Source organism: Chimaeribacter coloradensis (genome assembly GCF_002858715.1).
Lineage (GTDB): Bacteria > Pseudomonadota > Gammaproteobacteria > Enterobacterales > Enterobacteriaceae > Chimaeribacter > Chimaeribacter coloradensis.
Genome location: NZ_PJZH01000002.1, coordinates 168,713 through 226,383 on the forward strand (window position 1 = coordinate 168,713; position 57,671 = coordinate 226,383).

General features: G+C 63.4%; 45 protein-coding genes (2 of these 45 running past the window's edge). 26 read left to right on the forward strand and 19 right to left on the reverse strand.

The window, feature by feature from the left end; genetic code table 11:
- The 7 genes from CYR32_RS03090 to cbl form a co-directional block, all read right to left on the reverse strand.
- Window positions 1–470: the beginning of a nitrate reductase gene (locus CYR32_RS03090; protein ID WP_101822487.1), read on the reverse strand. The gene continues 2,155 nt to the left of window position 1, outside the view; the window shows 470 of its 2,625 coding nt (coding positions 1–470); its start codon is at window positions 468–470; its stop codon lies beyond the left edge, outside the window.
- A complete protein-coding gene (nirB, locus tag CYR32_RS03095) occupies window positions 467–4,594 on the reverse strand; it encodes a nitrite reductase large subunit NirB (RefSeq protein WP_101822489.1) in 4,128 nt (1,375 codons plus the stop codon). Before nirB ends, CYR32_RS03090 begins: the two co-directional genes overlap by 4 nt.
- A gap of 16 nt (window positions 4,595–4,610) precedes the next feature.
- The gene (locus CYR32_RS03100; protein WP_101822965.1) at window positions 4,611–5,405 is read right to left on the reverse strand and encodes an ABC transporter ATP-binding protein; all 795 of its coding nucleotides are present in this window, start codon (window positions 5,403–5,405) and stop codon (window positions 4,611–4,613) included.
- Between the two features lie 10 nt (window positions 5,406–5,415).
- Window positions 5,416–6,291, reverse strand: coding sequence for a nitrate ABC transporter permease (gene ntrB / locus CYR32_RS03105; protein WP_101822491.1), 876 nt, complete (start codon window positions 6,289–6,291; stop codon window positions 5,416–5,418).
- A gap of 9 nt (window positions 6,292–6,300) precedes the next feature.
- On the reverse strand, window positions 6,301–7,557 hold the full coding sequence (locus CYR32_RS03110; RefSeq protein ID WP_101822493.1) for a CmpA/NrtA family ABC transporter substrate-binding protein: 1,257 nt from the start codon (window positions 7,555–7,557) through the stop codon (window positions 6,301–6,303).
- A 251-nt stretch (window positions 7,558–7,808) separates the two neighbouring features.
- Window positions 7,809–9,101 carry a nitrate regulatory protein gene (locus CYR32_RS03115; RefSeq protein ID WP_101822967.1) on the reverse strand — a complete coding sequence of 431 codons (1,293 nt, stop codon included), beginning with the start codon at window positions 9,099–9,101 and terminating at the stop codon, window positions 7,809–7,811.
- 52 nt (window positions 9,102–9,153) lie between these two features.
- Entirely contained in the window at window positions 9,154–10,107 is a 954-nt protein-coding gene (gene cbl / locus CYR32_RS03120; RefSeq protein ID WP_101822495.1) for an HTH-type transcriptional regulator Cbl, read from the reverse strand.
- Window positions 10,108–10,360: 253 nt separating this feature from the next.
- Between cbl and CYR32_RS03125 the strand changes: the two genes are divergently transcribed.
- The 6 genes from CYR32_RS03125 (at window position 10,361) to CYR32_RS03150 (ending at window position 16,193) form a co-directional block, all read left to right on the forward strand.
- Window positions 10,361–10,852: a hypothetical protein gene (locus CYR32_RS03125; RefSeq protein ID WP_101822497.1), complete on the forward strand. Its 492-nt coding sequence runs from the start codon at window positions 10,361–10,363 to the stop codon at window positions 10,850–10,852.
- Between the two features lie 136 nt (window positions 10,853–10,988).
- The gene (locus tag CYR32_RS03130) at window positions 10,989–11,366 is read left to right on the forward strand and encodes a T6SS amidase immunity protein Tai4 family protein (RefSeq protein WP_165698170.1); all 378 of its coding nucleotides are present in this window, start codon (window positions 10,989–10,991) and stop codon (window positions 11,364–11,366) included.
- A gap of 91 nt (window positions 11,367–11,457) precedes the next feature.
- Window positions 11,458–12,882, forward strand: coding sequence for a type VI secretion system-associated FHA domain protein TagH (tagH, locus tag CYR32_RS03135; RefSeq protein WP_101822501.1), 1,425 nt, complete (start codon window positions 11,458–11,460; stop codon window positions 12,880–12,882).
- A complete protein-coding gene (locus tag CYR32_RS03140; protein ID WP_101822503.1) occupies window positions 12,882–13,754 on the forward strand; it encodes a PP2C family protein-serine/threonine phosphatase in 873 nt (290 codons plus the stop codon). Before tagH ends, CYR32_RS03140 begins: the two co-directional genes overlap by 1 nt.
- A gap of 47 nt (window positions 13,755–13,801) precedes the next feature.
- The gene (locus CYR32_RS03145; RefSeq protein WP_241523741.1) at window positions 13,802–14,749 is read left to right on the forward strand and encodes a type VI secretion system-associated protein; all 948 of its coding nucleotides are present in this window, start codon (window positions 13,802–13,804) and stop codon (window positions 14,747–14,749) included.
- A gap of 13 nt (window positions 14,750–14,762) precedes the next feature.
- Entirely contained in the window at window positions 14,763–16,193 is a 1,431-nt protein-coding gene (locus tag CYR32_RS03150) for a serine/threonine protein kinase (protein WP_101822507.1), read from the forward strand.
- Window positions 16,194–17,522: 1,329 nt separating this feature from the next.
- On the opposite strand, the gene CYR32_RS03155 is transcribed toward CYR32_RS03150, so the two are convergent.
- A complete protein-coding gene (locus CYR32_RS03155) occupies window positions 17,523–18,452 on the reverse strand; it encodes a DUF808 domain-containing protein (RefSeq protein WP_101822508.1) in 930 nt (309 codons plus the stop codon).
- A gap of 523 nt (window positions 18,453–18,975) precedes the next feature.
- Here CYR32_RS03155 and CYR32_RS03160 point away from each other — a divergent pair.
- From CYR32_RS03160 to ppnP, 4 genes are all read left to right on the forward strand, one after another.
- The gene (locus CYR32_RS03160; RefSeq protein ID WP_101822510.1) at window positions 18,976–19,245 is read left to right on the forward strand and encodes a YdgH/BhsA/McbA family protein; all 270 of its coding nucleotides are present in this window, start codon (window positions 18,976–18,978) and stop codon (window positions 19,243–19,245) included.
- Window positions 19,246–19,741: 496 nt separating this feature from the next.
- Complete coding sequence (gene aroL, locus CYR32_RS03165) at window positions 19,742–20,266, forward strand: shikimate kinase AroL (RefSeq protein WP_101822512.1); 525 nt, start codon at window positions 19,742–19,744, stop codon at window positions 20,264–20,266.
- A 115-nt stretch (window positions 20,267–20,381) separates the two neighbouring features.
- Window positions 20,382–20,573: a YaiA family protein gene (locus tag CYR32_RS03170; protein WP_072926604.1), complete on the forward strand. Its 192-nt coding sequence runs from the start codon at window positions 20,382–20,384 to the stop codon at window positions 20,571–20,573.
- Between the two features lie 203 nt (window positions 20,574–20,776).
- Complete coding sequence (ppnP, locus tag CYR32_RS03175) at window positions 20,777–21,067, forward strand: pyrimidine/purine nucleoside phosphorylase (RefSeq protein WP_101822514.1); 291 nt, start codon at window positions 20,777–20,779, stop codon at window positions 21,065–21,067.
- Window positions 21,068–21,136: 69 nt separating this feature from the next.
- Here the strand turns inward: ppnP and rdgC are convergent, their stop codons facing one another.
- Together rdgC and CYR32_RS03185 are read right to left on the reverse strand one after the other, a co-directional pair.
- Entirely contained in the window at window positions 21,137–22,048 is a 912-nt protein-coding gene (gene rdgC, locus CYR32_RS03180) for a recombination-associated protein RdgC (RefSeq protein ID WP_101822516.1), read from the reverse strand.
- Window positions 22,049–22,174: 126 nt separating this feature from the next.
- Window positions 22,175–24,766 carry an ATP-binding protein gene (locus tag CYR32_RS03185; protein ID WP_101822518.1) on the reverse strand — a complete coding sequence of 864 codons (2,592 nt, stop codon included), beginning with the start codon at window positions 24,764–24,766 and terminating at the stop codon, window positions 22,175–22,177.
- 146 nt (window positions 24,767–24,912) lie between these two features.
- On the opposite strand from CYR32_RS03185, the gene CYR32_RS03190 reads away from it, so the two are divergent.
- The 4 genes from CYR32_RS03190 (at window position 24,913) to CYR32_RS03205 (ending at window position 29,228) form a co-directional block, all read left to right on the forward strand.
- The gene (locus tag CYR32_RS03190) at window positions 24,913–26,430 is read left to right on the forward strand and encodes a sugar ABC transporter ATP-binding protein (RefSeq protein ID WP_101822519.1); all 1,518 of its coding nucleotides are present in this window, start codon (window positions 24,913–24,915) and stop codon (window positions 26,428–26,430) included.
- A 12-nt stretch (window positions 26,431–26,442) separates the two neighbouring features.
- Window positions 26,443–27,432, forward strand: a complete 990-nt coding sequence (locus CYR32_RS03195) for an ABC transporter permease subunit (protein WP_101822521.1) — start codon at window positions 26,443–26,445, stop codon at window positions 27,430–27,432.
- 75 nt (window positions 27,433–27,507) lie between these two features.
- Complete coding sequence (locus CYR32_RS03200; RefSeq protein WP_101822969.1) at window positions 27,508–28,431, forward strand: ABC transporter substrate-binding protein; 924 nt, start codon at window positions 27,508–27,510, stop codon at window positions 28,429–28,431.
- Window positions 28,432–28,511: 80 nt separating this feature from the next.
- Window positions 28,512–29,228: a D-lyxose/D-mannose isomerase gene (locus CYR32_RS03205; protein WP_101822971.1), complete on the forward strand. Its 717-nt coding sequence runs from the start codon at window positions 28,512–28,514 to the stop codon at window positions 29,226–29,228.
- A 3-nt stretch (window positions 29,229–29,231) separates the two neighbouring features.
- On the opposite strand, the gene CYR32_RS03210 is transcribed toward CYR32_RS03205, so the two are convergent.
- Window positions 29,232–29,981, reverse strand: coding sequence for a response regulator (locus CYR32_RS03210; RefSeq protein WP_101822523.1), 750 nt, complete (start codon window positions 29,979–29,981; stop codon window positions 29,232–29,234).
- 319 nt (window positions 29,982–30,300) lie between these two features.
- Here CYR32_RS03210 and mak point away from each other — a divergent pair, with 319 nt between their 5' ends.
- Window positions 30,301–31,218: a fructokinase gene (gene mak / locus CYR32_RS03215; RefSeq protein ID WP_101822525.1), complete on the forward strand. Its 918-nt coding sequence runs from the start codon at window positions 30,301–30,303 to the stop codon at window positions 31,216–31,218.
- A gap of 228 nt (window positions 31,219–31,446) precedes the next feature.
- On the opposite strand, the gene CYR32_RS03225 is transcribed toward mak, so the two are convergent.
- On the reverse strand, window positions 31,447–35,127 hold the full coding sequence (locus CYR32_RS03225; RefSeq protein ID WP_101822529.1) for an SbcC/MukB-like Walker B domain-containing protein: 3,681 nt from the start codon (window positions 35,125–35,127) through the stop codon (window positions 31,447–31,449).
- The gene (gene sbcD / locus CYR32_RS03230) at window positions 35,124–36,359 is read right to left on the reverse strand and encodes an exonuclease subunit SbcD (protein WP_101822531.1); all 1,236 of its coding nucleotides are present in this window, start codon (window positions 36,357–36,359) and stop codon (window positions 35,124–35,126) included. Before sbcD ends, CYR32_RS03225 begins: the two co-directional genes overlap by 4 nt.
- A 274-nt stretch (window positions 36,360–36,633) precedes the next feature.
- On the opposite strand from sbcD, the gene phoB reads away from it, so the two are divergent.
- From phoB to CYR32_RS03245, 3 genes are read left to right on the forward strand one after another with little or no spacing between them, the layout of a single operon-like run.
- Window positions 36,634–37,323 (forward strand): phosphate response regulator transcription factor PhoB, encoded by a 690-nt coding sequence (gene phoB, locus CYR32_RS03235; RefSeq protein WP_101822533.1) that lies wholly within the window; start codon window positions 36,634–36,636, stop codon window positions 37,321–37,323.
- 21 nt (window positions 37,324–37,344) lie between these two features.
- A complete protein-coding gene (gene phoR / locus CYR32_RS03240; RefSeq protein WP_101822535.1) occupies window positions 37,345–38,661 on the forward strand; it encodes a phosphate regulon sensor histidine kinase PhoR in 1,317 nt (438 codons plus the stop codon).
- A 34-nt stretch (window positions 38,662–38,695) separates the two neighbouring features.
- On the forward strand, window positions 38,696–39,685 hold the full coding sequence (locus tag CYR32_RS03245; RefSeq protein WP_101822537.1) for a PstS family phosphate ABC transporter substrate-binding protein: 990 nt from the start codon (window positions 38,696–38,698) through the stop codon (window positions 39,683–39,685).
- Window positions 39,686–39,703: 18 nt separating this feature from the next.
- Here the strand turns inward: CYR32_RS03245 and CYR32_RS03250 are convergent, their stop codons facing one another.
- From CYR32_RS03250 to CYR32_RS21765, 3 genes are all read right to left on the reverse strand, one after another.
- Window positions 39,704–42,388, reverse strand: coding sequence for a glycoside hydrolase family 38 N-terminal domain-containing protein (locus tag CYR32_RS03250; protein ID WP_101822539.1), 2,685 nt, complete (start codon window positions 42,386–42,388; stop codon window positions 39,704–39,706).
- 3 nt (window positions 42,389–42,391) lie between these two features.
- Entirely contained in the window at window positions 42,392–44,356 is a 1,965-nt protein-coding gene (locus CYR32_RS03255) for a PTS fructose transporter subunit IIABC (RefSeq protein ID WP_101822541.1), read from the reverse strand.
- Between the two features lie 129 nt (window positions 44,357–44,485).
- Window positions 44,486–44,635 (reverse strand): hypothetical protein, encoded by a 150-nt coding sequence (locus CYR32_RS21765; protein WP_206602439.1) that lies wholly within the window; start codon window positions 44,633–44,635, stop codon window positions 44,486–44,488.
- A 206-nt stretch (window positions 44,636–44,841) separates the two neighbouring features.
- On the opposite strand from CYR32_RS21765, the gene CYR32_RS03260 reads away from it, so the two are divergent.
- The 4 genes from CYR32_RS03260 (at window position 44,842) to malZ (ending at window position 51,203) form a co-directional block, all read left to right on the forward strand.
- On the forward strand, window positions 44,842–45,945 hold the full coding sequence (locus tag CYR32_RS03260; protein WP_101822543.1) for a cobalamin-independent methionine synthase II family protein: 1,104 nt from the start codon (window positions 44,842–44,844) through the stop codon (window positions 45,943–45,945).
- Window positions 45,946–46,408: 463 nt separating this feature from the next.
- Window positions 46,409–47,728, forward strand: a complete 1,320-nt coding sequence (gene brnQ / locus CYR32_RS03265; RefSeq protein WP_101822545.1) for a branched-chain amino acid transport system II carrier protein — start codon at window positions 46,409–46,411, stop codon at window positions 47,726–47,728.
- Window positions 47,729–47,863: 135 nt separating this feature from the next.
- Window positions 47,864–49,252 carry a proline-specific permease ProY gene (proY, locus tag CYR32_RS03270; protein WP_101822547.1) on the forward strand — a complete coding sequence of 463 codons (1,389 nt, stop codon included), beginning with the start codon at window positions 47,864–47,866 and terminating at the stop codon, window positions 49,250–49,252.
- A 121-nt stretch (window positions 49,253–49,373) separates the two neighbouring features.
- On the forward strand, window positions 49,374–51,203 hold the full coding sequence (malZ, locus tag CYR32_RS03275; protein WP_101822549.1) for a maltodextrin glucosidase: 1,830 nt from the start codon (window positions 49,374–49,376) through the stop codon (window positions 51,201–51,203).
- 77 nt (window positions 51,204–51,280) lie between these two features.
- Here the strand turns inward: malZ and ggt are convergent, their stop codons facing one another.
- The 3 genes from ggt to CYR32_RS03290 all read right to left on the reverse strand — a co-directional run bounded on the left by ggt (window position 51,281) and on the right by CYR32_RS03290 (window position 54,714).
- Window positions 51,281–53,044 (reverse strand): gamma-glutamyltransferase, encoded by a 1,764-nt coding sequence (ggt, locus tag CYR32_RS03280; protein WP_101822552.1) that lies wholly within the window; start codon window positions 53,042–53,044, stop codon window positions 51,281–51,283.
- Between the two features lie 297 nt (window positions 53,045–53,341).
- Window positions 53,342–53,944 (reverse strand): peroxiredoxin C, encoded by a 603-nt coding sequence (locus CYR32_RS03285; RefSeq protein ID WP_072926562.1) that lies wholly within the window; start codon window positions 53,942–53,944, stop codon window positions 53,342–53,344.
- A 188-nt stretch (window positions 53,945–54,132) separates the two neighbouring features.
- Window positions 54,133–54,714, reverse strand: a complete 582-nt coding sequence (locus tag CYR32_RS03290; RefSeq protein ID WP_101822554.1) for an acyl carrier protein phosphodiesterase — start codon at window positions 54,712–54,714, stop codon at window positions 54,133–54,135.
- A 104-nt stretch (window positions 54,715–54,818) separates the two neighbouring features.
- Between CYR32_RS03290 and queA the strand changes: the two genes are divergently transcribed.
- The 4 genes from queA to secD form a co-directional block, all read left to right on the forward strand.
- A complete protein-coding gene (gene queA / locus CYR32_RS03295; protein ID WP_101822556.1) occupies window positions 54,819–55,889 on the forward strand; it encodes a tRNA preQ1(34) S-adenosylmethionine ribosyltransferase-isomerase QueA in 1,071 nt (356 codons plus the stop codon).
- A 98-nt stretch (window positions 55,890–55,987) separates the two neighbouring features.
- Window positions 55,988–57,112 carry a tRNA guanosine(34) transglycosylase Tgt gene (tgt, locus tag CYR32_RS03300; protein WP_101822558.1) on the forward strand — a complete coding sequence of 375 codons (1,125 nt, stop codon included), beginning with the start codon at window positions 55,988–55,990 and terminating at the stop codon, window positions 57,110–57,112.
- Between the two features lie 39 nt (window positions 57,113–57,151).
- Window positions 57,152–57,487, forward strand: coding sequence for a preprotein translocase subunit YajC (gene yajC, locus CYR32_RS03305; protein ID WP_101822560.1), 336 nt, complete (start codon window positions 57,152–57,154; stop codon window positions 57,485–57,487).
- A gap of 24 nt (window positions 57,488–57,511) precedes the next feature.
- Window positions 57,512–57,671, forward strand: partial view of a protein translocase subunit SecD gene (gene secD, locus CYR32_RS03310; protein WP_101822562.1) — the 5' portion only. Its footprint extends 1,688 nt past the window's final position; 160 of the gene's 1,848 nt are visible here — the first part of the coding sequence; the start codon lies at window positions 57,512–57,514; its stop codon lies beyond the right edge, outside the window.

Here is a 57,671-nt window from a genome sequence, read left to right on the forward strand (position 1 = left end):
TCGCGGTAGCGGCACGGCACCCAGTCCGCCCCCAGCGCCCGCTTGTAGCCGGCCACCGCCGAGGCCATGCAGAGGCGCGAGTTGGTGTCCATGTTGCCCGCGCCGATAAAGCCCTTCATCAGTTTGTTGGCGACGTAGTAATCCTCGGTGAGCAACTGGCCGGAGCCGTAGAACGCCACCGACTGCGGCCCATGCTCGCGGATTGCCTGTTGCAGCCCGTCGGCCACCGCGTCCAGCGCCTTTTCCCAGCTGACGCGCGCTGCGCCCAGCACCGGGTGCAGCAGCCGCCCGCTGAGATCCAGCGTCTCGCCGAGGCGGCTGCCCTTGATGCAGAGCCGCCCGAGGTTGGCCGGGTGCTGCGGGTCGCCGCTGAGGGTCACGGCGTCGCCCTGCATCTCCGCACGCACGCCGCAGCCGACGCCGCAATAGGGGCAGGTCGTATGGGTGATAGTGGGGTTGGCGGCCGTCATGATACCGCCTCCGGCACCGCGTCGGTCACCGGCTGGCGGCAGACCCAGATGCGCCCTTTTTCCACCCGCACCGGCCAGCAGAGCAGGCGCTCGCCCGGTTTGTCGAGGCTCTGGCCGTCCCGCAGGCGGAAACGCTGCTTATAAAGCGGGGAGATCACCACCGGCTCGCCGTTCACGTCGCCGGTGAGGCCGCGCGCCAGCACATTGGCGTGGCTGCCCGGTTCGCGGTTCTCCAGGGCGAAGACCTTCTCCGGGGTCTGCGGCAGGTGGAACAACGCAATCTGTTGGTCGCCGAGCCGCGCCGCCAGCCCGCTCTCCGCCGGGATCGCCGCCAGCGCGCCGATCTCCTCCCACCCGTCGCCCACCGGCGCGTGGCGTTCAGGCGGCGGCAGGTCGGCCGGGCGCGGCTGGCCGCGCTCCAGCACCTGCACCACCGCCTCGTCCGGCCGGTCACTGTTGAGGAACGGGCGGAACAGCGCCTGCTGCGCCGGGGAGGCGAGCGTGGTCTGCCATTCACACTGGTAGCTCGCGACAATCGCCTGCATCTCCTGCTCCAGCGCCGCGCCGAGGCCGAGGGAGTCGTTCAGCACCACGTCGCGCAGCATCTCCAGCCCGCCCTCCAGGTTGTCGCGCCAGACGCTGGTGCGCTGCAGCCGGTCGGCGGTGCGGATGTAGAACATTAAAAAGCGGTCGATGGTGCGGATCAGCGTCTCGCGGTCGAGGTCAGCTGCCAGCAGCTCGGCGTGGCGCGGCTTCATGCCGCCGTTGCCGCAGACGTAGAGGTTCCAGCCCTTGTCGGTGGCGATCACCCCGACATCTTTGCTCTGCGCCTCGGCGCATTCGCGGGTACAGCCGGAGACCGCCATCTTGATTTTGTGCGGCGAGCGCAGCCCCTTGTAGCGGTGCTCCAGTTCAATCGCCAGGCCGGTGGAGTCCTGCACGCCGTAGCGGCACCAGGTGGAGCCGACGCAGGATTTCACCGTGCGCAGGGATTTGCCGTAAGCGTGGCCGGTCTCAAACCCGGCGTCCACCAGCCGCTGCCAGATCGCGGGCAACTGCTCCAGCCGCGCGCCAAACAGGTCAACGCGCTGGCCGCCGGTGATTTTGGTGTAGAGGTTGAACGCTTTGGCCACCGCACCGATTGCCAGCAGGCCGTCCGGGGTGATCTCCCCGGCCGGGATGCGCGGCACCACCGAGTAAGTGCCGTCTTTCTGGATGTTGGCGAAGTAGCGGTCGTTGGTGTCCTGCAACGGGCGGTGCGCCGGTTCCAGCAGATAGTCATTCCAGCAGGAGGCGAGCAGCGAGCCCACCAGCGGCTTGCAGATCTCACAGCCGTGGCCGCGGCCATGCTGCGCCAGCAGTTGGTGGAAGGTACGGATGTTGCCCGCGCGGATCAGCAGGTAAAGTTCCTGGCGGGAATACGCAAAATGCTCGCAGACGTCGCGCTTCACCTCCACGCCCTGCGCAGCCAGCCCGGTTTCCATCACCTGTTTTACCAGCGCCGCGCAGCCGCCGCAGCCGGTGGCCGCTTTGGTGCAGGACTTGATGCCTGCCATGTCGGTGCAGCCGTTCCCCACTGCCGCCAGAATCGCCCCTTTGCTGACGTTATGGCAGGAGCAGACCTGCGCACTGTCGGGCAGCGCAGCGACGCCAGGCGCCGGGGCGGCACCGGCGGCAGCCGGAAGGATCAGGCCCGCGGGCTGGGCGGGCAGCGGCAGGTCGTTCAGCATCATCTGGTGCAGCGTCGGGTAGTCGCTGCTGTCCCCCACCAGCACCGCGCCGAGCAGCCGTTTGCCGTCCCCGGAGACCACGATCTTCTTATAAACCTCAGACGGGCCATCTTCCCAGCGGTAGCTCTGGCTGCCGGGGGTGCTGCCGTGGGCGTCACCGAGCGAGGCCACCTCCACGCCGAGCAGCTTGAGTTTGGTGCTCATGTCCGCGCCGGTAAAGGCCGCCTCCTCGCCCGCCAGCGTGGCGGCCAGCGTGCGTGCCATCTGGTAGCCGGGGGCCACCAGCCCGAAGATGCGGCCCTCCCATAAAGCGCACTCGCCGATGGCGAACACCGCCGGGTCGGAGGTGCGGCACTGGTTGTCGATCACAATGCCGCCACGCGGGCCAACGGCGATGTCGCTCTCCCGCGCCAGCGCGTCACGCGGGCGGATACCGGCGGAGAACAGCACCAGATCGCTCTCCAGCGTGCTGCCGTCAGCGAAGGTCAGGCAGTGGCGCGCGCCGCTGCCGTCGGTGATGCTTTTGGTCTCATGGCTGGTGTGTACCGTCACGCCGAGGGCGTCGATTTTGCGGCGCAGCATCGCGGCCCCGCCGTCATCGAGCTGCACCGCCATCAGGCGCGGCGCGAACTCCACTACGTGGGTCTCCAGCCCGAGCTGTTTCAGGGCGTGTGCCGCTTCCAGCCCCAGCAGGCCGCCGCCAATCACCACGCCGCGCGCGGCCCCGGCTGCGCTGGCGGCAATCGCCTCCAGGTCGCTCAGGGTGCGGTAGACCAGACAGTGCGCACGGTCGGCACCGGGGATCGGCGGCACAAAAGGGGCGGAGCCGGTGGCCAGCACCAGCTGGTCATAGGGGGTTTCGCGGCCGAGGCTGTCCACGGCGCAGCGGCGCGTGCGGTCAATCGCCGTCAGCGTGCAGCCGAGGCGCAGCTCGATGCCGTGGCGCTCGAAAAAGCCGTCGGTGACCAGGCTCAGGGAGCCTGCCGTGCGGCCGCCGAAGAATTCAGAGAGGTGGACGCGGTCGTAGGCCGCCACCGGCTCTTCGGCGCAGACGATGATCTGGTAGCGCCGGTGCAGGTTGCGCTCCACCAGCTGTTCCAGAAAGTAGTGGCCGACCATGCCGTGGCCAGCCACCAGCAGAACCGGGCGGACGCCGGGGAAAAGTGCATCGTTCATCGTGGTGCTCCTCTGGGGCGCGGCCGCTGCCGCCCCCGGTTGTTCAGAATGTGGGCCGAGCAGCAGGTCATCGCTGACCGGTTGCCCCAGCAGGTGGCTGTAGGCGGCGGCATCACTGGTGTCGCCGTAAAAGATCACGCCGCGCAAACGGCCGTCACGCAGCAGCAGGCGGCGGTAGTGGCCGGCCAGCGGGTCAAAGGTATGGTGGACCTCATCGTGCGGGGCGGCCTGCACCTCCCCGGCGGAGAACGCGGCGATGCCGGTGACTTTCAGCCGGGTCGGCAGCAGCGACGGCTGCCACGCCGCCCCGGCCTGCCCGGCCAGCCGTTGCGCCAGCACCTCTGCCTGGCCGCGGCACGGGGCGACCAGCCCGGCGGTGAAGCGGCCGACCTGCGCGCACTCGCCCACCGCCGAGATCGCCGGGTCGGCGGTCGAAAGCCCGCCATCCACCAGGATGCCGCGGTCGCACGCCAGCCCGGCCGCCGCAGCCAGCGCCGTTTCCGGCCGGGTGCCGATGCAGGCCACCGCCAGCACCGCAGGCCGCCGCGCGCCGCTGCTCAGCGTTACCGCCTCCAGCGCGCTGTTGCCGTGGAACGCCGCCACTTCGCAGCCGGTGAGGATATGCAGGCCACGCTGCTCAAGATCCGCCCTCAGCAGTTGCCCGGCGCGTTCATCAAGCTGGCGCTCCATCAGCCCGGCGTGACGGTGTAACAACGTTACCGCCATCCCGCGCTGCGCCAGTGCGGTGGCCGCTTCAATCCCCAGAATGCCGCCGCCGATCACCAGCGCCGGGGCGCCGGGGCGGCAATGCGCCAGCATCCGGCCGACGTCCGCCAGGGTGCGGAAGCCGAGCACGCCGCTGAGATCCGCGCCCGGCACCGCAGGCAGCAGCGGCTGTGCACCGGTGGCCAGCACCAGCTGGTCATAGGGCAGGCAGCGTTGGCTGGTGTACAGCAGGCGGCGCGCCCGGTCGATGCGCAGCGCGGTTTCACCGTGATAAAAAGTGACGTTGTCACCATGAGACATGTCCGGCAGCAACGTCTCTTCCGGCCGCTGCTCGCCCGCCAGCACCGGGGAGAGCAGGATGCGGTTATAGCTGCCGTGCGGCTCCGCGCCGATGACGCTGACGGCAAAACGCCCCGGCGCTGTGCGGCACAGCGTCTCGACAAGGTGCCGTGCTGCCAGCCCGTTCCCGACCACCACCAGCCGTTGTGTCATCACCCTCTCCCCTTTCTCAGGCCGCGCTGGGCTGCTTGGCATACAGGAAATGCAGAATCTGCTGGCGGCAGTGGCTGTAAACCGGATCCTGCGCCAGCGCCACGCGGTTGCGCGGCCGATCCAGCGGCACCGGCAGGATCTGGCCGACATGGGCCGCCGGGCCGTTGGTCATCATCAGCACCCGGTCGGAGAGCAGCACCGCCTCATCCACGTCATGGGTGATCAGCACAATGGTGGTGTGCAGCCGCTGCTGGATCGCCATCACCGCATCCTGCAGGTGGGCGCGGGTCAGGGCGTCGAGCGCGCCGAACGGCTCATCCATCAGCAGCACTTTGGGTTTCATCGCCAGCGCGCGGGCGATGCCGATGCGCTGCTTCATGCCGCCGGAGATCTCCCCCGGCCGCTTGTCGCGGGCGTGGCTCATCTGCACCAGCGCCAGGTTGTGCTCGATCCAGTCGCGGCGCTCGCCCTTGCCCATCTCGCGGCGGAACACCTGATCCACCGCCAGCGCCACGTTGTCGTAGCAGGTGAGCCACGGCAGCAGCGAATGGTTCTGGAACACCACGCCGCGCTCCGGGCCGGGGCCGTCGATTTCGCGGTTATCGCACAGCAGCACCCCTTCGCTGGGGCGCGTCAGCCCGGCGATCAGGTTCAGCAGCGTTGACTTGCCGCAGCCGGAGTGGCCGATCAGGCTGACCGTCTCCCCGGCGGCAATGGTAAAGCTGACGTTGTCCAGCGCCAGGAAACTGCCCTGCGGCGTGGTGAAGCGCTGGCTGACGTTCTGTACGGCAATTAACGGATGGGCAGGCATGGTCGGCTCCTCAGCGGGCGTCATAGGTAAAGCGGCGGGCGATGGCCATCAGTGCCTGCTCCAGCAGCAGGCCGACCACCCCAATCACGCCGATGGCGATGATGATGTTTTCCACATTCAGGTTGTTCCACTCGTTCCAGATCCAGAAGCCGATGCCGACCCCGCCGGTGAGCATCTCGGCGGCGACAATCACCAGCCAGGCGATGCCGATGGAGAGGCGCACGCCGGTGAGCACATGGGGCAGCACCGCCGGGAACAGGATGCGGCGCATCACGGTAAATTCACTGAGCTTCAGCACCCGCGCCACGTTGAGGTAGTCCTGCGGGATGCGCATCACCCCTTCGGCGGTGTTGAGGATCATCGGCCAGATCGAGCAGATAAAGATCGTCCAGGTTGAGGCGGGTTCGGCGCGCTGGAACAGCAGCAGGCCGATCGGCAGCCAGGCCAGCGGGCTGACCGGGCGCAGCAGTGAGATCACCGGGTTGAGCATCCGCGCCAGGAAGGTGAAGCGGCCGATCAGGAACCCGGCCGGGATGCCCACCAGCGCCGCCAGCCCGAAACCGGTGGCGACGCGCTGGAGCGAGGCCAGCACATTCCAGCCGATGCCCTGATCGTTCGGCCCGGCGTTGTAGAACGGCTCGGCGAACACCACTTTCGCCGCCTCCCAGGTGGTGAGCGGCGTCGGGAAGCCGCGGCTGTTGAGCGCCGCCACCTGCCAGACCACCAGCAGCACGGCAAGGCCAAGCAAACCGGGGATCACCCGTTGCAGCAGCGGCCGCAGGCGGGGCGGCGTGAAGCGGCGGCGCACCGGCACCGTGTTCAGCGGGATAACGGTGGCCGGGGTCACCGGTGCCGTGGCGGGCTGGGTTTTCAGGTTAGTTTTCATCGGGAACCCCTATCGTTTGAGGAGGAAACTGTTGGCATAGGCTGACGGGTTGCTGCCGTCCCAGACGCTGCCGCCCATCAGGGTGCTGCGGCGCATCTCGCCGGCAGGCACGCTGACGTGGGCGGCAGCGGCGGCCTCGCGGTAGAGCGCGGCGCGGTTGATCTGCCGCGCCACGGCGGCGTAATCCGGCTCGGTTTTCGCCAACCCCCAGCGGCGGAACTGGGTCAGGAACCACATCCCGTCCGAGAGCCACGGGTAGTTCACTTCGCCGTCGCCAAAGAAGCGCATGGCGTGGGCGTCCTGCCACTGCTTGCCGAGGCCGTCCTGGTACTGGCCGAGCATCCGCCCTTCGATGCGGTCAAGGCGGGTGTTGAGGTAAGCGCGCCCGGCGAGGATGGCGGCGGTTTCCCGGCGGTTGGCGTCGGAGGCGTCGATCCAGCGCGCCGCCTCCAGCACTGCGGCGGTCAGGGCGCGGGCGCTGTTGGGGTGGGCGCTGACCCACTCATCGCGGCTGCCGAGCACTTTCTCCGGGTGATCCGGCCAGATCTGCTGGCTGGTGGCGGCGGTGAAGCCGAGGCGGTCGCTGATGGCGCGCTGGTTCCACGGCTCGCCGACGCAGAAGCCGCTCATGTTGCCGATGCGCAGGTTCATCACCATCTGCGGCGGCGGCACCACGACGGTGCGCACGTCGTTAAACGGGTGGATGCCCGCCTCCGCCAGCCAGTAGTAGAGCCACATGGCGTGGGTGCCGGTCGGGAAGGTGTGGGCAAAGGTGACGCTGCCCTTTTCGCTGCTGACGATGTGCTTTTTCAGCGCCGCCGCGTCGGTGATGCCCGCCTCCTGCAACTGGCTGGAGAGGGTGATCGCCTGGCCGTTCTGGTTCAGGGTCATCAGCACCGCCATCGGGTGGCGCGGCCCGGCAATGCCGAGCTGCAACCCGTAGAGCAGGCCGTAGAGCACGTGGGCGGCATCCAGCTCGCCGGAGACCAGCTTGTCCCGCACCCCGGCCCAGCCCGCCTCTTTGCTCGGGATCAGGTTGATGCCGTATTTCTTGTCGAACCCTTTTACCGAGGCGATCACCACCGGTGCGCAGTCGGTGAGCGGGATAAAGCCGACGCGGATGTCGCGCTGCTCCGGCGCGTCACTGCCCGCCGCCCAGGCGCGGTTCATCAGGCCGGGGATCAGCAGGCTGCTGCCGAGCGCGGCGCTGCCGAGTAAAAAACGGCGGCGCGACATCTGGCCGGGGCGGGAACTCTCTCGCGTCATGGTGCTTCCTTCTCAAGGGACAAAAACAAAAAAGGCGTCCGGTTAATGCACAACCTTCGCTGTGCAGTAACGGACGCCTTTATCCGGGATGCCTCGTGTTCGCCGCCGTTGGCGAATGGGACAGGGGAAATAATGCAAGGGGTATGCCAGAAACCAAAAACCCTAGTTTCAGGCAGTGTACGGGGGGCAGCGCGGTAAATTCCCTGTCAGGAAGCGGGCTATTGCCCCATCAGGCAGCAGGGGTTGCCCAATTAGCGGGCATCCTCCCCGCGCACGGCCAGCACCGTCTCCACCGCCAGCAGCGCGTGGGCGATCTCAATCAGCTTTTTGTTCTGCGCCATGGCGAGCGACCGCAGCGCCTTGTGCGCCTCCGGCTCGCTCAGGCCGCGGTGCTGCATCAGCAGCGCTTTGGCGCGCTCGATCTCCCGGCGCTCGCTGAGGCTGGCGCGCAGGGTAGTCAGTTCCGCCGAGAGCTGTTGCAGGTGCTGTGCCTGCTGCTGGATGACGTCGAGGATCGCCCGGCCCAGCGGCGCGCCGAGGGGGCCGGTGCTGTAGCGGGCCTCCTCGCCGCCCGGCGTGGTGGCGAGCAGCACGGTGTAGCCCGCCTCCTCTGCCGGGGCGAGGCTGAGCTGCTGGGCCGCCAGCGCCTGCTGCGCTCCGGCCAGCGCCGCCCGGCAGCAGGCGTTGAGCGCCGCCGCGGCGTGGTCTTCCACACCTCTTATGGCGTCAATGCGTGCGCTGGTGATGTCAAACCACGCCTGCACCGCATCGCCCTCCGGCGGCAACCGCCCGGCGCAGAGAATGCGCCGCAGCCGCTCAAACGCCGGGTTACCCTGCCCCGGCCCGGCGTGCCAGGCCGCCTGTAAGGCGGGGCCGGCAAAGGTCAGGAACGTCTGGGCGCAGCGCTCCTGGCCGTCGATCAGATCCAGCAGTTGCCGGTGCGCGTCGTCGTCCAGTGTGCCGGCGGCGAACCCGGCCGCGCCGATTGCCCGCTCCTGCCCCGCCAGCTCTTTGCCCTGCATGACGCTGAACAACACGATCAGCGCCCTGGAGATCGCCGGGTTGCCGCAGCCGTCTGCCGCCTCAAACACCACCCCCAGCAGCCGCGCGATGATGTCACTGTAGCGGCGCATGGAGGCGGCACGGTCGGCGGTGGGGCCGCGGTTCGCCTCCCGCAGGGCGGCCAGCTCTTCCAGCGCGTGCAGCGCCCCGGCTACGCGGTTGAACAGGCGGCTGAGGTTCCCGGCCTGCGGGTGCGCCCGGTCGAGCTGCGCCAGCGGGAGGTGCAGTGCCGCCAGCGCGGCGTCAGTGTCAGTGAGGGCGTGCGGCAGGCCGCGCGCCGGGGGGCTGGCCCGGTTGGAGAGCAGGATGTTGCTGAGGCCGCGTTCACGTTGCAGGCAATGCACCAGTGCGCTGACCGCGGTCACCAGTTCGCCGGTGTGCAACAGCTGCTGCAAACCGGCGATTTCGCTCTGTCGGGAGGCGAGGATAAAATCCTGCGCCCGCAACCGGGCCGGGGGGTGGCCCACGGGGGAAGTGCTCATCGCCATGCCTCTTTCCGGGGGAAAGAGGCTCTGTTGCAAAAAGCGTACCGGATCAGATCTGGTAGTCGTCCACGGTTTCCAGCTGGGCGGCGAACACCTTCTCTTTGATCTCCGTCAGGGAGAGCGCCGGGTTGCAGAGCTGGATAAACTGCCAGGCGAAGTTGCGCTGCAACTGGCTGCGCTTCAGGCCGAGCCACACGGTGTTGGCCTCGAACAGGTGCTCGGCGTTCAGGTAGACCAGCCCCGGGTCGCGCCGGTCTTCGGACATGTCCGCCACCAGCCCGACGCCCAGCCCCAGCTCGACATAGGTTTTGATCACGTCGGAGTCCTGCGCGCTGAGGGTGATGTCCGGCGTCAGCCCGGCCTGCTGGAAGGCGGTGTCGATCTTGCCGCGGCCGGTGATGCCGTGGCGGTAGGTGATCAGCGGCAGCGTGCTCAGCTGCTCCAGCGTCACCGGCGCCGGTTGCGCCGCCAGCGGGTGCCCGGCAGGGACGACGACCGCATGGTGCCAGCGGAAATAGGGAAACGCCGCCACGGCGTCGTCGCTCATCAGCCGTTCGCTGGCGATGCCGATGTCCGCCTCGCCGCTGTGCAGCATGGCAACGATCTCCTCGGGGCTGGCCTGGTTCAGGGTCAGGCGCACGCGCGGGTAGAGGGCGCGGAACTCCTTGATGACGCGCGGCAGGCTGTAGCGCGCCTGGGTATGGGTGGTGGCGATGTGCAGCTCGCCGTTGTCGTTGTTGCTGAAGACGTCCGCCAGGCGGCGGATGTTGCCGGCATCGTTGAGGATGCGCTCGGCCACCACCAGCAGCTCTTTGCCCGGCTCCGTCATCCCTAACAGGCGTTTGCCGCGCCGGATGAAAATCTCAATCCCCAGCTCCTCTTCCAGCTCGCGGATGTGGCGCGACACGCCCGACTGCGAGGTGTAGAGCGCGTTGGCGACGTCTGTGAGGTTAAAGCGGCAGCGGGCCGACTCACGGATAATTTTCAGCTGCTGAAAGTTCATCGGCTTATCTCCTTATATCTCATTCAGATAGCTTTATAGATACGGGGGAAAAGCGCGAATGCAAAAGAAGAAAATGGCCGGGCTTATGCTTTTCAGCACTAAAGGGAATCTGAGTTTTTAACCTTGCGGCTTTTTTCCAGTACAATCAGCAAAATGAGCAAACATTATTTTGCTCTATGGATTCACAACGGCGCTATTTTAACGCTAAATAGTTCTGTTCAAGAATTGATACCCGGAAAGCAAAGAGGACATTGTGAAAATACGCATCATGCTGGTACTGCTGACGACGCTGGCGCTGAGCGCCTGTAAATCCGGCCCGCTGCATAAGGATGGCCCGGATGATATTATCACCAGCCAGGTTGGGGAACTGACGTTGAAACACCGCCGCGCCGTTGAGGCGCCGGAGAGCCTGAAGCCCATTAACCAGCAATACACCAGTCTGTATGCGGCCAGCATCATGACCCGCCCGGACTACAGCGGCAACCTGGTGGGCCACCTCACCAATGCCAAACCCTTCTATGTGATCGGCCAGCCGAATAACCGCTGGCTCGCCATCAGTGAAGAAAAAGAGGGCAACCTGGTCGGCTATGTGCCGTACAATGCGGGCGTACCGAGCAGCCAGTACCTGCAGACGCTGCGCCAGGACCGGCCGCGCCGCGCCAAAGCCAAAAGCGACTGCGTGGCGGTGGGCGGTGACAGCAAAGCCTGCAAGGATGCCGCCTCTGAAACCTGGATCATCGACTGATCCGGCACAGGGGGCGGCCGGGTGCCGCCCCTGGTGCACCCGCCTTACCGGTTAAAAAACCACGTTATTTTGTGAATAAGTAAAAATTCTAATGAAAAGCAGTAAAATCTCTATTGGTAATTGTTTAAAATCGTTAGTGGTCCTACTGGCGATACATTTTGCCCCGGTTGCCGGGGCGTCAGGCAACGCAGCGACGCTCGCGATCCACCCTGCACAACCGGTTCAGGAAGCGCTGTTCCGTGATTGGCTGCTCAGCCGCTGCATTGCCCGCGCTGACAATATCGGCGCGCTCCCGGCGGATGCCCACCGGGCTGCCGCCCTCTATGCCGGAAAAAGCCGGCTGCCGGCAGAAGCCTTTACCGCCGGCGATGCCCTGATTGATCGCTTCCTTGACCGCCCGTTCCAGGGGCCGGTGGAGGGCAGCTATCACACCGTTGCCTGTATCGACCTTTATCAAAGTGGAGAGGCCCGCCGCCTGTTTGACCGCTTTGCCGCTCAGCTTGAAGACCAGTAACCCGTAACCGGCCGTTCGCCGCGGTGCCGCAGCACCCGCCCGGCCGGGACGCGCCGGGCCTGGGCGTCGGAAACCATTGCAGGAATACGTTATGCGATTCACGATTGTTAAGAGTAAACAGGGCCATTTTCCCCCGCAAAGCAGCTTCGATTTCCTGCCTCCCGGCGGGACCATCGGCCGCAGCGTGGACAATAACCTGGTGTTGCCGGATGAAGATCGGGCAATCTCACGCCTCCAGGCCATCGTGCATATTTCGGCAGACGGTGAGTGCCGGATAACCAACCGCGGCAACGTCACGCGCGTGGTGCTCAATGATATTCCGCTGGAACGCGGGCGGCAGGTGGAGTTGCAGGACGGTGACCTGCTCGGCATTGATGACTACCAGTTGCAGGTCACCGACCTGAGCCAGTCCGCGCCGCCGCCCTCCTACACCACCCCGCCGGAAGCGGCGCGGGTCACGGAGATGCCGCGCCCCGCAGAACCGGCCCGCCCGGCAGGCGTGCTTCGCCTGGCCGAGGTGCCGCGCACCGGGCACGTGGAGCCGGCCGCCGCGATCATCACCCCGGCGCCGCAGGCTCAGCCCCAGAGCGCCCCGCAGGCTTACGCCGCGGATCAGGCCGCCTTTGTGCAGCCTGCCGCCCCCTATGACGCCCAGGCCCAGCAGCGGGCCGAGCAGGCGCTGCTGATGCGCCAGCAGGCGATCCAGGATGCGCCGCTGCAACCGGCGGAACAGCCGCAGGCCGCCCCGGCCCCCGCCGCTGACCCGCAGCCCCTGCCGCTGACCCCGCCGGAGCCGCCGCGCCCGGCCGCCCGTTCCGGGCGTCTCGGCATCGACCCGGTGGGCTACACCGCGCCGCCGGTGCCGCGCCATAGTAACCTGCTGCACGGCAGCCCGCAGGCGCTGGACGGCAACATGCTGGACGCGCTGCTGGAGGGGATCGGCCTGAATGACCTCCAGCCGCCGCCGCGCTTTGATGAACACCAGCTGCGCGAAGTCGGCCGCCTGCTGAGCCTCTTCTCCCAGGGCACGGTGGCGCTGCTCTCGTCACGTTCGATCCTCAAGCGTGGGGTGAAAGCGGAGATGACCATGATCCTCGACGAGGCCAACAACCCGTTCAAGCTGCTGCCCTCCGGTAAAACGGTATTGATGCAGATGTTCGGCAGCAAGATGCCGGGCTTTATGCCGCCGGAGCAGGCGGTGCGTGACGCGCTGATCGATTTGCAGGCGCACCAGCTCGGGATGATCGCCGGCATCCGCGCCATCATCTCGGCGATGCTGCAATCCTTTAACCCCGACCGGCTGGAGGAAGAGGCGCGCCGTGAGGGCAACGCCCCGCGCTTCTCGCTCTCCTCCAACCGCAAGGCCGCGCTGTGGGACCACTTCGCCAAAACCTACCAGAAGACCGCCGGTGAAGTGGAGAACGATTTCCATACCCTGTTCGGTGAGGCGTTCCTGCGCGCCTATGATGCCGAAGTCAATCAGTACAAAGATTCGCAAATCAAACCGGACGAATAATGAATATTACCATTGCCACCACCTCCCACCAGGGCACCCGCGCCACCAACCAGGACCAGACCGGCGAGATCATCGGCCGCCGGTCAGCCTGTTTCGTGGTCTGCGACGGCATCGCCGGGCTGCCGGGGGGCGAGGTGGCGGCAAAAATTGCGCGTGACACCATCCTGGAAAACTTCGACGGCGAGCAGCACCTCGATGCCCAGAGCATCCGCCGCTATGTGACCGGGGCGAATGCGGCGATCCGCGCGCGTCAGCGGGAGGAGGCGGAACTGGCGAAAATGGGCACCACGATGGTGAGCCTGTTTATCGACCGCGACTACTCGCTGGCCTACTGGGCGCACGCCGGGGACAGCCGCCTCTACCTGTTCCGCCGCGGCTACCTGTTTGACGTCACCACCGATCACAGCCTGGTGCAGCAGATGAAAGATGCCGGGTTTTCCACCCAGGGCATCAACAGCAACCTGCTCTATTTTGCGCTGGGGCTGAATGAGGCGCGCGACGCCAGTTACAGCGACGTGCTGCAACTTGAGGACGGGGACGTCTTCCTGCTCTGCACCGACGGCTTCTGGCACAGCTTCAGCGAGGCGGAGCTGGAGCAGTCTTTGCATATGGTGAATTCGCCGGGCGAGTGGATCGCCCTGATGGAGCGGGCCTGGCTGAACCAGGAGGCCCCTGCTGAAAGCAACACCGTGAAGAACCGCGGTGTTGATAACCGCAGCGTTGATAACCGTAGTGTTGATAACCGTAGTATTGATAACTACAGCGTTGATAACTACAGCGCGATTGCCGTGTGGGTCGGCTCTCCCCAGGAGACCACCCTGATGCACTCCTTGCCGGATGCCGGGCGTTTTATGCCGTCTAAACTGGGCTGAGGCTGATGTCTACTTTTACGCACACAAGGTACGCTATGAAAATATGGATGTCCGGACTTCTTGCGTTGTTGGCGGTGCCTGCCGCACAGGCACAGAATTACCGCCTGGCCTACTCCCCCAGCCTGAAGCTTGAGATTTATATTGATGACGTCAAAAGCAGCCAGCCGGAAGACTGGTGCCGTGATACCCTGCCGCTGCGCATTGTGGCCGGCGGGGAGCATGACCCGGCGGTGCTCAGCACCTTCCTGCCGCGGGTCGGCAGCCTGATCGAGAAGCAGTGCGACACCACTACCCGGCTGCCGTTTACCCTCACGGACAAGCAGGGGGCGAAGCTGTTACAGGGCGAGGCGCTGAAAAGCACCCATTGGCAGCCGACCGTGCTGCCCGACGCCCCGCCGCCGGTGACCGCCGACGGCCCGGCCGTGCCGCTGGCCCCGGAGCAGGCGGGCAGCGGTAAGCCCACCACCTTCTCCCTGCCCAACGGCTGCCATTTCCGCACCTACTGGGACGCCGCGCGGGACGGCAGCGCGCTGTTTGTGCCGAGCGGCGACAGCGTGACCTGCACGCCGGACGGCTGGGTCACCGACCGCAGCGACGTGAGCGTGACGCCGTCCGCCAGCGCCGCCCCCACGGCCCTGACCTTCTACCGCGGCTTCCCGATCGCCAACCTCAACCCGACCAGCGCCGCGCTGGCGGTGGTGAGCGCGGATGAGCGCCAGATGCTGCTGAGTAACCGCGACAAAGCGCCGGACAGCTACCTGCTGCTGCCGTTTGACCGCACGCTCCACGCCTGGCGTTTCGACGGCCGGGTGATTTTACAGATCGGCAAGGGTGAGGCGGCCAGGGCCGCGGCCCTGAAACAGGCGATTGAACAGGCACAGGCGGCCTACCTGCCGCTGCTGCCCGCCGCCAGCACCGCCCTGACCTTCCTGCTGGTGGAAAAGGTCAGCCCTGAGACTGACCCGGCCGCCGCGGCTTACCGCACGGTCAATTAACAGAGAAGCCACTATGTCGGGAATTGAACAGCGTCATCCCACCTCCAACAGCCTGCCGGTGGGTTACCGTTTCCGGGAATTTGAGATCCTGGAGGTGATTGGCGAAGGGGGCTTCGGCATTGTGTACCGTGCCTACGATCACCAGCTTGAGCGCACCATCGCCATCAAGGAGTACATGCCGACCAAACTGGCGCAGCGCAATGAGGATTTGAGCGTCGGCGTGCGCAGTGACCGTTTCACCAAAACCTTCCAGGCCGGGCTGCACAGCTTCATCCAGGAGGCGCGGCTGCTGGCGCGCTTCTCCCACCCCGGCCTGCTGCATGTGCTGCGCTTCTGGGAGGAGAACGGCACCGCCTATATGGGCACCCAGTTTTACACCGGCAATACGCTGAAGAACCTGAAGCTGTCGCAGCCGGAACTGATTGACGAGGCGTGGATCCGCAACCTGCTGCCGCCGCTGTTCAGCGCGATCCATACCATCCATCAGGAGGGGTATCTGCACCGCGACATCTCCCTGGACAATATCCAGATTCAGGAGAGCCAGTTGCCGGTGCTGCTCGATTTCGGTTCCGCCCGCAAGGAGATCGGTAACCTGTCGGACGAGACCGAGATTATGCTGAAGCCGGGGTTCGCGCCGATTGAGCAGTATATGGAGAACAGCGACGGCGAACAGGGGCCGTGGACGGACATCTACGCGCTGGGCGCGGTGCTGCACACGCTGATTACCGGCACGCCGCCGCCGGTGAGCGTGGTGCGCAGTATTGAGGACAGTTACGTGCCGCTGGTGCAGCGCCGCCCTGCCGGGTATTCGCCGGCGCTGTTGCAGGTGGTGGATCATGCGCTGGCGCTGAAGCCGGAAGACCGGCCGCAGTCGATTGAGCAGCTGGCGGCGGAGTTGCAGTTGCCGGTGTCGGATGTGAGCGAGATTATCAGTTCGCCGATGGCCGCGCCTGGCGCGGTGCTGGTAGCGGCCAACCCGGCCGCCGCCGCGCCGGTAGCCGATAGCGTAACCGCCGGGCAGAAGCCTGTGAGCCGCCCGGTGCTGGCGCTGGCCGCCGTGGCCGTGGCGGCGGTGCTGGGCGTGGTGGTCTGGCTCTCCACCGGCCCCGGCGACCGGGAGAGCACGCACACTGTCGCCAATAATACGCCGGAGAGCGCCCCTGCCCCCGCCGTGGCCGACCCGGATGCCGGAGCCGCCGCAGACGCCGCTGCCCCGGTGCCGGGCGCGCCGGTGGCGCAGGTCTACTTCCGCCTCAGCCCCAACGAGCAGGTGCTGCTGGACGGCAAACCGCAGACGGTGAAAATCAGCACCAGCGGGTTTGCGATGCTGAGCCTGGCCGCCGGTGACTACCAGCTGGAGATCCGGGAAAACGGCCAGCGGCGCGGGATGCAGGCGCTGAAGATTGACCGGGCGGGGACATGGTTGGTGGCCCCAGCGGAGTAAGCGGTATTTCATACCAGGGGAGCCGGTATGGGCATACGGCTGGCGTCTTTCTGCGATTCCGCAGCCGGTATTATGGGTAGGGTGGCATGTTTCGGTTGTTCATGTGTCGTTGTCTACCCGACTCTCATTGCCTCAACCGAGCAGGGCCTGCCGGCGCGCCGGCCCTGCACCCGCGCGCATTCGGTGCCCCGGCAGAATTATTGCCCGCTCCGCGGGTTCCCTCCAGCGTCCTCCGGGCTGTTCGGGCCGGTACAGACACGCTCCCGGCGTGGCTGTACCTTTCGCGGGGGAGATTCGCCCCATCCCTGGGGCTCACCCCTTCGGGGCCAACGCTTCGCGTTGTTCAAATTGGCTCCCGGCCAATTTGTCCATGCCCGCTCACCCGGCCCTGCGTCCTCGTCGGCAATAATTTAATGCCCCCACCTCCTCTGCAAACCCGTGGGTATGTAAGGAAAGAGTAGATAAGGCCTTTGTAATGACTGTGTGGGCTTTATGCGTGCTGATGCATGGGGCTATAAGGTTGGGTGGACAGGCCTCGTCTTCTGAATTTTACCGCAGCTATTTCCAGACAGATTTTCGGCTTATAGGAACAGCGGGCGCTAAAACCTATTACTGCATAAAACCGCATAGTTGAGTAACCCCATCAAACGACTACAAACCCCTTACATACAACCCATTGCTGCATAAATCAGCAGAAGCCAGTAACCCCGCCAAATACCCAAAAATTCCCCATCTAAAACCCATTGCCGCATAAACCAGCAGAAGCGAGTAACCCCACCGAACGCCCAAAAATTCCCACCAACAACCCATTGCCGCATAAATCAGCAGAAGCGAGTAAACCCACCAAACGCCCACAAATTCCCCACCTACTTTTTCCTTACATACCCACAGGTTTGCAGAGGGGGTGGGGGCGTAAAAATCATTGCCGAGTGGAGACGCAGGGCCGGGCGAGCACACAGGGATGTGTGCGAGAGTCGCAGCCACGCTGGGAGCGTGTCTGCGGCGGCCCGAAAAGCCCGGAGGCGCAACGAGGGGACACGCGGGAGCGTGCAATGATTCAGCCGGATCACCCAAGGCGCGGGGATGCAAGGGGCGCGCGCCTACGCGCCCCTTGCGCGGTGGCGGCAGCGGGGCCGCAGAAAGCGTGCGGGCGTATGCCAACGCAACCACCTCGATCCCCCTTTAACCCTGCCTGACCGGCTGCCCGGCCACCCGCCTACCCAAGCAACCCAACCACGCCCACGGCAATAAAAAATGAAATAAAAAAAGGACGCCGGTTTCCCGGCACCCCCTCTTAAACCCCATTATCCCTGAAAGCGCGGCGGCCGCTTAAGCCGCTTCCTTCTTCCCAAACATCTTCTTACCCAGTAACACCACCCCAAGCACAATCGCCCCGGCGATCAACCCCACCACCAGGTCAATCGCGCCGGTGATCAGCGTGCTGACAAACCCGGTGCTGCCGTGGTTCAGCACGTCAATCAGGCTGTGCATGAAAGGGAAACCGTGGCTCAGGATGCTGCCGCCTACCAGGAACATCGCGATGGTGCCGACAATCGACAGCGTCTTCATCAGCAGCGGGGCGGCGCGCAGAATGCCGCTGCCCAGCCCGCGCAGCATACGGGTGAACAGGCCATTGCCTTCGCGCTTGCGCAGGTAAAAACCGACGTCGTCCATCCGCACAATCCCGGCCACCAGGCCGTAAACGCCCAGCGTCATCACCACCGCAATCAGCACCATCACCATCACCTGATCCACAAAGCGGACGTGGGCCACGGTGTTCAGCGAAATCACAATAATCTCAGCAGAGAGAATAAAGTCCGTGCGCACCGCACCTTTGACTTTTTTCTTCTCCAGGGCCAGCAACTCCTCCTGGGTTTTCGGCGCGTTGGCGCGCGGCGCGGCCTTGTGTTCGCCCTCTTTGCCATGGAGAAACTTCTCGGCGATTTTCTCAAAACCTTCGTAACAGAGGTAAGCACCGCCAACCATCAGCAGCGGGGTGATCGCCCACGGGATAAAGGCGCTGATCAGCAGCGCCAGCGGCACCAGAATCGCTTTGTTCAGCAGGGAGCCTTTCGCCACCGCCCACACCACCGGCAGCTCGCGGTCCGCTTTAACCCCGCTGACCTGCTGGGCATTCAGGGCGAGGTCGTCCCCCAGTACGCTGGCGGTTTTCCGGGCGGCGACCTTACTCATCGCGGCCACATCGTCCAAAATCGAGGCAATATCATCAATTAACGCCAACAGGCTGGTTCCCGCCATTGTCTTTTTCCTTTCGGTTCAGTTGTTCAATTTGCCGGATAGTAACAAAAACAGGGAGTAACAAGAAATTACCCGGCGCGTGTGTCGCTGACCCGCCCTGTGACCGGGCGTCCCCTTAAAGATAGGCGCTGGTGTCGCTTTTCGCCCGGTTAACCCCCCGGTAAAAACCGGTTATGGAAAAAAGCGGCGACCTTGCCTGCACTGACCAGGAATTTATATAAGAGCGCGGCCCGCCGCGTGGCCGCAACAAAATAATTGTCTTAGCCAAGAGAATAAAAGCAAATTAACTGAAGGTTTACGGTAAAAAGCACGCGTTGCTCATGCTCTCCTTATTTCCTCCACGATACTTGAACTTCTTTACACCCGTTGACCTCTTTTTTTCACCGGGTGAACCATAATTACTGCTCCTGAATAGATCGCCGTGGAAAAACCACAGCGGGAAATAAACGTGACGGGGAATTCCCCGCCCCGCGAAATAACACACCTGTGAAGTTATCATCTGCAAAAGTATGAGGAGAGTGTCATGAAACTGTTACCTGTGATTACCGCTGCGCTGTTGACGGCTGCCTCGTTCTCCGCCCTGTCGGCCACCGAAGTCAACCGCAGTGAGGCCTCCGGCCTGCAAAGCATGGGCACCGCCACCGTCAGCAACATCACCGGCTCGCCGGAAGATGCCGTCAGCGCCATGCAGCAAAAAGCGATGGAAGAAGGGGCCAGCCATTTCCGCATTATCGGCATCGATACCCCGAGTGATTCCAGCCAGCAACGCGTTAACGCCGAACTTTACCGCTGATTTTTCAATGCGGTGAGCCGCCATTCTGAATACCGGGGGTCGTAACGGGGAAATAATTAACTTATTTCCCTGCGTGCCGGGAATTAATTCACCCGCAGGTAAGCAGGTGAATTAAAATGGCGTAGATTATTTTTATAAAATAGCCATAAATAGCGTAATAAAAGGCCGTGATAACTTTCCGGGGCAGTATGCCCCGGGGTTACTCTGCGGGTTTCATCTGGATTATACCGCCACCTTACCGGCCTGCCGGATACCCTGTTCCGGCGGGGTTTGACTATTTTCTTCTTTTTCCTGGAAAATTCTGAAAAGCCTGCCCGCGCTCCCCGCCCCGGCGTGCCGTTTTGCCGCGCGTGTCACGCCCCCCGGGCGCGGCGCGATCAATCATTGCGTCTGCGTGGGTAACAGGTATGATTCCGCTTCTCTTAAGATAATGACAGCGTGCCGCCACGCCGGGTGTTGCCCCGGCCGGAGAGGCTTGCGGCAGGAAAGGACAGCAATGACACAACCTATTTTTATGGTCGGTGCCCGCGGCGCAGGCAAAACCACGGTCGGTAAGGCGCTGGCCCGTGCACTCGGCTACCAGTTCACGGATACGGATGTGTTTATGCAGCAGACCACCGGCCTGAGCGTGGCAGAGGTCGTCGCGCGCGAAGGCTGGGCCGGGTTCCGCCAGCGTGAGAGTGACGCGCTGAAAGCGGTGACCGCCCCGCGCACCGTGGTCGCGACCGGCGGCGGCGCGGTGCTGTCAGCAGAAAACCGCGCCTTTATGCGCGCGGCCGGGCAGGTGATCTACCTGCGTGCCCCGGCAGGCACGCTGGCGCACCGGCTGGAGGAGTACCCGCTGGACGCCCAGCGCCCGACCCTGACGGGCAAACCCATCGCCGAGGAGATGGTGGAAGTGCTGGCCGCGCGTGAGGCGCTCTACCAGGACGTTGCCCACCACGTGCTGGACGCCACCGCCAGCCCGGAGGAGATCGTCGCGGCCATCCAGCGCAGCCTGAACGCCGGCGCGCTGGAATAGGGCAGCACCGGGCCGTGTTCGGCCCGGTTTTCAGAGACTTCCGAGCCGTTGCTGCCACCTCCCGCCCTAATCTTGTCTATACTTACCTTTCGGTGCATAACGAAAGGAATTAACCATGCCTGGACATCCTCCCTATCCGCGCGAAGCGCGCATCGTCCCTGTTGAGAAGGGCGAACCCGGTAACACCGTGACCTGGTACGAGTTGCGGGCCGACCACCCGAAACCGGACACCCTGATCAGTGAGCATGAGACAGAATCGGAAGCCCTTGACTCCAAGCGGCGCTACGAAGACGAAAAGATTGACTAGTGGATTACCGTGATGCGAAAAAGCCGGCCCCGACGCCGGCTTTTTCATACCGTTTTTTTATGCCGGCCAGCCGCATGCCGGGGCGATTGCGTGCCGGATCGCGTTATGCGGCAATAATCTGCGCCGGGTGTGAATAATCAGTGACAGCGTGCCGCCACTGACTCTACTATGGCATTTCAATTTTCCAGCCGTGGAGCCAGACTATGTTGAATGTTAACGACTATTTTTCAGGGAAAGTGAAGTCCATCGGGTATGAGAGCGGCACCATCGGCAGCGCCAGCGTCGGGGTGATGGAAGTCGGCGAATACACCTTCGGCACCAAGCAGGCTGAAGAGATGACGGTGATCACCGGCGCACTGCGCGTGCTGATCCCCGGCTCGCCGGACTGGCAGGTCTTTATGCCGGGTGAAACCTTCTACGTGCCCGCCCACAGCGAATTCAACCTCCAGGTCTCTGACACCACCGCCTATCTGTGTAAATACCTGAGCAAATAACGCCGGTGAATGCAGAAAAAAAGCCGCCCCGATAAAGGGCGGCTTTTTTATGACGGACAGGGCAGGGGATCAGCGCTGGGCTTCCCCACCTAACGCCTCAATCACGTTGGCGATCAGCGCCGCGAGTTCGCTGGTCATCAGGATGAAGTCCGCATCAAAGCGGGCGGCCGGGTCGTCCCGGTCGATGTCATCATTCTGGTCACGCAGCGCATCGGCGAACTTCAGGCGCTTAAGGCTGCCGTCATCGGCCAGCAGCAGCTGCACGCGCTCCTGCCAGTCCAGCGCCAGTTTGGTGACCATTTTCCCCGCTTCGATATGCACGGCGATTTCGTCGGTCACCAGCTCCTGCTTCTTGCAGCGGATCACGCCGCCATCTTCCAGCAGCGCTTTCAGCTCCGCCTCTTCCATCAGCGTGAACCCGGCCGGCAGCTCGCCTGCACGCACCCACTCGGTCAGCGTCAGTTCGATCGGTTTTTCCAGGGTCAGCGGCACCACCGGCAGCGAGCCGAGGCTTTTGCGCAACAGCGCCAGGGTGTCTTCCGCTTTTTTGGCGCTGGCGCAATCGATCATGATCAGGCCGTTAACGGTGTCGATCCAGAGGAAAGTCTGGCTGAAACGGCTGAACGCGCGCGGCAGCAGGGTGTGCAGCACCTCATCCTTCAGCGAGTCTTTTTCGGTCTTCTTCAGCTTGCGGTGCTGTTCCGCTTCCAGCTTGCTGATTTTGGCTTCCAACGCCTGCTTCACCACCGGCGACGGCAGGATCTTCTCCTCTTTGCGGGCGCAGATCAGGATCTGGCCGTTGGCGCTGTGCGTCAGATCCTCACTGTGGCCGCCCATCGGCGAGACCCAGCCGGTTTTCGCCATATCCTGGCTGCCGCACGGGGTAAAGGTGAAGGCACTGAGCTGTTTTTCCATCTCGTCCGCAGAGAGGGTCACCTCACGGCTCAAACGGTAAACCATCAAATTCTTAAACCACAACATCGTCTTATCCCTGTCCGGGCGCGCAACGGGCGCGCGGTTAATCACAAGCAGGGCGGCATGATACCCAATTGGCGGGCCTCAGTCCTTAAGAAAAATCCCGCGCCGCGGCGGCCGGTGAACGCAGGATCAGCGCGGCGGCTGCCGGGCCTGCCGCAGCGCCGCGGCCAGCTGGCGCTGGGTATAGGGTTTGCGCAACAGCGTGACACCGGGCAGCGGGTCATGGCCCGCCTGCCGCTGATCCTGCCCGCTCACCAGCAGAGTGGCGAGCGCCGGGTTGAGCGCCCGGGCGCGGCGCACCACCTCTGCGCCGCTCTCGCCGGGCAGCATCAGGTCGCTGATAAACAGCGTGATGTCCGGCGTTTGCGCCAGCAGCGCCAGCGCCTGTTCGCCGCGGCTGCACGCCAGCGTCAGGTAGCCGAGCTGGTGGAGTTGCTCGCACAGCGTCTGGCGCACGTCCTCTTCATCTTCCAGCACCAGCACCAGCTGATCATCCGGCGCGCCGCTCTCCTCGTCGGGAACCGGCGCGGGCGGGGCCACCGCCTCGGGCGCGCGCGGCAGTTGCAGCCGCACCCGCGTGCCGTGGCCGACGCGGCTCTCAATCTGCACCCGGCCGCCGGACTGGCGGATAAAGCCATACACCATCGACAGCCCCAGCCCGCTGCCCTGGCCGACTCCTTTGGTGGTGAAGAACGGCTCGAACACCTGCGCCCGCACCTCGTCTGACATGCCGCAGCCGCTGTCTTCCACCTCCAGCGCCACCATCGCCTGCACCCGCCCGCCGGTGCGCGCCACCTGCTGGTTAACCAGCCGGATCAGGATCCCGCCGCTGCGCCCGTTCATGGCGTCACGCGCGTTCATCACCAGGTTCAGCAGCGCGTTCTCCAGCTGGTTGGCGTCGATCCAGACCGGCCACAGGCCGGGGGCGGTTTCAATGTTCAGCGTCAGCCCGGCGGGCAGGGCGTGCTGCAAAAGTTCGCGCAGGTTGCCGACCAGTTGCGCCAGATCCACCGCCTGCGGTTGCAGGGACTGCTTGCGTGAGAAGGCCAGCAGCCGCTGGGTGAGCTGCGCGCCGCGCTCTGCCGCCTTGAGCGATCGGCTGATGCGCGCCGCAGTTTGCGCATCCAGCGGCTGTTGTTGCGCCAGATCCAGGCTGCCGATGATCACCGCCAGCAGGTTGTTGAAGTCGTGCGCCAGCCCGCCGGTGAGCTGGCCCACCGCTTTCATCTTCTGGCTGTGGAGCAGCGCCTGCTCCAGCGCCTTGCGCTCGGTGCGCTCCAGCACCACGTTGACCATGCCGCGGTCCGGCAGCGGGCTGAAACGCAGCTCAATCACCCGGCCATCGTTCAGCTGCACCTCCTGCGGGGCCGGCAACCGGCGCGTCAGGTGCGCGAGCGCCTCTTCCCGGATCTGGTCAGGCGGCAAACTGACGCGTTGCAGCAGCGTATGGTAGTGCTGGCCGCGGTGCAGCGAGTGCTCGTCCAGCCCCAGCAGCAGCGGGTATTGCGGGTTCCACACCACCAGGTGGCCGCTGTTGTCAAACAGCGCGAAGCCGTCGCGCATCGCCAGAAAGGTGGTTTCGAGCTGGGTGCTTTTCTCTTTTAACAGCCGCGAGGCGTGCTCCAGCGAGGCGGTATTGCGCGCGAAAACGTTGAACGCCCGCGCCAGATCGCCCAGCTCATCCCGCCGTTGCAGCGCCGGGACGCTGACATCCCGCTCGCCCCGCGCCAGCCGCGTCATCGCCCCGGCAATCGCCGTAAGGTGGGAGCCGAGGTTGCGGTAGATGTACAACCCGGCGAAGCCGGTGATCACCAGCGCCAGCAGCGCAAACACACTGATAAAGCCGATGGCGGAGCTGAGCTCCCGGTGGGTCTGGCGGCTGCGCTGCGCGGAGGCATCCGCCACCTTCTGCACATAGTGGTTGATGTCCTGGTTGAGCATCTCCACCAGCGCCTTGATCTGGTAGGTGTGGTAGGCGATGGCGAGATCGCTCTGCGCCAGCGCCCCGGCCAGCGGGGTGAGGCGCGCGGTGGTCTCACGGAACTGCGCCATTTTTTGCGCCTGTAATGCGTCATCCGGGGCGCTGGGCCAGTTCACCATCACCCGGTCGATCTGCTCGGTGACCGCCTGCGGCGCCGGGATCTGGATGGCGAGGGTCAGCAGCCGGTTCAGCTCAATCGCCAGATCGGCAGGCAGCGGCGAGGGCGGCTGCCGGACGGCGATCGCCAGAATATGGTGCAGCGTGGACTGATCCTGATAGAGCGCGCTGAGCAGCTGGTTGCGCTGCATATGCCGCTGGTGGCCGAGCAGCAGCAGCCGGCTGACGCTCTGTTGCAGCCGGGTGCTGCGTTCAGTGAGGCGCGCCACCAGCGCCGGTTCACGCTGCGCCAGCGGGGCGGCGGCCAGCCCGCGCAGGGAGTGCTGCAAGGCGAGCTGTGTCTGCTTCAGCCGCGCCGACTCGCTCTGGTACTCCAGCGCGCCCACCACCTGCGACAGCCGCACCGCGGCGGTAGCGACGTTCGCCGTGTCCCGCGCCAGCGCCAGGCTGCCGCTCATCTCGGTGAGTGTCTGTGCCTGCGCCTGCTCCTGGCGCTGCCCGGCCCGGTGGAAGCCGACAATCGCCACGGCGCTGACGGCGAGCGTTACCGCCATCACCAGCAGGTTAAACATCAGCAGACGCCCGCGGGCGCCCGCCAGCAGACGCGGGGAGGAACCAGCCATAATGCTCCTGGGTCAGCAGGGAAAGGGAGGCCACCATCATAAACGGCCTGGGCATTCACACTATGACAAAGATGAACGGCGGCTGACATGCGGCGTTTATCTGGCCGTGGTCAACTGCGCCTATCCCGACCTGACAGGAGAGGCCGATGGCCGTTACCCCGATTCTGGAAATGCAACATATCTCGCGGCGCTTCGGGCAGTTCTATGCGCTGAAGGATGTCAGCCTGACGGTCTACCCCGGTGAAGTCCATGCGCTGATGGGCGAAAACGGCGCGGGCAAAAGTACCCTGATGAAAATCCTCGCCGGGGCCTACACCGCCAGCAGCGGCGAGATCCTGATCGACGGCAGGCCGCACCCGATCCGCGGGCCGAAAGATGCGCTGGCGGCGGGCATTACCCTTATCTATCAGGAGATTAACCTGGCACCTAACCTGACGGTGGCGGAGAACATCTTCCTCGGCAGCGAGCTGCACCGCGGCGGGCTGGTGCGGCGCGGGCAGATGGCCGAAGAGGCGCAGCGGGTTATTGACCGGCTCGGCGCACGCTTCCGCGCCACCGACCGGGTAATGACGCTCAGCATCGCCGAGCAGCAGCAGGTGGAGATCGCCCGCGCGCTGCACCGCAACAGCCGCATCCTGGTAATGGACGAACCCACCGCCGCGCTCTCCAGCCGTGAGACCGACCACCTGTTTGGCCTGATTAAACGGCTGCGCGGCGAGGGGATGGCGATCATCTACATCAGCCACCGCATGGCCGAAATTTATGCGCTCTCTGACCGGGTCAGCGTGCTGCGTGACGGCCAGTACGTCGGCAGCCTGACGCGCGACAACCTCAACGCCACCGAACTGGTGCGGATGATGGTGGGCCGCCCGCTCAGCGACCTGTTCAACAAAGAGGCGCTGGAGAGCAAGGTGGGCGCGGTGCGGCTGGCGGTGGAGGCGCTCACCGACGGCGAAAAAGTCCACCCTTGTACGCTGAACGTGCGCGCCGGGGAGATCGTCGGGCTGGCCGGGCTGGTGGGGGCGGGGCGCTCTGAGCTGGCCTCGCTGATTTTCGGCGTTCACCCGGCCACCGGCGGGCAGATCCTGATTGACGGCAAGCCGGTGACTATCCGCTCCCCGCGCGAGGCGATCGCCCTCGGCATCGGCTTTCTGACGGAAAACCGCAAAGAGCAGGGGCTGTTCCTGGAGCTGGCGGCCCATGAAAACATCGTGATGGCGACCCTGGGGCGTGACGCCCACTACGGCATGATTAACCGCGGCAAAGGGCGCGAAATCGCCGGGGAGGCGATCAAAACCCTGAATATCCGCGTGCCCCATGCGCAGGTGCGCGCCGGGGGGCTGTCGGGCGGCAACCAGCAGAAATTGCTGATTTCGCGCTGGGTGGCGATCGGCCCGCGCATCCTGCTGCTCGACGAGCCGACGCGCGGCGTGGATGTCGGTGCCAAGAGCGAGATCTACCGCATGATGAACCAGATGGCCCAACAGGGCGTGGCGATTCTGATGATCTCCAGCGAACTGCCGGAAATCGTCGGCATGAGCGACCGGGTCTACGTGATGCGCGAAGGCGCGCTGGCCGGCGAGCTGGCGGGCAGCGACATCTCGCAGGAGAACATTATGACGCTGGCCACCGGCGTTGCCCTTCCCCAGGAAACTTCCTCCTAAGGACGCAGAACCATGAGCAAAACAGAGACCGCCACCGGCAAAACCCCGGCGCTGAAACGGGCGCTGCTGGGTGACCTGATGCAAACCGTCGGCATTTTGCCGATATTGATTCTGATTGTGGCGGTATTTGGCTTTATCGCCCCGAACTTCTTCACGGATGCCAACCTGCTGAACATTACCCGGCAGGCGTCGATCAACATCGTGCTGGCGGCGGGCATGACCTTTATCATCCTCACCGGCGGCATCGACCTCTCGGTCGGGTCGATGCTCGGGGCCACGGCGGTGGTGGCGATGGTCACCTCGCTGAACCCGGCGCTGGCTGCCTTTGCGGTGCCGCTGGCGCTGCTGGCCGGGCTGCTGATGGGGCTGTTCAACGGCGCGCTGGTGGCCTGGGCCGGGCTGCCGCCGTTTATCGTCACCCTCGGCACCTACACCGCGCTGCGCGGCGCAGCCTACCTGTTCGCCGACGGCACCACGGTGATCAACTCCGACATCAGTTTCGAATGGATCGGCAACGGCTACCTCGGGCCGGTGCCGTGGCTGATCATCATCGCCTTTGCGGTGATCGCCGTCTGCTGGTTCATCCTGCGGCGCACCACCCTCGGCGTACACATCTACGCGGTGGGCGGCAATATGCAGGCGGCGCGGCTCACCGGCATCAAAGTCGGCGTGGTGCTGCTGTTCGTCTATGCGATGAGCGGGCTGCTCTCCGGGCTGGGCGGGCTGATGAGCGCCTCGCGCCTCTACAGCGCCAACGGCAACCTCGGCGTCGGCTATGAACTGGATGCGATTGCCGCGGTGATCCTCGGCGGCACCAGCTTTGTCGGCGGCATCGGCACCATCACCGGCACGCTGGTGGGGGCGCTGATCATCGCCACGCTCAACAACGGCATGACGCTGATGGGCGTCTCCTACTTCTGGCAACTGGTGATCAAGGGCGCGGTGATCATTATCGCGGTGCTGATCGACAAATACCGCACGCGCCACCACCAGACGGCCTGACGTTTACCCTGTACCCGATAACATTGATCCGAGAACAACAAGGAAAACCCGATGAAAAACCGCTTCAACGCTGTGATGGGCGCGCTGCTGACCGCAGGCGTGCTGCTCTCTGCGCCGCTGGCGCAGGCAAAAGAACTGAAATCGATTGGGGTGACGGTCGGCGATCTCGCCAACCCGTTCTTTGTGCAGATCACCAAAGGCGCGGAGAAAAAGGCGCGCGAGCTGGCGGGGGACGGTGTTAACGTCACGCTGGTCTCAAGCGGGTACGATCTCGGCCAGCAGGTCGGCCAGATTGATAACTTTATCGCCGCGAAAGTAGACATGATCATCCTGAACGCCGCCGACTCCAAAGGCATCGGCCCGGCGGTGAAACGCGCCAAAGAGGCCGGGATCGTGGTGGTGGCAGTGGACGTCGCCGCCGAAGGGGCGGATGCCACCATCACCTCCGACAACACCCAGGCGGGGCAGATCGCCTGTAAATACATCGCAGACCGCCTGAAAGAGAAGGGCAATGTGGTGATCATCAACGGGCCGCCGGTTTCAGCAGTGCAGAACCGCGTGGAGGGCTGCATGACCGAGCTGAAACAGCACCCTGAAATCAAGCTGCTCTCCTATAACCAGAACGCCAAAGGCAGCCGCGAAGGCGGGCTGGAGGTCATGACCTCGCTGCTGTCCGCCAACCCGCACATTGACGGCGTGTTCGCCATCAACGATCCCACGGCGATCGGGGCCGATCTGGCGGCGAAACAGGCGCAACGCAGCGAATTCTTCATCGTGGGCGTGGATGGATCGCCGGACGGCGAAGAGGCGCTGAAACGCAAAAATTCCCTGTTTGTCGCGACCCCGGCGCAAGACCCGCAGGTCATGGCGTCGAAAGCGGTGGAGATCGGCTATGACATTCTCCAGGGCAAACCCGCGCCCACCGCGCCGGTGCTGATCCCGGTGACCCTGATCGACCGTAACAGCGTCAGCAACTACAAAGGCTGGACAGTGCGCTAAGCAAAGGCCGGTACGCAGGTACCGGCCCTGTTTACCCGCAGGAGGGAATGATGATGCCTGATCCAAACGCCGCACACCGCATGGCCCGCTCGCAGGTCAACCAGATCCTTCAGGAGACCCGGCAGTTTTTCGCCCGGCAGGATCTGCACCTGCCGCCATTTGCTCACTTCAGCCCCGAGGCCTGGGCGCAACAGCCGCAGGAGGCGTGGCAGGAGGTGTTTGACCTGGCCCTCGGCTGGGATGTGACCTGTTTCGGCTCCACCGATTTCTACCAGCGCGGCCTGACGCTGTTCACCCTGCGCAACGGCTCCCCGTCGGGGCAGCCCTACGCCAAAAATTACGCGGAAAAGGTGATGCACTGCCGCGAAGGGCAGGTGACGCCGATGCATTTCCACTGGCGCAAGCGCGAGGACATCATCAACCGCAGCGGCGGCAACCTGATTATCGAGCTGTATAACGCGGAAGACCCCACGGGCGCGACGCTTGAGTCGCCGCCGGGGCTGGCCAATACGCCGGTGGAGGTGGTCACCGACGGCTACCGCCAGACGCTGCCGCCCGGCAGCCGTATCCGGCTGGCACCCGGTGAGAGCGTGACGCTGCCGCCCGGCATGTACCACAGCTTCTGGGGCGAAGAGGGTTACGGTGATGTGCTGGTGGGCGAGGTGTCGATGACCAACGACGACCAGCACGATAACTGCTTCCTGACGCCGCTGGCCCGTTTCACCCCGCTGGAGGAGGATGAGCCGCCGCGCTGGCTGCTCTGCACCGAGTACCGGCGCAGTGCCGGTGCGGCCTGAGCGTCAGGCGATATGGCGCGGTGCCACCGCCGTCGCCGGGCGCTGCACATCGGCGGCGAACACATAGCCCAGCCCGCGGATCGTGCGGATCAGCATCGGCTGGTGAGGATTCACCTCGATCTTGCGGCGCAGACGCATGATCAACACATCGACGGTGCGATCGAACACATCCAGCGTTTCGCTGTGGGTCAGCTCCAGCAGCTGATCGCGCGTCAGCACCTGGCGGGCATGTTTTACCATCGCCAGCAGCAGCGCATATTCGCCCTGCGTCAGGAATACTTCCTCGCGCTGCGGGTTGTGCAGGGTGCAGCGCTGCTCGTCGAGCCGCCAGCCGTTGAACCCCCAGCCGCAGGCGGGCGCGGCGGGGGCTGCCACGGTCAGCGCGCCGCTGCGGCGCAACACCGCCTTGGCGCGCGCCACCACCACCCGGGTATTGAACGGCTTGGCGATGTAGTCATCCGCGCCCATCTCCAGCCCCACCACAATATCGGACTCCGCGCCGAGGCCGGTCAGCATCATCACCGGCAGGTCGGGCCGCAGGCGGCGCAGCTGTTGCAACACCAGCAGGCCGTTGATGTCAGGCAGGATCAGATCCAGCAGCACCAGCGCGATGTCCTCCTGTTGCGCCACCTGGAGCAGCGCCTCCTCGCCCCGGTGGCAACGGCGCACGGTAAACACATGTTCACTCAGCACATCATGCAGCAGGTCGCAGATGGCCGGGTCATCATCCACGACCAGAATGGCGGGTTTCATGGTAAGGCTCCTTGCGGGGTGCCGACGCAGACAACGTTACGGGGCCGGTTGAGCAGGCACCGCAAACCGCGCAGGGGTGTTAAAGAAAGGTTAAAACCAGTGTAACCGATGCGTCTGTGCCGTTAACCGCCGGGCACCGGAACTGTGAGCAAACTCTCCCCGGCGGGGCGTTTTTTCTTACAAGGTATACCGGTTAACACCCGCGCCGCCGGGCGGGGCGGGCAGAAGAATCAGACTGGTCGGGGTTGCCGGTGTGCTACCGCGGCAGCGACTATAGTTCCTCACTATCATGACGACAGACAGCGCCGGAGAGAAGATCGTGCGAATTGGGATTGATTTGGGCGGTACCAAAATAGAGGCCGTGGCACTGGCCGATGATGGGCGTGAATATTTCCGTAAACGGATCGACACGCCGCGCCATGACTACGACAAAACGCTGGAAGCGATTGTCGGGCTGGTGACGGAGGCGGAAAAAGCCACCGGCGAACGGGGCAGCGTGGGGATCGGCATTCCCGGCACCCTGTCGCCCTATACCGGGCTGGTGAAAAATGCCAACTCGGTGTGGCTCAACGGCCAGCCGTTTGACAGCGATCTGTCACGGATACTGCAACGGCAGGTGCGGGTCGCCAATGATGCCAACTGCCTGGCGGTGTCGGAAGCCACTGACGGTGCCGGGGCGGGCAAGCATACGGTGTTTGCGGTGATTATCGGCACCGGCTGCGGCGCGGGCATTGCCATCAACAGCGAAGTGCACGCCGGCGGCAACGGCATCGGCGGTGAGTGGGGGCATAACCCGCTGCCGTGGCAGGATGATGATGAGCTGCGTTATGCGCGTGAAGTGGCCTGTTACTGCGGCAAACCGGGCTGCATTGAGACCTTTATCTCCGGCACCGGCTTCGCGCAGGACTACCAGCGGCTGAGCGGCCAGGCGCTGAAAGGCGCGCAGATCATCGCGCTGGCCGGCGAGGGCGACCCGGTGGCGGAGCTGGCGCTCAGCCGTTATGAGCTGCGGCTGGCAAAATCCCTGGCGCACGTGGTCAACCTGCTCGACCCGGATGTGATTGTGCTGGGCGGCGGCATGAGCAACGTCGATCGCCTCTACCAGACCGTGCCGTTGCTGCTGAAGCAGTGGGTGTTCGGCGGTGAATGCGAAACCCCGGTGCTGAAGGCAAAACATGGCGATGCCAGCGGCGTGCGCGGTGCCGCCTGGCTCTGGCCGCAGGGGCAGCGCAGCTAAGGTGACGCGCAGAACGCCACAGCCTGAACCTGGGCGCTGAACGCAACGGCCTGAGCGTACACGTTGAACGCAGCAGCCTGAGCCTGCGTGCTGAACACCACAACCCGGGCGTGAGCGGCCGCCTTCCGGCCGCCGCTCACCTGCCGCACGGCAGGCTTAAAACCGCCGTGCGGCAGGCCCCGGCCCCGCTTACTTCGCTGTGGCAGCCGCTCACCCCTTGTCACCCGTTCAGGGCACCGCAAACTCTTTGCCCAGGCGGCTGACGCCCAGCCCGTTGACCTTTTTCACCCGGATCTGCACCGGGATGCGCTCTTTCATCGCATCCACGTGGCTGATCACGCCGATGGTTTTGCCGGAGGCGTTGAGGTTGTCCAGCGCGTCCAGCGCCGTATCCAGCGTGTCGGCATCCAGCGTGCCGAACCCCTCATCCAGGAACAGCGAGTCGATGCTGGTTTTGTGGCTGACCAGATCGGAAAGCGCCAGCGCCAGCGCCAGGCTGACCAGGAAACTCTCGCCGCCGGACAGGGTGCGGGTGTCGCGCAGGGCATCCGCCTGCCAGGTGTCCACCACCTGAAGCTCCAGCGCATCGCTCTGTTTGCGCTGCAACAGGTAGCGGCCGTGCAGCCGCTCCAGCTGCTGGTTGGCGAGATAGACCAGATGATCCAGCGTCAGGCTCTGGGCAAAACGGCGGAACTTGGCCCCGTCACTGGAACCGATCAGCGCGTTGAGCGCGCTCCAGTCCCGGAACTGCTGCTGGCTGTCGGCGATCTGGGCAAACAGCTGCTGCTGGTTGGCGCGGCGCTGGCGGTCGCTCTCCAGTTGCTGGCGCAGCTCTCCCTGCCGCTGGGCGCAGAGCCGCAGCGCCTGTTGCAGGGCGCTGAGTGACGCCTCAAGCATATCGCCGTCCGCCTGGGCGCTCAGGCCCGCCGGGCGCTGCTGCTGGTGGCGCTCCCAGGTGGCCTGCGCCTGTGTCAGCAGCGTGTGTGCCTGCTGCTGCTGCTGAAGCAGCGACGCTTTCTGCTGCTGCAACGCGTCCCGCTGCGCCTCCTCCAGCAGCGCCTCATTCAGTGCGGTTTCATCCGTAAACGCACTGGCCGCCAGCGCGGCGGTAAACTGCTGTTCGCTCTGCTGTTCACGCCCGGCCAGCTGCTGCTGTTGCTGTTCCAGCCCGGCGATCTCCCCGCCCAGGCGGCTCAGGGCGTGCTGCGCCTCCCGGCACGCCGTTTCAGCCAGTTGCACGGCCTGCGCGGCGGCCTGTACCTCGCGCTGTAAGGTGTCGCGCGCTGCCGCCACGTCACGGTCACCAAACAGGTCACGGCGCTGCTGTTGCGCCTGCGCCTGTTGCTCAGCCAGCGCGCGGCACTGTGCCTCCAGTTCCGCCAGGCGCGCGGTGGCGTCACCCAGGCGCTGCTGCTCCCCTTCGCGCCGCGCCTCGGCCTGCTTCAGCGCCAGCGTGAGCGCCTGTTGTTCCTGCTGGTGCTGCTGCCACTGCTGCCACTCCTGCTGCCGTGCCGCCAGCCAGCTGTCGTGCTCCCCGGCTGCCGGCGGCGTCAGCCCCAGTTCGCCCAGGGCGGCGGCGATGCGCTGCGCCTCGTCGGCGTGGGCCTGTGCCTCCTGCGCCAGGCGTGCCTCGTGCTGCGCCCACTGTTTCTGCTGCTCCTGGCGGCGCTCATCCAGCAGCGCCAATTGGTGAAGCAGCTGCTGGTGCGCCTGCCGGGCGCTGTTCAACGCCTCCTGCGCGGTGCGGTGCGCCTGTTGCAGGGTTTCACGCTGCTGCCACTGCTGCTGGTGCTGCGTTTCCTGCTGCTCCTGATCGGCCAGCCAGGCGTTCAGGGCGGCGTCATCCGTGAGATCAAAGGTGAGCGCCAGCGGCGCGCTTAACTGTTGCCAGCGCTGCTGCTGTTCCGCCTGCGCCTCACCGGCGCGAAGCTGCTCCTGCTGTAACTGCGCCTCGCGCTCCTGCAGGGATTTCACCCGCGCGCCCAGCTCAATACCGGCGGTTTTTATCGCATCCACCTGCTGTTCCAGCGCGGCCAGCCGTTGTGCCGTTTCAGACAGCACAATGCGCTGATAACCGGCGATGGCCGGGTGCTCGGTGGCCCCGCACAGCGGGCAGGCATCGCCGGGTTGCAGCGCCGCGCGGTGCGCTTCGAAACTCACGATCTGCTCTTCGCGCTGGTGCAGCGTTTTCAGGTCGGCCAGGTGCTGTTTCTGCTGCTGGTACTGCCGGCGCTTCTCCGCCAGCTGCTGCCCGGCCAGCGCCAGTTGCTGCTGGTTCTCCTGCTGTTGCTGCTGCAGGTGGGCGATCTGCTGGCGGGTCTGGCGTGCCAGCGGGGCGAGGGCGGCGAGCTGGCTGCGCACCGGCCGCTGCTCGCGCAGGGCAGTGAGGGCGCTGCGCAAGGCCGCCTCCGGGTGCTGCTGCTCGTGCGCCTGCCACGCCTGCTGATGCACGGCGGCTTGCGCCCCGGCCTGTTGCAGTGCCTGATCGGCGGCCGGTTGCTGTTGCGCCAGCGTTTCGCGCTCCTGGGTCAGGCGGGCGAGCTGCTGCCGGGCGGTGTCCAGATCCTGCCGGGCCGCGTGTTGTGCCTGTTGGTAGGCCGCCTGCTGCTGGAACTGGGTACGCCACAGCGGCAGGTGCTCGCCCCACTGGGCGTGGTGCGCATGGTCACGGCCATAATGTTCCAGCGCCGCCAGCCGCCCGCTGCCCTGTTCCAGCTGCTGCTGGGTCAGCTGTAACTGGCGGCGGCGCTCCGCCTCCTGTTGTTGCTGCGCCTGATGCGCCTGCTGTAATTCCCCCTGCTGGCGGGCCAGTTGGGCGAGCTGCGTATCCAGCGGGGCGACCTGCGCGATCAGCGCTTCCTGTTGGGTCTGCTGCTGTTGCAGGGCGTCGGCCTGTTGACGCGCCTGCTCATGCCGGGCGAGCAGCGGCATCAGCGCCTGTTGCTGCGCCTGTTGGCGGGCGAGCAGGGCGGCCAGCGTGGCCTGGTGCTGGAGGCGGTCGGCGCGGGCCTGATCGCGCTCCCGCTGGAGCGGGCGCAACTTTTCAGCCGGTTCATTGCGCGCCAGCCGCAGCAGATCGGGCTGCGCCTGTTGCCACGCCTCCTCCGCCTGCTGCTGCTGACGGCGGCACTGCGCCAGCGCCTGCTGGTGCGCCTGGTCCTGGGTCAGCCAGGCGATCGCTTTTTGCAGATCGGCGGCCTGCCCGGCCTGCTGCGCCTCCTGCGCCGTGAGGTCAGCCAGTTGCCGGGTTAACGCCTGCTGCTGCTCTTCCGTCATCAGTTCGATGCCGGCGGCGCGCTGGTGCAGGGCGTCGAGGTCGATGCGCGCCTGTTTGTGCTGCTCAAACACCCGCTCCGAGAGCTGACCATAAATCTCGGTGCCGGTCAGCTCCTCCAGCAGCTCGGCGCGGTCATTGGCATCGGCGTTCAGGAAGGCGGCGAACTGCCCCTGGGAGAGCATCATCGACTTGGTGAAGCGGCCGAAATCCAGCCCGGTGATCTGCGCCACCGACTCCAGCTTGTCGCGCACTTTGTCCGCGAGGATTTTGCCGTCCGCGACCCGCGCCAGCTCCACTTTCGGTGCCTGCAGGTTGCCGTCGGGGGCATTTTTGGCACGGCGCTGGCTCCAGAAGGCGCGGTACGCCACCCCTTTGACCTCAAACTCCACCTCCGCCAGTGATTCGGCAGTGTGGCGTGTCATCAGCTCATTGTGGCTGGGCGTCACCGTGAGGCGCGGCGTCTGGTGGTAGAGCGCCAGACAGATGGCGTCCAGCAGGGTGGTTTTCCCGGCACCGGTGGGGCCGGTGATGGCAAACAGGCCGTTGCTGGCGAACGGCTCCTGGGTAAAGTCGATTTTCCATTCGCCTTGCAGCGAGTTGAGGTTTTTCAGCCGGAGGCTCAGGATTTTCATGCGGATTGCACCCCTTCATTGGCTTCGCGCACCTCTTCCACCACGTTGCGGAACAGGCGGCGCAGGGTGTCGCACTGCGCCTCGTCTGCGTCTGTTTCCAGCGCCATGCGCCGGTCAAACACCTCTGCAACAGAGAGCTCGGTCAGCGTCTCTTTAGCCTGCCGGGCCAGGGCGCTCTGGCGCTGGGCTTTGTTGCGGCGCAGCAACACCACCTCCACCGGCAGCGGCTCGGTGAGTTGCTGGATGCGGCGCTGGATATCGCTCAGGTAGTCCTGGGTGGCGACTTCAATATCGAGCCAGACCGGGCGGGCCGGGTCGGCGTCGCTAAACGCCTGCAGCTGCTGTTCAATCTCAGCCAGCGAGCCTTTGACGATCGCCATCGGCTGGTGCACCGGCACCGGCAGCGTCTCCACCGAGGCCAGCGTTGCGCCGTCAAATTCCAGCAGGTAGACGCTTTTGTTGTTGCCGGCTTCGTCAAAGCTCAGCGGGATCGGCGAGCCGCTGTAACGGATATGGTTGCTTTTCGCCACGCACTGGGCGCGGTGGATATGGCCGAGGGCGATGTAGTCCACCGGCGGGAACGCCTGGGCCGGGAAGGCGTCCAGCGTGCCGATGTAGATGTCCCGCACGGAGTCGGAGGTGGTGACGCCCACCGTGGTCAGGTGGCCGGTGGCGATAATCGGCAACGGCAGGCCGAGTTCGTCGCGCTTCGCCAGCGCGGCCTGATGCAGGTCGTGGTAGTGGGCGGCGATCGCCTCCTGCAGCGCCAGCTGTTTCTCACTGCCGGACTGCCCGGCGCGGCTCAGCAGCAGGTCACGCGGGCGCAGGAACGGGATGGCGCAAAGCAGCGCGCCGGGGGTGCCGTCATGCCGGTTCAGCACGCAGAGCTGCGGGCGGTGATCGGCCTTCACATTGGCGATCACCGTGGTGTTCAGGCAGGCGAGCAGCTCCCGCGATTCGTTCAGCGTGGCCACCGAGTCGTGGTTGCCGCCCAGCACAATCAGCTGGCAGCGGGTGCGCTGCAGCGCCACCACAAAGTGGTTGTAGAGCTGGCGGGCGTAGCTCGGCGGCGCGCCGGTATCAAAAATATCCCCGGCGACCACCACCGCATCGACCTGGTGGGCCTCAACCTGTTCAATCAGCCAGGTCAGGAACGCCTGGTGCTCCGCTGCGCGGCTCTTGGTGAAAAAGACCTGGCCAAGATGCCAGTCAGATGTATGAATCAGGCGCATAACACTCTCGCTTCTTATTGCCTGCCCCGTGGGGCGGAGGAGGGGGATTATAAACGCCGTCGCGGCGCGATGTCGTGGGGGAAACCGGCCGGGGTTTGCGAGGCACTTTCCAACTCCGTCATTTTCTTGCTTGCCCGGCTACAATTAGCGGTAAGGTATGACCAATTCCCGCGCTGAATGGACGCGGCAAAGTTATTCATAAATGTGTCATAAAACTGACGCATAATGGCGGCCGCACACAAACGTGATCGCTAACCTATTGGCAGGATTGACGATGGCAAGACGTATTTTGGTGGTTGAGGATGAAGCCCCGATCCGGGAGATGGTCTGTTTTGTTCTGGAACAGAATGGTTACCAGCCGCTGGAAGCGGAAGATTTTGACAGCGCGTTAAACCGCCTGGCGGAACCTTTCCCCGATCTGGTTTTGCTTGACTGGATGTTGCCGGGCGGCACCGGGCTGCAATTTATCAAGCACATGAAGCGCGAAGCGATGACGCGTGACATCCCGGTGATGATGCTGACCGCGCGCGGCGAGGAGGAAGACCGGGTGCGCGGGCTGGAGGTAGGCGCGGATGACTACATCACCAAGCCGTTTTCCCCCAAGGAGCTGGTGGCGCGCATTAAAGCGGTGATGCGGCGCATCTCGCCGATGGCGCTGGAAGAGATGATTGAGATGCAGGGGCTGAGCCTTGACCCCTCCTCGCACCGGGTGATGGCGAATGAGTCCCCGCTGGAGATGGGGCCGACGGAGTTCCGGCTGCTGCACTTCTTTATGACCCATTCCGAGCGGGTCTACAGCCGTGAGCAGCTGCTGAACCATGTCTGGGGCACCAATGTGTATGTGGAAGACCGGACGGTAGACGTGCATATCCGCCGCCTGCGCAAGGCGCTGGAGAGCAGCGGGCATGATCGCATGGTGCAGACCGTGCGTGGGACGGGCTACCGATTCTCAACGCGCTACTGATGCCGCGGCGGAGATCATAACGTGCTGGAACGTCTATCCTGGAAGGGGCTGGTGCTGGAGCTGGCGCTGTTCTGCCTGCCCGGCCTGCTGCTGGGGCTGCTGGCGGGCGGCCTGCCCTGGTGGCTGCTGGCGAGCGTGCTGGGCGCGCTGGGCTGGAACTACTACAACCAGCTCCGGCTCTCCTACTGGCTCTGGCTGGACCGCAGCATGACGCCGCCCACCGGCCGCTGGAGCTGGGAGCCGATCTTCTACGGCCTCTACCAGATGCAGCTGCGCAACCGGCGGCGGCGGCGTGAGCTGGCGCTGCTGATTAAGCGCTTCCGCAGCGGCGCGGAGTCGTTGCCCGATGCCGTGGTGCTGACCACGGAAGAGGGGATGATCTTCTGGTGTAACGGGCTGGCCCAGCAACTGCTGGGGCTGCGCTGGCCGGAAGACAACGGCCAGAACATCCTTAACCTGCTGCGTTACCCGGAGTTTACCCGCTATTTGCAGGGCGAGACCTTTACCCGCCCGCTGACGCTGGTGCTGAACAACGGCCACCATGTGGAGTTCCGGGCGATGCCCTATTCCGAGGGGCAGTTGCTGATGGTCGCGCGGGACGTGACCCAGATGCGCCAGCTGGAAGGGGCACGGCGCAACTTCTTCGCCAACGTCAGCCACGAGCTGCGCACGCCGCTGACGGTGTTGCAGGGCTATCTGGAGATGATGGGCGAAGAGACGCTGGAGGAGCCGCTGCGCAGCAAGGCGCTGCATACCATGCAGGCGCAGACCCGCCGCATGGACGGGCTGGTGAAGCAGCTGCTGACCCTGTCGAAAATTGAGGCCGCGCCACCGCCCGATATGCAGGAGCGGGTGGATATTCCGCGGATGCTGCGGCAGTTGCAGCCGGAGGCGCAGGCGCTGAGCAATAACCAGCACCAGATTGAGTTCCGGGTCAATGACGCGCTGAAGGTGTTCGGCAATGAGGACCAGTTGCGCAGCGCCGTCTCCAACCTGGTCTATAACGCCGTTAACCACACCCCCGCCGGCACGCGTATTGAGGTCTCCTGGCAGCGCACTGCCCACGGCGCGCAGTTCCAGGTCAGCGACAACGGGCCGGGCATCGCCGCGGAGCACCTGCCGCGCCTGACGGAACGCTTCTACCGGGTCGACAAGGCGCGCTCGCGCCAGACCGGCGGCAGCGGGCTGGGGCTGGCGATCGTCAAACATGCGCTTAACCACCACGATGCCCGGCTGGAGGTGCTGAGTGAACCGGGGGAAGGCACGCGTTTCCTGTTTACCCTGCCGAAACGGCTGATTGTGCCGGATACATTGACTCAGGACGCGACACAGACATAATTACCCGCTTCAGCCCTCTTGAGCCACACAACCCATGATTTCACGGCATTGCCGGCAGGCCCTGGCCTGCCTCCTGTTTCTGTTGCCGGCCGCGTTGCCCAGCCTGCCGGCTGCGGCGGCCCCACAGGTGAGCGACCATGCCGCGCCCCCCGTCAACCGGATGCTCTCCGGCAACCTTTCCAGCGTCGGGTCTGATACGCTCGCCACCCTGATGACGCTGTGGGGCGAGGGCTTCTCCCGCCGCTACCCGGGGGTGAACCTACAGATTCAGGCCGCCGGCTCCTCCACCGCCCCCACCGCGCTGGCGGCCGGGGCGGCGCAACTGGGGCCGATGAGCCGGCCGATGAAAAACTCGGAGCTGGCCTCTTTCCGCCAGCGTTATGGTTATTTGCCGCTGGCGGTGCCGGTGGCCGTGGATGCGCTGGTGGTACTGGTGAATCAGGATAACCCGTTAACCGGGCTGACCTGGGACCAGCTCGATGCCATCTTTTCCGTGACGCACCGCTGCGGTGAGACGGAGCCGGTGCGGCGCTGGGGGGATGTCGGCCTCGGCGGCAGCTGGGCCGGGCGCACCTTTTCCCGCTATGGCCGTAACTCCGCTTCCGGGACGTACGGCTACTTTAAGCTTCGTGCGCTGTGCGGCGGCGATTTCCTGCCGCAGGTCAACGAACTGCCCGGCTCCTCGTCGGTGGCGCAGGCGGTGGCCGGGTCACTGGACAGCATCGGTTACGCCAGCATCGGGTTCCACACCAGCGGGGTGAAGGCGCTGTCGCTGGCCGAAGACGGGCGGACGTTCATCCAGCCGACGGCGGACAACGTGCGCAATGGCCGCTATCCGCTGACCCGTTTCCTCTATATCTATGTCAATAAAGTGCCGGGCCAGCCGCTGGAGCCGCTGACGGCCGCCTTCTTCAGCCATGTACTCTCAGAGGCGGGGCAGCGGGTGATCACCCGTGACGGCTACCTGCCGCTGCCGCCGGATACCCTGCGCGAGGTGCGCGCGCTGCTGGCATTGCCGGAGTAACGGGGCGGCACGCGCGGCTCAGTGGGGGCCGCTGAGATAAATTGCCAGCGTCAGGTACGCTTTGCCTGCCAGCGCGATCGCGCCGGTAAGCGTTTCTTGCGGCGTCTCATTGAGGCTCAGGCGGGAGATCTGATGGCCGCCGTCGCTGATGACAGTAAAGGTCTCGGGCGCGTCGGTAGGGTTGAATACACGGATGATTAACGCGTTATCCGGGCCCGGTTTGCACATGCTCATCATGACCCGCGGGTTATCGATCGCCAGTTTCATCGCGGCGGCCGGGGCAGGCCGGTCAGGCAACGGGATCGCAAAACGTTCCAGCCGCTCTTCAAAGGTGTTCAGGTGCTGCACCTGGTAGGTCAGGTGATGCCCGCGGTAACGGTTCACTGCATGATAGACCGCCGCCTCATCCATGCCGGCATCCTCAAATATCAGGGCGTAATCAAACGTCATTTTTTGCCGCATCAGCGCATCCGGCGTGTGAACCACCTTATTGTTGATGCCGGAGGCCCGTCCGGGCCGCCACAGGGTGTCATCTTTTCCCAGCAGCCCCACGCTGCGGAACAGGGTCAGGGCGATGCTGTTCTCCTCCGGCAACACCTCATACTCTTTGATGCCCCGGGTGATGATGCCGAAAAGGCAGCGCCGGTCTTTTACATAGACCACGTTTTCCAGGGTGTGGATCGGCACCGGCTTTTCGACAAAGCCCGCCTCCCGCCAGCCCGGCAGGTAGCGCCCGGCCGTCTCACGCCGGAGGATCGCGTAGCCCTGATCGGCATAGGAACTGGCGGGCCGTACCACCGGCGTGTTGACCTGCACCCGCAGGCGGTGTCCGGTCACGCTGTTCACCAGCTCATGCTGTATTCGTACCATCGGCTCATCATGGCGCAACTGGATCAGGGTGCGGAGGGTCACCGGCTGATCCCGCTGGTTTGCTGTGCGCCGGGCGATCGCTTCCGGCAGCAGCAACACCGACTCCAGCGTCATGCGGGAGATTAACGGGCCGGTTTCGGTGGCGATAAGCCGGAAGTGATGGAAGCGAAGTGGGGACTCACTTTCCAGCGGCGAGAAATCGAATTCGTCGCCATCATCCCCTTCATCCACAAAGGTGAGCAGGTTATCGATCCGCTGGTTAAGGCGCAGATTCTCCAGTGACAGCGTGCCGTTCTGGAGGGTAACCCGAAAATGGCGGTTTTCGATCCGGGTCGCCTGGGTGGTGACAAGCGGGGCGGGGGCGCTGCCTGCCGCCCCGCCATGCTCCTCCGGGTGCTGTTCTTCCAGATCATACGCCTGATAGCCCAGCCCCGGCGTGCGGAAGGGCGTAAACAGGATCTCGCTGCGGTAGTAGTTCTCTGCCGGTTCCAGTTTTTCGCCCTGCGCCGTGACGATCACCTTTTTTCCGCCGTCTATCGCGTCCTGCCGGAGCAGGGTGCAGGCCACCGGTTCGCCGTGATGCCGCAAGGTGAAGTGCGGGCTGCGGGTAAAGACCACGGCGCTGACCAGCGGGTCGAGCGGGTGGGGGGTGTTATTGAATACCATCAGGATGTTTTCCCGGCCCAGCTGGCGGGTCACCTGATGGCTGAGTTTCTTTTTCAGCAGATTAATCAGGCTCAGGGCGGAACGCTCAACGCTGATCAGCCGCTGTTTAATGTCGTGGTTAACCGGGTCGGCGTTGGTGGCCTCAATGCCGTTGTGGGCATGGGCGGCGAACAGCGTTTTCCACAGGCGGCTCATCAGGCGCGGCGGGCAGGTGATGCCGTACAGCGAGGCCAGCGCGGCCAGCGGTTCAAGCTGATCCAGCAGCAGGTGCTCGGTCTCCCAGTTCTGCCGTTTGATGTCGTAACGGGTGGAGTGGCAGGTGCGGTGGATACGCGATTTCTGGCAGGCGACCAGTTCGCCGTCGATCACATGCGGGAAGTCCGTGTCTGCCCAGGTCTCTGCCATATAGGTTTCGTAGTCGGCCAGTGTGAAGTGATACGCGGTCTGGCATTGGTTCAGCGCCGCCACCGTGGCCGGGAAATCCGCATTCGCCAGCACCTGATCGCCGCCTGCGGGCAGCAGCAGGTTAGGGGTGCGTTGGCTCATCGCGGCCAGCTGGTCAAGGATCGGTAATAATCGCTGTTCAAGGTAGTCAGGCTGCGCGCTTAAAAATTTCCCCGGGCCATAACCAAAATAGAGGTAGTGCGTGGCGATCGTTTTCTGGTTGGGCGCGCGCCAGTAAAAATTGAGGTCACCCTGTAGCTGGTCGGTGTAGATCCCCCGTTGTACCACACAATATTGAATGCCCAGATCGGTGAAAAAGGCGGGCAGCCAGGCGTGCTGGCCGAAGACATCGGGCAGGTAGCCGATATTCATGCTGTGGCCAAAGCGCCCGGCAAGGCGGGTGCCGTAAAGCAGGTTACGGATCAGGGATTCGGTGCGGATTAACAGGGTGTCACACTGGGTATACCAGGGGCCGGCCAGCAACCGCCGCCGGGTAATTAACGCTTCCAGCCGGGCCGCATTTTCCGGCCTGACCGCCAGATAATCGTCGAGCACAGAGGCGAGGCCATCAAAGGTATAACTGGGGAAGGTGGGGTCGTTCTCCAGCAGCGCGATCAGGTAATCCATATTCTCGATCAGCAGAATATGGGAATCCTCACAGGTGAAATACCACTCTGCATCCCAGTGGGAGTGCGGAACGACATAAACCTCTTTTTTCGCCATCGGTTACTCCTGGTTTTCCATACGTATTTTCCCGGTCTTGATCAGGGCATAGCGGACAAAAACGTTGGCGAACGCGATAAACACTACGCCGGCCACCAGCCCAATAAGGTAGGCGGGCAGGTTCTCCACCAGCGGCCAGCCCCAGACGGCCGGCAGCGGGTACCACTGTACCGACCCTAAGCAGATGGCCGTGACGGCACCGATCACCGCGCCGGCGATATTAATCGGGATGGTAATCAGCGGGTTTTTCAGCATAAAAGGGATCGCGCCCTCCCCGATGGCCAGAAAGCCGAGAATTAATGACGTGGTGCCGGTGACGCGCTGGTTTTCATCAAAGACCCGCTGCCTGACCAGGTATTTATCCAGCAGGGTCGCCAGCCCGATGCCGATGGGCGGAATAACAATCCCCAGCACCCGGGCGGTCAGGGGGTAGATATGGTCGGCCGCTAGGCCAATGGCGATCGCCCCCGCGGACTTATTCACCGGCCCGCCTAAATCAAAGGCGGTGAGGGAGGCGATAATCACCGCCAGCATCAACGCACCGGAATTCCCGTGGGCAATTATCGCCTGCTGAAGAAAGTGATTAATGCCGCCGAATACCGGATCGACGAGCCAGAGGTTAATAAAGAAAATCACCAGCACCGTCAGCCCCGGCACGATCAGCATCGGTTTCATCGCCTGGAGGTTTTTATGCAGCCGGATATGTTTATTGAGGTAATCCGCCACCACACCGGCCACCAGACCCAGTATCAGCGCACCGAGAAACCCGGAAGGCACCCCGCCGCCGGATGACCAGAAAATAAAGTGCAGGCCACCGGCAAAAGCACCGCCGATAAACCCCGGCACCAGGCCGGGCCGGTCGGCCAGGCTGTACGCCATATACGCGGCAAAGACCGGGTACATGAATTTCATGATCATATTCCCGTACAGCGTCAGCGCGTGGAGAACCACCAATAACGGGCGCGGATCGCTGGCATAGGCGGCGTCACTGATATTCACCACGCCACCCAGACTGGCCCCGACCTGCCCGATGCCGATCATCAGCCCGGCGGCGACGATAACCGGGATCATATAGGAGATGCCGCTGGAGACGCCCTGATAGAGCCTGGCAGGAAAGGAGAGGCCGGTGGCACCGGGCGGTGCGGCGGGGGCGTCTGCGGCCAGAATACCGTCTGGGTGGTGTAATACGCGGTCAATCAGGCCGTCAGCATTCCTTAACGGTTCAGAGACGGTGGTCGCGACATATTTTTTGCCGTGGAACCGCGCCTTGCCTTTGGGCGGCAGCGTCGCGGCGAAGATGACGCCGTCCGCCTGTTGGATCTGTGCCGGAGTGACCTCATCCTCTACGCCGTTTGCCCCCTGTTTCTCGCTCCATACCCGGATGCCGCGCGCCGCCCCGGCTTTTTCCAGCGCCTCGGCCGACATATAGGTGTGGGCGATACCGGCCGGGCAGGAGGTGATTACTATCAGGCTCGTCTGCGGCGCGGGGGGCACGCGGGGGGTATCCGCCCCGGCAGGGCGATCCAGGATCGCCAGAAACGCCGCCGGGGTAGCCGCTGCTTTCAGCGCGGCGACGTTGGTTTCCTCCATCAGCAACAGGCTCAGGGAGGAGAGCAGCCGCAGGTGGGCGTTAGGGTCGCCGTCGGGCACGGCCAGCAGAAACACCAGCTCAACGTTATCCTCGCCATCCAGCGTCGGCCAGTCCGTTACCGGCCGGGCCAGCCGGACAGCAGCAAAAGCCGGTCTGATGACCGTGGCCGATTTGCCGTGGGGAAGGGCGATGCCCTGCTCAAAGCCGGTTTCCGAGAGGTTTTCCCGCTGCCAGACCGCCTCCAGAAACGCCTTTTCATCGCTGACCATGCCCTGTTCAGCCAGCAACCGGCAGAGGTTCTCCAGGATAACCGCGCGCTGCTGCCACGGTTTATCCAATAAAATCAGTTTCTCACTGGTGATGCTGCTTAATAACATACCTCCCCCTGACGCGCGGTGCGGCTATGTGGTGGTGTCTGTTTATGCGGCCTGTTATGGCGGGCAGATTAATCGATTAACCTGATATTGGAAGCGCGGTTAACGCGATTAACCCGCCATTCTGCGCAATCAGGGCGCTTCGCGGCCCTGCGGTGTGAAACGCATCACAAGGTAAATCTGCGGGTGATCCTGCTTCAGGTGCGCGGCATAAATCAGAACGTAATCGAACAGGGCGGGGGGAAAACCAGCCAGATCGGTATCAACATGAATTTCTTTCATGTGACATGAAAAATTCTCGTTTGCGGTTGAACAGAACTCATGACAAATTGGCCTTCAAGCCATATAGACGTCCAGAAGTCTGATGTCACTGAGAGCAACTATTCTCATTGATGATAATCAATAGTAGAAATAGTTATCTTAATAAATTATTTACGAAAACGATGATGTGATTATTGCTGCCGGGCAGCACTATTCAGGAGCCAGAGATGCCAAATACTACCCCTGCTTTTTCCGCTGACGTTGTCGGCAGCCTGCTGCGCCCGGCTGCCCTGAAAGAGGCACGCCTGAAATTCCAGGCCGGTGAGATTGATGCCGCCCAACTGCGCCAGGTAGAAGATGACGAAATCCGCCATGTGGTGGCGAAGCAGCGCGAGCTGGGCCTGAAAGTGGTGACGGACGGGGAATTCCGCCGCGCCTGGTGGCACTTTGACTTCTTCGAAGGGCTGGACGGCGTGGAGCCTTACGAAGCCGATCAGGGCATCCAGTTCAACGGCGTGCAGACCAAAGCCCGCAGCATCAAAGTCACCGGCAAACTCGGTTTCAGCAACCACCCGATGCTGGAGGATTTCCGCTTCCTGAACAGCATCGCCGGGGATGCAGTGGCGAAGATGACTATCCCAAGCCCGAGCGTGCTGCATTTCCGCGGCGGCCGTAAAGCGATCAGCCATGAGGTCTACCCGGATCTGGCGGTCTATTTCGACGACCTGGCGCAGACCTACCGTGACGCGATCAAGGCCTTCTATGACGCAGGCTGCCGTTATCTGCAACTGGATGATACCGTCTGGGCCTACCTTTGCTCCGATGACCAGAAACAGCAGATGCGTGAGCGCGGGGACGACCCGGTGCAGCTCGCCCAGACCTACGCCGATGTGCTGAACAAAGCGATTGCCGGCAAGCCGGACGATCTCACCATCGGGCTGCATGTCTGCCGCGGTAACTTCCGCTCGACCTGGATTTCAGAGGGCGGTTATGAGCCGGTGGCGGAACTGCTGTTCGGCACCGTCAACATCGACGCTTTCTTCCTGGAGTATGACAACGAGCGCTCCGGCGGCTTTGAGCCGCTGCGCTTCCTGAAGCCGGGCAAACAGCAGGCGGTACTGGGGCTGGTAACCACCAAAAATGGCGAACTGGAAGATCCGGCGGTGATTGAGCAGCGCATCCGCGAAGCGGCGGAGTATGTGCCGCTGGAACAGCTCTGCCTGAGCACCCAGTGCGGTTTTGCCTCCACGGAAGAGGGCAACAGCCTCACCGAAGAAGAGCAGTGGAAAAAGCTGAAGCTGGTGGTCGATACCGCCGCCCGCGTCTGGTAACCCACTGATTCTGCCTGCGGATCGTGTATTGAAGGCCCTTATGGCGGCGATTTCATGCATATCCGCAGGCAAACAGACACAGTTTGTGTGCTGCTTGTGTAAATAATATACAAATCATGTAGGGTGGATCAGAGCTTAAAGCGCACGATTATCTGCTTATGAAATTTTATACAGTCAATGACTCTGCTTTTTTGATCCCGTCTTGTCTTTCTACGCTATAAACGTTTAACTTAGCCCCCGTTGTCGCGCTACACCACCTGCAATACGTCAATTTTCCGCCCTTACCGGTGCGTGGTCGCTTCCAGCATGGAGAGCCGCTGCAAGATGCAGCCAACGTATCGCATAGACCTATGACGATAAAAATAATTTTGGCAGACGGATGCTGAAGCCCGGCTTTTGCCTGGCCCACAGCCCGCGGCAACAGGGTATCTCTTTTTTCCTTTGAACAGGCAACACGACACAAATGAGTCATCGTTTAGCAAGTAAAGATATTCTGGCGCTGGGCTTCATGACCTTCGCGCTGTTTGTCGGCGCAGGAAATATCATCTTTCCGCCGATGGTGGGGTTGCAGTCCGGCGAACATGTCTGGTGGGCTGCCCTGGGCTTCCTGATCACAGCCGTTGGCTTGCCGGTGGTCACGGTAGTGGCGCTGGCCCGTGTCGGCGGCGGCATTGATGCCCTGAGCACGCCGATCGGCCGCAAAGCCGGCCTGCTGCTGGCGACCATTTGCTACCTGGCCGTGGGCCCGCTGTTTGCCACCCCGCGTACTGCGACCGTCTCCTTTGAAGTGGGCATCGCCCCGCTGACCGGCGATGGCGCGATGCCGCTGCTGGTTTATAGCCTGATCTACTTCGCGCTGGTGATCGCCGTTTCCCTCTATCCGGGCAAACTGCTGGACACCGTCGGCCATGTGCTGGCCCCGCTGAAGATGGTGGCGCTGGCGATCCTGGGCATCGCCGCCGTGCTGTGGCCGGCAGGTCAGCCAATCCCGGCTACCGAGATCTACCAGCATGTGCCGTTCTCCACCGGCTTCGTCAATGGCTACCTCACCATGGACACGCTGGGCGCACTGGTCTTCGGGATTGTTATCGTTAACGCCGCGAAATCGCGCGGGGTGAAAGATGCCGGCCTGCTGACCCGTTACACCATTTTTGCCGGGCTGATTGCCGGTGTCGGCCTGACGCTGGTCTACCTCTGCCTGTTCAAACTCGGCGCGGGCAGTGGCGTGCTGGTGCCGGACGCGCAAAACGGCGCGGTGATCCTGCATGCCTATGTGCAGAACACCTTCGGCGGCATCGGCAGCACCTTCCTGGCGGCGCTGATCTTCCTGGCCTGTATGGTCACGGCGGTGGGCCTGACCTGCGCCTGTGCGGAGTTCTTTGCCCAATACCTGCCGTTCTCCTACCGGACGCTGGTGTTTGCGCTGGGCCTGTTCTCGATGGTGGTCTCCAACCTCGGCCTGAGCCAGTTGATTCAGATCTCCATCCCGGTGCTGACGGCCATCTACCCGCCGTGCATCGTGCTGATTGTCCTGAGCTTCACCCTGCGTATGTGGAACCGCACCACACGCATTGTGGCACCGGTGATGCTGGTCAGCCTGATCTTTGGTATTATCGACGCCATCAAAGCCTCTGCCCTGACGGTGGCCTTGCCGGCCTGGACAGAACACCTGCCGCTGGCGTCCCAGGGGCTGGCGTGGTTGCCGCCATCGCTGCTGATGCTGGTGCTGGCCGGGGTGTATGATCGTGCCGCCGGTGAGCGCAACGTCACTGCCCATCAATGATGTGATGATGTCTGCGTAACCCTTTTGATGCCACGGGCCCTCCCGTGGCATTTTTGCGTTAACGATCCGGCGCATTTCCGGCGACCGGGCCGTTTTCACCTTTTGTTTTTGGTTCACTTACAGGTTTAAAAGTACATGGAACAACCAGCTAACAAGCTTAAGCGAGGCCTGAGCACCCGGCATATTCGTTTTATGGCCCTGGGCTCTGCCATCGGTACCGGGCTGTTTTATGGGTCGGCCGATGCCATCAAAATGGCCGGGCCGAGCGTGCTGCTGGCTTACCTGATTGGCGGGGTGATCGCCTTTATCATTATGCGCGCGCTGGGCGAGATGTCCGTCAATAACCCGCAGGCCAGCTCCTTCTCCCGTTACGCCCAGGATTACCTCGGCCCGCTCTCCGGTTACATCACCGGCTGGACTTACTGCTTCGAGATTCTGATCGTGGCGATTGCCGACGTCACGGCGTTCGGCATCTATATGGGGGTCTGGTTCCCGGACGTGCCGCACTGGATCTGGGTGCTGAGCGTGGTGCTGATCATCGGCGGCATCAACCTGATGAGCGTGAAGGTGTTCGGCGAGCTGGAGTTCTGGTTCTCCTTCTTCAAGGTGCTGACCATCATCATCATGATTGTGGCGGGCATCGGCATCATCGTCTGGGGCATCGGCAACGGTGGCCAGCCGACCGGCATCCATAACCTGTGGAGCCACGGCGGCTTCTTCAGTAACGGCATTATGGGGATGATCCTGTCGCTGCAACTGGTGATGTTCGCCTACGGCGGCATTGAGATTATCGGCATCACCGCCGGTGAGGCCAATGACCCGAAAACCTCTATCCCGAAAGCGATCAACTCCGTGCCGTGGCGCATCCTGGTGTTTTACGTCGGCACGCTGTTCGTGATTATGTCGATCTACCCGTGGAACCAGGTGGGTACGCAGGGCAGCCCGTTTGTGCTGACCTTCCAGCATATGGGCATCACCATTGCGGCGGGCATCCTGAATTTCGTGGTGATCACCGCGTCGCTCTCTGCCATTAACAGTGACGTGTTCGGCGTCGGGCGGATGCTGCACGGCATGGCAGAGCAGGGCCACGCGCCGAAAATGTTTGCCAAAGTCTCGAAGCGCGGCATTCCGTGGGTCACGGTGGTGGTGATGATGCTGGCGATGCTGGTGGCGGTCTACCTTAACTACATCATGCCGGAGAATGTCTTCCTGGTGATCGCTTCCCTGGCGACCTTTGCCACGGTGTGGGTCTGGATCATGATTCTCTTCTCGCAGATCGCCTTCCGCCGCAGCCTGACCAAAGAGCAGGTCTCGGCGCTGGCCTTCCCGCTGCGCGGCGGCATCGCGACCTCGGTGGTGGCGATTATTTTCCTGGTGTTCATCATCGGGCTGATCGGCTACTTCCCGGATACCCGCATCTCCCTCTATGCGGGCCTGGTCTGGGTGGCGCTGCTGCTGCTGGGCTATGCGTGGAAAGTGAAATTCCAGCGCCGGGTCGCGGCGCAGACGCGCCATGATGCCTGACCGGTTTTAACCGTCTCCGCCCCCGCTCTCCTCCCCGGAATTTTTGCCGGTCAGAGGAGGGCGGAACCCGCCCGGCATGGCATGGTGAGCGCAGTGATGTGCTTACCAATCTGGAGAGATTATGCTCAATGCCTGGCACCTGCCGGTCCCCCCTTTTGCCGCCCTCCGCGGTGATTTCCTCTACCTGACCCTCTGGCTGGAAGGCGACACGCTCCCTGAGCGGGTGTTGTTGCGCGCCGAACCGGACAACGAAGAGTGGTTGCAGGTCATGGAGTCACGCCGGATAGGGAAATACCAACGTTACCATGCGGTGCTGGCGCTGAACGAGGGGCAGCCCGCGCGCCGCTACTGCTTCAAACTGCTCTGGGCCGACCGGCAGAGCTGGGTCGGCCCGCTGGGGGTCAGCACCCTGCAACCGGGCGCGCTGGAACAGTTCTCCCTGAATGTGCCCGATGACGGCCCCGGCTGGGTCAGCGATCAGGTTTTCTACCAGATTTTCCCTGACCGTTTCGCCAGCAGCGGCGGTGACCACCTGGTACAGGACGGCAGCTACTACCACCATGCGGAAAAACGGGCGGTGCGCCGCTGTGGCTGGGACGACCCGATCGAACCGGAAGGCTCCCCCTCGGCCTTTTATGGCGGCGATCTGGACGGCATCACCAGCAAACTGCCCTACCTGCAGCAACTCGGGGTCACCGCGCTCTACCTGAACCCGGTGTTCACTGCGCCCAGCGTGCATAAATATGACACAGAGGATTACTACCAGGTTGACCCCTGTTTTGGCGGCAACGCGGCGCTGGTGCGGCTGCGTGAAGAGACGCGCGAACGCGGGATGCGGCTGCTGCTGGACGGCGTGTTCAACCATACCGGTGACTCCTGCGCCTGGTTTGACCGCCACCAGCAGCACACTGACGGTGCCTGCCACCACAAAGATTCCCCCTACCGTGACTGGTACAGCTTCTGGCCGGACGGCAGCACCCGTGACTGGAAAGGCTTCAGCACCCTGCCCAAGCTCAACTACGCCAGCGCCGGGGTAGTGGCGCAGATCTACCAGGGGCCGGAGAGCGTGGCGCGCCACTGGCTGCGCCCGCCTTACAGCATCGACGGCTGGCGGCTGGATGTGATCCACATGCTGGGGGAGGAGGGCGGCGCGAAAAACAACCTCCACCACCTGGCCGGGATCAAACAGGCGATCCGCGAGGAGAACCCGGAGGCTTATATCCTTGGCGAACACTTTGATGATGCGCGTGACTGGCTGCACGCCGGGGTGGAAGATGGCGCGATGAACTACCGCGGTTTTGCCGTGCCGGCGCGCGCCTTCCTGGCCAGCATCGACAACGCCGGCCACCCAATCGCCCTGACGGCGCAGGCGTGCGCGCAGTGGATGGAGGCCTACCGAGCCGGGTTGCCGCATCAGGTGCAGTTGCGCCAGTTTAACCAGCTCGACAGCCATGACACCGCGCGTTTCCTCACCCTGCTCAACGGCGATCTGGCGCGCATGGCGATGGCGGTGGTGTGGCAGTTCAGCTGGATTGGCGTGCCCTGCATCTATTACGGCGATGAAATCGGGCTGGAGGGCGGCAATGACCCTTACTGCCGCAAAACCTTCCCCTGGCAGAAAGCGCGCTGGAACAGCGACCTGCTGGCGCTCTATACCCGTATGGCGGCGTTGCGCCGGGAGAGTGAGGCACTGCGCTATGGCGGCTGTCAGGTGCTGTTTGCCCAGGGGGATACGCTGGTGTTCCTGCGGGTTTACCAGCAGGAGCAGGTGCTGGTGGCGCTGCAACGCGGTGCGGCCGGAACCCTGAGTCTGCCGCTGTCGCCGTTGTTGCAGGCCGCGGAGTGGCAGGTGCTGGAAGGTAAGGGAGTACTTACTTCAGAGCCGGAACAGCTTGGGCTGGCCCTGCCGGCGGAGAGCGTGACGCTCTGGCGCAGCCACAACAATGGCTGAGCCTTTATCGCCGTAAAACGTCATGCCATAAAAAAAGCGGGCCTGCACCGGCCCGCTTCTCTTCCTCTGCGTTGCAATCAGTAGCCGATGGCAGCTCCCGCCGGGCGGCGCACATCGTTGGCCCCGTACAGATAGCCTTCGCGCACTTTGCCGGACACGGCCGAGTCGTTGCCGGAGTTGGCCGGGGTGACGCCTGCCGCGCCCGGCAGGCCGACCATGATCAGCTCAGCCGCACCCCACGGGGTCTGCTCCACCATCTTATAGCCGCGCTCTGCCAGCAGGGCCAGGGTGTCCGCCGAGACGCCGCGCTGCTCGTAATAGACCTCATCCGGTAGCCACTGGTGGTGGATACGCGGCGCATCCACCGCTTCCTGCGGGGCCATGCCGTAATCGATGATGTTGATGGCGGCCTGGAGGGTAATGCTGATGATGCGTGACCCGCCCGGCGAACCGAGCACCAGGAAGATTTTTCCGTCTTTGGTCACCAGTGACGGGCTCATCGAGGAGAGTGGGCGCTTACCCGGGGCGATGGCGTTGCGGCTGCCCTGTACCAGCCCGTAGAGGTTCTGCTCGCCGACTTTGGTGGTGAAGTCGTCCATTTCATCATTGAGGAAGAAGCCGGTGCCGGGGGCGATCACCACTGCGCCGAAGCGGCCGTTCACCGTATAGGTGGTGGAGACGGCGTTACCCTGCTGGTCCACGATCGAGTAGTGGGTGGTTTCCGGCTTCTCATGCGGCATCATGCCCGGCTGCACCTTCTCCGACGGCGTGGCGCGCAGCGGGTCGATCTGCTTGCGGATCTCGCCGGCGTAACTCTTGCTGGTCAGGCGGCCGATCGGGTTGGTCACGAACGCCGGGTCGCCGAGGTAGGTGTTGCGGTCCATGTAGGCGTGGCGCATCGCCTCCGTCAGTACATGGATCGAGGCGGCGGAGTTGAAGCCCATCTCTTTCAGGTTGTAACCCTCGAGGATATTGAGGGTCTGGCACAGCGTGGTGCCGCCGGAGCTGGGCGGCGGCGAGGAGACAAACTTATAGCCGCGGTAGCTGCAGGTGAGCGGGGCGGTTTCGCTGATGCGGTAATCGGCGAAGTCTTTGGCGGTCAGCAATCCGCCGCCTTTTTTCGCGGCGGCTTCCACCGCGGCCGGGATATGCCCTTTATAGAAGGCGTCCGGCCCGCGCTGGGCGATCGCCTCCAGCGTGTTGGCCAGATCTTTCTGCACCAGCCGGTCACCGGGTTGCAGGGCGCTGCCGTCCGGGCGCAGGAAAATGCGCGCGGCTTCCGGGTCATCACGGAAGCGTTTGACGGTGGTGTCCAGCACGTCGGTATCGGCGCGGGTCAGCACAAAGCCCTGGCGTGCCAGTTTGATCGCCGGTTCCATCACCTGGCGGCGCGTCAGCTTGCCATGTTCACGCTGGGCGGTGTCCAGCCCCAGCACCGTGCCGGGCACCCCGGCGGCCAGGTAGCCATACAATGAGGCGTCTTTGCGGACTTTGCCCTGGGCATCCAGGTACATGTCGGCGCTGGCGGCCGCTGGGGCCGTTTCACGGAAGTTGATAAAGGTGTCTTTGCCGTCGGCGAGGTGAATCGTCATAAACCCGCCACCGCCGATGTTACCGCAGCAGGGGTTGACCACCGCCTGCGCGTAGCCCACCGCCACGGCCGCATCCACCGCGTTCCCGCCCATTTTGAGTATATCCACGCCAATCTGGGAGGCCAGATATTGCGAGGAGACCACCATCCCGTGCTGCGCCTCGACGGCAGGCATCGACGCGGCATACAGGTTGCCGCTCACCAGTAACGCCAGCGCACTCAGCGGTGCCGTCCATTTTGTTAACTTCATATTCCCTCCTGTCTGTGCCGATCTTATCGTTATTGGCGGCAGGCCGTTGCCCGCCCTCAGAAGCACTGCAAAGCGCGCGCCAGAGTGGCGGCAGCCCGCGTGCGTTACCAGCGTAGCGGCAAATGGAGACGGAAGTGACAGAAAACAGAGGAAAAATATTCATTTTGCCGGGCCGGGCGGCATTATGGCGGGGCAATGCTGACCCGAAAAAGGGCAGGCGTAAAAAAACCGGCGGGCAGAGCCGGCCGGTTTTTGTCCTGTGGTGCAGCAGCCGGGCAGAACCCGGCGGCAGGCAGATTACAGGTTGATGGCGTTTTCAGACAGGTACTTGGCGACGCCGTCCGGAGATGCGCCCATGCCAACTTTCCCTTTTTCCCACTGAGCCGGGCACACTTCGCCGTGCTCTTCGTGGAATTGCAGCGCGTCAACCATGCGCAGCATTTCGTCGATGTTACGGCCCAGCGGCAGGTCGTTAACCACCTGGTGACGCACGATGCCGTCTTTGTCGATCAGGAAGGAGCCGCGCAGTGCAACGCCTGCGTCCGGGTGCTCGATACCGTACGCTTTCTGGATTTCACGCTTAACGTCAGCCACCATCGCGTATTTCACTTCGCCGATGCCGCCTTTATCAACCGGGGTTTTACGCCATGCGTTGTGGACGAACTCGGAGTCGAAGGAGATACCGACGACTTCTACGCCACGGCTCTGGAATTCAGCGTAACGGTTGTCGAAAGCGATCAGCTCAGACGGGCAAACAAAGGTGAAGTCCATTGGCCAGAAGAAGACAACGGTAGGTTTGCCAGCAGTGTGTTTTTTGAAGTTGAAGTTCTCAACGATTTCACCACTGCCCAGCACGGCAGCAGCGGTAAAGTCTGGGGCTGGACGAGTTACCAGGACCATAATTACTCCTGTAATATCAAGTTAAAGGACGGTTTATGAATAAGACGAGGGCAGTATAGGGATTTAGGCAGGGTGAATAAAGGGTAAAAGACCAATCATTCAGATAGCTTCCGGCTATTGATGCAAGTTGTAAAATCTATCCTGCTTTAACAATAACCCCTGAAAAATCCTGCCTTAAGCGTGCCTGATCACAGTTCCCTGCGGCGCGCGGTTTCCATCATCTGCGGATAAAAATCAAAGAAGATCGTTTCAAACTGCGGGTAATTGCGCTCAATGTCAACAAATGAGCCGGCCAGTTGATGCAGGCGCGGGCGGCGGGCGGCCATCCGCGCCAGCACATTTTCGATAAACGGCAGCCCGGCATAGCGCTCCAGCCAGCGTTCCGGCCAGAGCACCCGGTTGAGCTGCTGAAAACCTGCCGGCATCGCCGGTAAACTGGGTAAAATTTGACCTTGCGCATAACTGACGAACGCCGGCAGCGTATAATCCGCCTCCAGTTTTTGCCAATGCAGCGCCAGAAAGTGGTCCCACAGCACATCCATAGTAATCGGGGCGACGCGGCGGTACTCCTCGCTGAACAGACGGCGCGCCTCTTTAACGGCGGGCAGGCTGTCGGTGAGTGAGTCCACCCGGCGGTGCATACGGATGCCCTCCACCACCTGGGGATCATAAAGGTGCGCAGGGTCCCCGCGGACGAAGTCAGCGGCCAGGTTACCGGGCAGTGAGCTGTTGGCCAGGTGGGCCAGATGCAGATGGGCGAGAAAATTCATTCCGCCAGTATAACCATTTCAGGCGGCGGGTGCCCTTAATTGTTGCAGCCGGGCGGTGCTGGCTCTAGACTAAGCCGCCTGTTTTTCACGTGAAGTAGAATGCTATGCGCGTCGCTGATTTTTCGTTTGAACTCCCTGAATCCCTGATTGCCCGCTACCCGCAAGCCCAGCGCAGCGGCTGCCGGCTGCTCTCGCTGGACGGCCCCAGCGGTGACCTGACGCACGGCGTCTTCACTGACCTGCTGGAGACGCTGGAAGCGGGCGACCTGCTGGTATTCAACAATACCCGTGTGATCCCGGCGCGGATGTTCGGGCGCAAGGTCAGCGGCGGTAAAATTGAAGTGCTGGTGGAGCGCGTGCTGGATGACCACCGCGTGCTGGCGCATGTGCGCGCCTCCAAAGCCCCGAAGCCGGGCGCTGAGCTGCTGCTGGGCGATGATGAAAGCATCTCCGCCACCATGGTGGCGCGCCACGATGCGCTGTTTGAGCTGCGCTTCAACGATGAGCGCGACGTGTTCAGCGTGCTGAACGCCGCAGGCCATATGCCGCTGCCGCCCTACATCGACCGCCCGGATGATGAGGCGGATCGCGAGCTCTACCAGACCGTCTACAGCGCCAAACCGGGCGCGGTGGCGGCCCCCACTGCCGGGCTGCACTTTGATGAGCCGCTGCTGGCCGCGCTGAAAGAGAAGGGCATTGAGATGGCCTTCGTGACCCTGCATGTCGGGGCCGGTACTTTCCAGCCGGTGCGGGTAGAGAGCATTGAAGACCACATCATGCACGCCGAATATGCGGAAGTGCCGCAAGAGGTGGTGGATGCGGTGCTGGACTGTAAGGCGCGCGGCAAACGCGTGGTGGCTGTGGGCACCACGTCGGTGCGTTCGCTGGAGAGCGCCGCCCAGGCCGCGCAGGACGGCCTGATCGCGCCGTTCTTCGGCGACACCAAAATCTTTATCTACCCGGGCTATGAGTATCAGGTGATTGACGCCCTGATCACCAACTTCCACCTGCCGGAATCGACGCTGATTATGCTGGTGTCGGCGTTCGCCGGCTATACCCAGACCATGAACGCGTACCATACCGCGGTAGCGGAGCAGTACCGTTTCTTCAGTTACGGCGATGCGATGTTCATCACCCGTAACCCACTGGCCGCGCAACAGGCGGCAGGCCGGTAATACCCGGCCCGGCGCACCCTGTGCCGGGCTTACTCTTTCCGGGGCTGTCCGCCCCGGAGTCAACCTCATCAGACTGTTTCTCTGATGCCGGAGGCACTGTGAAGTACGAATTAATCAAGAAAGAGGGCCGCGCCCGCCGCGGCCGTCTGGTGTTTGAGCGCGGCGTGGTCGAGACCCCGGCCTTTATGCCGGTCGGCACCTACGGCACCGTCAAAGGCATGACGCCGGAAGAAGTCAAAGAGTCCGGCGCGCAGATCCTGCTCGGCAATACCTTCCACCTTTGGCTGCGCCCGGGGCAGGAGATCATGAAGCTGCACGGCGACCTGCATGACTTTATGCAGTGGCACGGCCCGATCCTCACCGACTCCGGCGGTTTCCAGGTCTTCAGCCTGGGGGCGATGCGTAAAATCAAGGAAGAGGGCGTTTACTTCCGTAACCCGATCAACGGCGACCCGGTGTTCCTCAGCCCCGAGAAGTCGATGGAAATCCAGTACGACCTCGGCTCCGACATCGTGATGATCTTCGATGAGTGCACCCCGTACCCGGCCGACTGGGACTACGCCAAACGCTCGATGGAGATGTCACTGCGCTGGGCGGCCCGCAGCCGTAAGCGTTTTGACGAACTGAATAATAACAATGCGTTGTTCGGCATTATTCAGGGCAGCGTTTACGAAGATTTACGAGATGTCTCCGTAAAAGGGCTGGTAGAGATCGGCTTTGATGGTTACGCTGTGGGCGGCCTGGCGGTCGGTGAGCCGAAAGAGGATATGCACCGCATCCTGGAGCACGTTTGCCCGCAGATCCCTGAGGACAAACCGCGCTACCTGATGGGGGTCGGCAAACCGGAAGATCTGGTGGAAGGCGTGCGCCGCGGCATTGATATGTTCGACTGCGTTATGCCGACGCGCAACGCGCGTAACGGCCACCTGTTCGTCACCGATGGGGTGGTGAAAATCCGCAATGCCAAGCATAAAGAGGACACCTCGCCGCTGGATCCGGAATGTGATTGCTACACGTGTCGCAATTACAGCCGTGCCTACTTGCATCATCTGGACCGTTGCAACGAAATACTCGGTGCGCGTCTGAATACCATCCATAACCTGCGTTATTACCAGCGCGTCATGGCGGGTTTACGCCAGGCTATTGATGAAGGTAAGTTAGCGCAGTTTGTCACTGACTTTTATCAGCGCATCGGCAAGCCCGTTCCGCCGCTGGATGCCTGATTTCAAAAAACTGATTTCGATAACAATGAGGGAATTTTAATGAGTCTGTTCATTTCTGATGCTGTAGCCGCAGCAGGAGCGCCGGCCGGACAGTCAAGCCCGTACTCACTGGTCATTATGCTGGTGGTGTTCGGCCTGATCTTCTACTTCATGATCCTGCGCCCGCAACAAAAGCGCAGCAAAGAACACAGAAAGCTGATGGAGTCGATCGGCAAAGGTGATGAAGTGCTGACCAATGGCGGGCTGATCGGCCGCGTGGCCAAAGTGTCTGAAACCGGCTATATCGTGATTGCGCTGAATGACACCACAGAAGTGACGATTAAGCGTGACTATGTAACCGCCGTTCTGCCGAAAGGTACGATGAAGGCTCTGTAATTAAATTTCCCTAAGGGAACTGCCGTGTTAAACCGATATCCTTTGTGGAAGTATCTGATGTTGATCGTCGTGATCCTCATCGGTTTGCTTTATGCGCTTCCCAACCTTTATGGTGAGGATCCGGCTGTGCAGATTACTGGCGCTCGGGGCTCCGACGCCAGTATGGCCACGCTGGACCAAGTCA

Bases quoted from the DNA above. Each gene is read 5' to 3' on its own strand.
- nirB (WP_101822489.1), bottom strand. From the start codon at position 4,594: ATGACACAACGGCTGGTGGTGGTCGGGAACGGGCTGGCAGCACGGCAC.
- CYR32_RS03100 (WP_101822965.1), bottom strand. From the start codon at position 5,405: ATGCCTGCCCATCCGTTAATTGCCGTACAGAACGTCAGCCAGCGCTTC.
- ntrB (WP_101822491.1), bottom strand. From the start codon at position 6,291: ATGAAAACTAACCTGAAAACCCAGCCCGCCACGGCACCGGTGACCCCG.
- CYR32_RS03110 (WP_101822493.1), bottom strand. From the start codon at position 7,557: ATGACGCGAGAGAGTTCCCGCCCCGGCCAGATGTCGCGCCGCCGTTTT.
- CYR32_RS03115 (WP_101822967.1), bottom strand. From the start codon at position 9,101: ATGAGCACTTCCCCCGTGGGCCACCCCCCGGCCCGGTTGCGGGCGCAG.
- cbl (WP_101822495.1), bottom strand. From the start codon at position 10,107: ATGAACTTTCAGCAGCTGAAAATTATCCGTGAGTCGGCCCGCTGCCGC.
- tagH (WP_101822501.1), top strand. From the start codon at position 11,458: ATGCGATTCACGATTGTTAAGAGTAAACAGGGCCATTTTCCCCCGCAA.
- CYR32_RS03140 (WP_101822503.1), top strand. From the start codon at position 12,882: ATGAATATTACCATTGCCACCACCTCCCACCAGGGCACCCGCGCCACC.
- CYR32_RS03145 (WP_241523741.1), top strand. From the start codon at position 13,802: ATGTCCGGACTTCTTGCGTTGTTGGCGGTGCCTGCCGCACAGGCACAG.
- CYR32_RS03150 (WP_101822507.1), top strand. From the start codon at position 14,763: ATGTCGGGAATTGAACAGCGTCATCCCACCTCCAACAGCCTGCCGGTG.
- CYR32_RS03155 (WP_101822508.1), bottom strand. From the start codon at position 18,452: ATGGCGGGAACCAGCCTGTTGGCGTTAATTGATGATATTGCCTCGATT.
- CYR32_RS03160 (WP_101822510.1), top strand. From the start codon at position 18,976: ATGAAACTGTTACCTGTGATTACCGCTGCGCTGTTGACGGCTGCCTCG.
- aroL (WP_101822512.1), top strand. From the start codon at position 19,742: ATGACACAACCTATTTTTATGGTCGGTGCCCGCGGCGCAGGCAAAACC.
- CYR32_RS03170 (WP_072926604.1), top strand. From the start codon at position 20,382: ATGCCTGGACATCCTCCCTATCCGCGCGAAGCGCGCATCGTCCCTGTT.
- ppnP (WP_101822514.1), top strand. From the start codon at position 20,777: ATGTTGAATGTTAACGACTATTTTTCAGGGAAAGTGAAGTCCATCGGG.
- rdgC (WP_101822516.1), bottom strand. From the start codon at position 22,048: ATGTTGTGGTTTAAGAATTTGATGGTTTACCGTTTGAGCCGTGAGGTG.
- CYR32_RS03185 (WP_101822518.1), bottom strand. From the start codon at position 24,766: ATGGCTGGTTCCTCCCCGCGTCTGCTGGCGGGCGCCCGCGGGCGTCTG.
- CYR32_RS03190 (WP_101822519.1), top strand. From the start codon at position 24,913: ATGGCCGTTACCCCGATTCTGGAAATGCAACATATCTCGCGGCGCTTC.
- CYR32_RS03195 (WP_101822521.1), top strand. From the start codon at position 26,443: ATGAGCAAAACAGAGACCGCCACCGGCAAAACCCCGGCGCTGAAACGG.
- CYR32_RS03200 (WP_101822969.1), top strand. From the start codon at position 27,508: ATGGGCGCGCTGCTGACCGCAGGCGTGCTGCTCTCTGCGCCGCTGGCG.
- CYR32_RS03205 (WP_101822971.1), top strand. From the start codon at position 28,512: ATGGCCCGCTCGCAGGTCAACCAGATCCTTCAGGAGACCCGGCAGTTT.
- CYR32_RS03210 (WP_101822523.1), bottom strand. From the start codon at position 29,981: ATGAAACCCGCCATTCTGGTCGTGGATGATGACCCGGCCATCTGCGAC.
- CYR32_RS03225 (WP_101822529.1), bottom strand. From the start codon at position 35,127: ATGAAAATCCTGAGCCTCCGGCTGAAAAACCTCAACTCGCTGCAAGGC.
- sbcD (WP_101822531.1), bottom strand. From the start codon at position 36,359: ATGCGCCTGATTCATACATCTGACTGGCATCTTGGCCAGGTCTTTTTC.
- phoB (WP_101822533.1), top strand. From the start codon at position 36,634: ATGGCAAGACGTATTTTGGTGGTTGAGGATGAAGCCCCGATCCGGGAG.
- CYR32_RS03245 (WP_101822537.1), top strand. From the start codon at position 38,696: ATGATTTCACGGCATTGCCGGCAGGCCCTGGCCTGCCTCCTGTTTCTG.
- CYR32_RS03250 (WP_101822539.1), bottom strand. From the start codon at position 42,388: ATGGCGAAAAAAGAGGTTTATGTCGTTCCGCACTCCCACTGGGATGCA.
- CYR32_RS03255 (WP_101822541.1), bottom strand. From the start codon at position 44,356: ATGTTATTAAGCAGCATCACCAGTGAGAAACTGATTTTATTGGATAAA.
- CYR32_RS21765 (WP_206602439.1), bottom strand. From the start codon at position 44,635: ATGAAAGAAATTCATGTTGATACCGATCTGGCTGGTTTTCCCCCCGCC.
- CYR32_RS03260 (WP_101822543.1), top strand. From the start codon at position 44,842: ATGCCAAATACTACCCCTGCTTTTTCCGCTGACGTTGTCGGCAGCCTG.
- brnQ (WP_101822545.1), top strand. From the start codon at position 46,409: ATGAGTCATCGTTTAGCAAGTAAAGATATTCTGGCGCTGGGCTTCATG.
- proY (WP_101822547.1), top strand. From the start codon at position 47,864: ATGGAACAACCAGCTAACAAGCTTAAGCGAGGCCTGAGCACCCGGCAT.
- malZ (WP_101822549.1), top strand. From the start codon at position 49,374: ATGCTCAATGCCTGGCACCTGCCGGTCCCCCCTTTTGCCGCCCTCCGC.
- ggt (WP_101822552.1), bottom strand. From the start codon at position 53,044: ATGAAGTTAACAAAATGGACGGCACCGCTGAGTGCGCTGGCGTTACTG.
- CYR32_RS03285 (WP_072926562.1), bottom strand. From the start codon at position 53,944: ATGGTCCTGGTAACTCGTCCAGCCCCAGACTTTACCGCTGCTGCCGTG.
- CYR32_RS03290 (WP_101822554.1), bottom strand. From the start codon at position 54,714: ATGAATTTTCTCGCCCATCTGCATCTGGCCCACCTGGCCAACAGCTCA.
- queA (WP_101822556.1), top strand. From the start codon at position 54,819: ATGCGCGTCGCTGATTTTTCGTTTGAACTCCCTGAATCCCTGATTGCC.
- yajC (WP_101822560.1), top strand. From the start codon at position 57,152: ATGAGTCTGTTCATTTCTGATGCTGTAGCCGCAGCAGGAGCGCCGGCC.